49 protein-coding genes and 1 riboswitch (2 of these 50 only partly in view) are annotated in these 57,671 nt (G+C 75.6%); of the genes, 14 read left to right on the forward strand and 35 right to left on the reverse strand.

Annotated features, from left to right (window positions below):
• The 7 genes from CHB98_RS06215 to CHB98_RS06245 all read right to left on the reverse strand — a co-directional run.
• On the reverse strand, nucleotides 1-1,176 hold the 5' portion of the coding sequence (locus CHB98_RS06215) for an AAA family ATPase (RefSeq protein WP_089304702.1). The gene continues 129 nt to the left of window position 1, outside the view; only the first 1,176 of its 1,305 coding nucleotides appear in the window; its start codon is at nucleotides 1,174-1,176; its stop codon lies off the left edge, out of view.
• A gap of 292 nt (nucleotides 1,177-1,468) precedes the next feature.
• Nucleotides 1,469-2,830 carry a C40 family peptidase gene (locus CHB98_RS06220; protein ID WP_089304830.1) on the reverse strand — a complete coding sequence of 454 codons (1,362 nt, stop codon included), beginning with the start codon at nucleotides 2,828-2,830 and terminating at the stop codon, nucleotides 1,469-1,471.
• Nucleotides 2,831-2,983: 153 nt separating this feature from the next.
• Nucleotides 2,984-4,516, reverse strand: a complete 1,533-nt coding sequence (locus tag CHB98_RS06225) for an AMP-binding protein (protein WP_089304703.1) — start codon at nucleotides 4,514-4,516, stop codon at nucleotides 2,984-2,986.
• Between the two features lie 98 nt (nucleotides 4,517-4,614).
• Nucleotides 4,615-5,052: a DUF1772 domain-containing protein gene (locus tag CHB98_RS06230; protein WP_245820953.1), complete on the reverse strand. Its 438-nt coding sequence runs from the start codon at nucleotides 5,050-5,052 to the stop codon at nucleotides 4,615-4,617.
• Nucleotides 5,034-5,336 (reverse strand): hypothetical protein, encoded by a 303-nt coding sequence (locus CHB98_RS06235; protein WP_089304705.1) that lies wholly within the window; start codon nucleotides 5,334-5,336, stop codon nucleotides 5,034-5,036. Before CHB98_RS06235 ends, CHB98_RS06230 begins: the two co-directional genes overlap by 19 nt.
• Complete coding sequence (locus tag CHB98_RS06240) at nucleotides 5,333-6,067, reverse strand: SIR2 family NAD-dependent protein deacylase (RefSeq protein ID WP_089304831.1); 735 nt, start codon at nucleotides 6,065-6,067, stop codon at nucleotides 5,333-5,335. The genes CHB98_RS06235 and CHB98_RS06240 overlap by 4 nt, the downstream gene beginning before the upstream one ends.
• 91 nt (nucleotides 6,068-6,158) lie before the next feature.
• The gene (locus CHB98_RS06245; protein ID WP_089304706.1) at nucleotides 6,159-7,124 is read right to left on the reverse strand and encodes a DUF2332 domain-containing protein; all 966 of its coding nucleotides are present in this window, start codon (nucleotides 7,122-7,124) and stop codon (nucleotides 6,159-6,161) included.
• A gap of 274 nt (nucleotides 7,125-7,398) precedes the next feature.
• Here CHB98_RS06245 and CHB98_RS06250 point away from each other — a divergent pair, with 274 nt between their 5' ends.
• The 4 genes from CHB98_RS06250 to CHB98_RS06265 all read left to right on the forward strand — a co-directional run bounded on the left by CHB98_RS06250 (nucleotide 7,399) and on the right by CHB98_RS06265 (nucleotide 12,170).
• On the forward strand, nucleotides 7,399-10,269 hold the full coding sequence (locus CHB98_RS06250) for an aconitate hydratase (RefSeq protein WP_281251835.1): 2,871 nt from the start codon (nucleotides 7,399-7,401) through the stop codon (nucleotides 10,267-10,269).
• 10 nt (nucleotides 10,270-10,279) lie between these two features.
• A complete protein-coding gene (locus CHB98_RS06255; RefSeq protein ID WP_089304708.1) occupies nucleotides 10,280-11,041 on the forward strand; it encodes an SDR family oxidoreductase in 762 nt (253 codons plus the stop codon).
• Nucleotides 11,038-11,748, forward strand: a complete 711-nt coding sequence (locus CHB98_RS06260) for a sirohydrochlorin chelatase (RefSeq protein ID WP_089304709.1) — start codon at nucleotides 11,038-11,040, stop codon at nucleotides 11,746-11,748. The genes CHB98_RS06255 and CHB98_RS06260 overlap by 4 nt, the downstream gene beginning before the upstream one ends.
• 29 nt (nucleotides 11,749-11,777) lie before the next feature.
• A riboswitch (guanidine-III (ykkC-III) riboswitch) is annotated at nucleotides 11,778-11,844 on the forward strand.
• Nucleotides 11,845-11,855: 11 nt separating this feature from the next.
• The gene (locus CHB98_RS06265; protein ID WP_089304710.1) at nucleotides 11,856-12,170 is read left to right on the forward strand and encodes a DMT family transporter; all 315 of its coding nucleotides are present in this window, start codon (nucleotides 11,856-11,858) and stop codon (nucleotides 12,168-12,170) included.
• Between the two features lie 111 nt (nucleotides 12,171-12,281).
• Here the strand turns inward: CHB98_RS06265 and CHB98_RS06270 are convergent, their stop codons facing one another.
• The 5 genes from CHB98_RS06270 to CHB98_RS06295 form a co-directional block, all read right to left on the reverse strand.
• The gene (locus tag CHB98_RS06270; RefSeq protein ID WP_089304711.1) at nucleotides 12,282-12,743 is read right to left on the reverse strand and encodes an SgcJ/EcaC family oxidoreductase; all 462 of its coding nucleotides are present in this window, start codon (nucleotides 12,741-12,743) and stop codon (nucleotides 12,282-12,284) included.
• Nucleotides 12,744-12,786: 43 nt separating this feature from the next.
• Nucleotides 12,787-14,679: an ABC transporter ATP-binding protein gene (locus tag CHB98_RS06275; RefSeq protein ID WP_245820954.1), complete on the reverse strand. Its 1,893-nt coding sequence runs from the start codon at nucleotides 14,677-14,679 to the stop codon at nucleotides 12,787-12,789.
• A gap of 106 nt (nucleotides 14,680-14,785) precedes the next feature.
• Nucleotides 14,786-15,544 carry an enoyl-CoA hydratase/isomerase family protein gene (locus CHB98_RS06280; RefSeq protein ID WP_245820955.1) on the reverse strand — a complete coding sequence of 253 codons (759 nt, stop codon included), beginning with the start codon at nucleotides 15,542-15,544 and terminating at the stop codon, nucleotides 14,786-14,788.
• A 23-nt stretch (nucleotides 15,545-15,567) separates the two neighbouring features.
• Nucleotides 15,568-15,795, reverse strand: coding sequence for a helix-turn-helix domain-containing protein (locus CHB98_RS06285; protein ID WP_072918430.1), 228 nt, complete (start codon nucleotides 15,793-15,795; stop codon nucleotides 15,568-15,570).
• A gap of 640 nt (nucleotides 15,796-16,435) precedes the next feature.
• Entirely contained in the window at nucleotides 16,436-18,037 is a 1,602-nt protein-coding gene (locus CHB98_RS06295; RefSeq protein ID WP_089304832.1) for an ABC-F family ATP-binding cassette domain-containing protein, read from the reverse strand.
• A 127-nt stretch (nucleotides 18,038-18,164) separates the two neighbouring features.
• On the opposite strand from CHB98_RS06295, the gene CHB98_RS06300 reads away from it, so the two are divergent.
• Nucleotides 18,165-20,288, forward strand: coding sequence for an SCO7613 C-terminal domain-containing membrane protein (locus CHB98_RS06300; RefSeq protein ID WP_089304715.1), 2,124 nt, complete (start codon nucleotides 18,165-18,167; stop codon nucleotides 20,286-20,288).
• A gap of 80 nt (nucleotides 20,289-20,368) precedes the next feature.
• Nucleotides 20,369-22,147, forward strand: a complete 1,779-nt coding sequence (locus tag CHB98_RS06305) for an SCO7613 C-terminal domain-containing membrane protein (protein ID WP_143424963.1) — start codon at nucleotides 20,369-20,371, stop codon at nucleotides 22,145-22,147.
• A gap of 110 nt (nucleotides 22,148-22,257) precedes the next feature.
• On the opposite strand, the gene CHB98_RS06310 is transcribed toward CHB98_RS06305, so the two are convergent.
• From CHB98_RS06310 to CHB98_RS06345, 8 genes are read right to left on the reverse strand one after another with little or no spacing between them, the layout of a single operon-like run.
• On the reverse strand, nucleotides 22,258-22,659 hold the full coding sequence (locus tag CHB98_RS06310) for a metal-sulfur cluster assembly factor (protein ID WP_089304717.1): 402 nt from the start codon (nucleotides 22,657-22,659) through the stop codon (nucleotides 22,258-22,260).
• A complete protein-coding gene (gene sufU, locus CHB98_RS06315) occupies nucleotides 22,656-23,129 on the reverse strand; it encodes a Fe-S cluster assembly sulfur transfer protein SufU (RefSeq protein WP_089304718.1) in 474 nt (157 codons plus the stop codon). Before sufU ends, CHB98_RS06310 begins: the two co-directional genes overlap by 4 nt.
• Before the next feature lie 9 nt (nucleotides 23,130-23,138).
• Nucleotides 23,139-24,458: a cysteine desulfurase gene (locus CHB98_RS06320; protein WP_179224238.1), complete on the reverse strand. Its 1,320-nt coding sequence runs from the start codon at nucleotides 24,456-24,458 to the stop codon at nucleotides 23,139-23,141.
• Nucleotides 24,455-25,258, reverse strand: a complete 804-nt coding sequence (gene sufC / locus CHB98_RS06325) for a Fe-S cluster assembly ATPase SufC (protein ID WP_089304719.1) — start codon at nucleotides 25,256-25,258, stop codon at nucleotides 24,455-24,457. Before sufC ends, CHB98_RS06320 begins: the two co-directional genes overlap by 4 nt.
• A 15-nt stretch (nucleotides 25,259-25,273) precedes the next feature.
• A complete protein-coding gene (locus CHB98_RS06330; RefSeq protein WP_089304720.1) occupies nucleotides 25,274-25,627 on the reverse strand; it encodes a non-heme iron oxygenase ferredoxin subunit in 354 nt (117 codons plus the stop codon).
• 2 nt (nucleotides 25,628-25,629) lie between these two features.
• Nucleotides 25,630-26,949, reverse strand: a complete 1,320-nt coding sequence (gene sufD, locus CHB98_RS06335; RefSeq protein WP_179224240.1) for a Fe-S cluster assembly protein SufD — start codon at nucleotides 26,947-26,949, stop codon at nucleotides 25,630-25,632.
• Complete coding sequence (gene sufB, locus CHB98_RS06340; protein WP_089304721.1) at nucleotides 26,949-28,391, reverse strand: Fe-S cluster assembly protein SufB; 1,443 nt, start codon at nucleotides 28,389-28,391, stop codon at nucleotides 26,949-26,951. The genes sufD and sufB overlap by 1 nt, the downstream gene beginning before the upstream one ends.
• Nucleotides 28,388-29,239 (reverse strand): helix-turn-helix transcriptional regulator, encoded by an 852-nt coding sequence (locus CHB98_RS06345; protein WP_245820956.1) that lies wholly within the window; start codon nucleotides 29,237-29,239, stop codon nucleotides 28,388-28,390. Before CHB98_RS06345 ends, sufB begins: the two co-directional genes overlap by 4 nt.
• A 170-nt stretch (nucleotides 29,240-29,409) precedes the next feature.
• Here CHB98_RS06345 and CHB98_RS06350 point away from each other — a divergent pair, with 170 nt between their 5' ends.
• Nucleotides 29,410-30,339, forward strand: a complete 930-nt coding sequence (locus CHB98_RS06350; protein WP_089304723.1) for a COX15/CtaA family protein — start codon at nucleotides 29,410-29,412, stop codon at nucleotides 30,337-30,339.
• Nucleotides 30,340-30,516: 177 nt separating this feature from the next.
• Here the strand turns inward: CHB98_RS06350 and CHB98_RS06355 are convergent, their stop codons facing one another.
• Nucleotides 30,517-31,431, reverse strand: a complete 915-nt coding sequence (locus tag CHB98_RS06355; protein WP_218822263.1) for a heme o synthase — start codon at nucleotides 31,429-31,431, stop codon at nucleotides 30,517-30,519.
• A 364-nt stretch (nucleotides 31,432-31,795) separates the two neighbouring features.
• Here CHB98_RS06355 and tkt point away from each other — a divergent pair, with 364 nt between their 5' ends.
• From tkt to CHB98_RS06385, 6 genes are all read left to right on the forward strand, one after another.
• Nucleotides 31,796-34,009, forward strand: coding sequence for a transketolase (gene tkt, locus CHB98_RS06360; protein ID WP_218822264.1), 2,214 nt, complete (start codon nucleotides 31,796-31,798; stop codon nucleotides 34,007-34,009).
• A gap of 26 nt (nucleotides 34,010-34,035) precedes the next feature.
• On the forward strand, nucleotides 34,036-35,136 hold the full coding sequence (tal, locus tag CHB98_RS06365; RefSeq protein ID WP_089304724.1) for a transaldolase: 1,101 nt from the start codon (nucleotides 34,036-34,038) through the stop codon (nucleotides 35,134-35,136).
• A gap of 81 nt (nucleotides 35,137-35,217) precedes the next feature.
• The gene (gene zwf, locus CHB98_RS06370; protein ID WP_089304725.1) at nucleotides 35,218-36,735 is read left to right on the forward strand and encodes a glucose-6-phosphate dehydrogenase; all 1,518 of its coding nucleotides are present in this window, start codon (nucleotides 35,218-35,220) and stop codon (nucleotides 36,733-36,735) included.
• A 19-nt stretch (nucleotides 36,736-36,754) separates the two neighbouring features.
• Nucleotides 36,755-37,852, forward strand: coding sequence for a glucose-6-phosphate dehydrogenase assembly protein OpcA (locus CHB98_RS06375; protein WP_089304726.1), 1,098 nt, complete (start codon nucleotides 36,755-36,757; stop codon nucleotides 37,850-37,852).
• On the forward strand, nucleotides 37,849-38,625 hold the full coding sequence (gene pgl / locus CHB98_RS06380; protein WP_089304727.1) for a 6-phosphogluconolactonase: 777 nt from the start codon (nucleotides 37,849-37,851) through the stop codon (nucleotides 38,623-38,625). The genes CHB98_RS06375 and pgl overlap by 4 nt, the downstream gene beginning before the upstream one ends.
• A 63-nt stretch (nucleotides 38,626-38,688) precedes the next feature.
• Nucleotides 38,689-39,585, forward strand: a complete 897-nt coding sequence (locus CHB98_RS06385) for a PIG-L deacetylase family protein (RefSeq protein ID WP_089304728.1) — start codon at nucleotides 38,689-38,691, stop codon at nucleotides 39,583-39,585.
• 23 nt (nucleotides 39,586-39,608) lie between these two features.
• On the opposite strand, the gene CHB98_RS06390 is transcribed toward CHB98_RS06385, so the two are convergent.
• The 14 genes from CHB98_RS06390 to CHB98_RS06455 form a co-directional block, all read right to left on the reverse strand.
• The gene (locus CHB98_RS06390) at nucleotides 39,609-39,950 is read right to left on the reverse strand and encodes an RNA polymerase-binding protein RbpA (RefSeq protein ID WP_089304729.1); all 342 of its coding nucleotides are present in this window, start codon (nucleotides 39,948-39,950) and stop codon (nucleotides 39,609-39,611) included.
• Nucleotides 39,951-40,147: 197 nt separating this feature from the next.
• Entirely contained in the window at nucleotides 40,148-40,381 is a 234-nt protein-coding gene (gene secG, locus CHB98_RS06395) for a preprotein translocase subunit SecG (RefSeq protein ID WP_089304730.1), read from the reverse strand.
• A 69-nt stretch (nucleotides 40,382-40,450) separates the two neighbouring features.
• Nucleotides 40,451-42,214, reverse strand: coding sequence for an ABC transporter substrate-binding protein (locus CHB98_RS06400; protein WP_089304731.1), 1,764 nt, complete (start codon nucleotides 42,212-42,214; stop codon nucleotides 40,451-40,453).
• Nucleotides 42,215-42,247: 33 nt separating this feature from the next.
• Nucleotides 42,248-43,075, reverse strand: coding sequence for a triose-phosphate isomerase (gene tpiA, locus CHB98_RS06405; protein WP_089304732.1), 828 nt, complete (start codon nucleotides 43,073-43,075; stop codon nucleotides 42,248-42,250).
• Nucleotides 43,076-43,089: 14 nt separating this feature from the next.
• Nucleotides 43,090-44,283 (reverse strand): phosphoglycerate kinase, encoded by a 1,194-nt coding sequence (locus CHB98_RS06410; protein WP_089304733.1) that lies wholly within the window; start codon nucleotides 44,281-44,283, stop codon nucleotides 43,090-43,092.
• A 5-nt stretch (nucleotides 44,284-44,288) separates the two neighbouring features.
• A complete protein-coding gene (gene gap, locus CHB98_RS06415) occupies nucleotides 44,289-45,293 on the reverse strand; it encodes a type I glyceraldehyde-3-phosphate dehydrogenase (protein WP_089304734.1) in 1,005 nt (334 codons plus the stop codon).
• A gap of 160 nt (nucleotides 45,294-45,453) precedes the next feature.
• On the reverse strand, nucleotides 45,454-46,431 hold the full coding sequence (gene whiA / locus CHB98_RS06420) for a DNA-binding protein WhiA (protein WP_089304837.1): 978 nt from the start codon (nucleotides 46,429-46,431) through the stop codon (nucleotides 45,454-45,456).
• 27 nt (nucleotides 46,432-46,458) lie between these two features.
• Nucleotides 46,459-47,541, reverse strand: coding sequence for a gluconeogenesis factor YvcK family protein (locus tag CHB98_RS06425; protein WP_089304735.1), 1,083 nt, complete (start codon nucleotides 47,539-47,541; stop codon nucleotides 46,459-46,461).
• Nucleotides 47,541-48,506, reverse strand: coding sequence for an RNase adapter RapZ (gene rapZ, locus CHB98_RS06430; protein ID WP_245820957.1), 966 nt, complete (start codon nucleotides 48,504-48,506; stop codon nucleotides 47,541-47,543). The genes CHB98_RS06425 and rapZ overlap by 1 nt, the downstream gene beginning before the upstream one ends.
• Before the next feature lie 301 nt (nucleotides 48,507-48,807).
• On the reverse strand, nucleotides 48,808-50,862 hold the full coding sequence (gene uvrC / locus CHB98_RS06435) for an excinuclease ABC subunit UvrC (protein ID WP_089304736.1): 2,055 nt from the start codon (nucleotides 50,860-50,862) through the stop codon (nucleotides 48,808-48,810).
• A gap of 67 nt (nucleotides 50,863-50,929) precedes the next feature.
• The gene (locus CHB98_RS06440) at nucleotides 50,930-52,177 is read right to left on the reverse strand and encodes a saccharopine dehydrogenase family protein (protein WP_089304737.1); all 1,248 of its coding nucleotides are present in this window, start codon (nucleotides 52,175-52,177) and stop codon (nucleotides 50,930-50,932) included.
• 46 nt (nucleotides 52,178-52,223) lie between these two features.
• Nucleotides 52,224-52,523: a hypothetical protein gene (locus tag CHB98_RS06445; protein WP_089304738.1), complete on the reverse strand. Its 300-nt coding sequence runs from the start codon at nucleotides 52,521-52,523 to the stop codon at nucleotides 52,224-52,226.
• A 97-nt stretch (nucleotides 52,524-52,620) separates the two neighbouring features.
• Nucleotides 52,621-55,512, reverse strand: a complete 2,892-nt coding sequence (gene uvrA, locus CHB98_RS06450) for an excinuclease ABC subunit UvrA (protein ID WP_089304739.1) — start codon at nucleotides 55,510-55,512, stop codon at nucleotides 52,621-52,623.
• A gap of 132 nt (nucleotides 55,513-55,644) precedes the next feature.
• Complete coding sequence (locus tag CHB98_RS06455; protein ID WP_089304740.1) at nucleotides 55,645-57,099, reverse strand: amidase; 1,455 nt, start codon at nucleotides 57,097-57,099, stop codon at nucleotides 55,645-55,647.
• A gap of 47 nt (nucleotides 57,100-57,146) precedes the next feature.
• Here CHB98_RS06455 and CHB98_RS06460 point away from each other — a divergent pair, with 47 nt between their 5' ends.
• Nucleotides 57,147-57,671: the 5' portion of an MBL fold metallo-hydrolase gene (locus tag CHB98_RS06460; RefSeq protein ID WP_089304741.1), read on the forward strand. 132 nt of this gene lie beyond the right edge of the window; 525 of the gene's 657 nt are visible here — the first part of the coding sequence; its start codon is at nucleotides 57,147-57,149; its stop codon lies beyond the right edge, outside the window.

A 57,671-nucleotide genomic window follows, 5' to 3' on the forward strand; every position in this document is an offset into this window, starting at 1 on the left:
GTACTGCTGCCCACCCGGGGCGCCGTACGGCGGGCCGAACTGCGGCGACCCGGGAGGGGGCCCGCCGAAGGGCCCGCCGAAGGGCCCGCCGAACGGCGCGGGGGGCGGGACCGACGGCCCGCCGGGTCCGGCCGGGCCGAAGCCGTCCGAGCGCTGGCGGGGCGCCACCTGGGGCAGGGGCACGGTCTGCAGGATCCGCCGGACCACGTGGTCGGCGGGCACGCCGTCGGCCAGCGCGTCGTAGGAGAGCACCAGCCGGTGGCGCAGCACGTCGGCGGTGACGTCGAGGACGTCCTGCGGCAGCACGTAGTCGCGGCCCCGCACCAGCGCCAGCGCCCGCCCGGCGGCGATCAGCCCGAGGGAGGCCCGCGGGCTGGCGCCGTAGGAGACCCAGGAGGCGACGTCCTCCATGCCGTGCTCGCGCGGGACGCGGGTGGCGATGACCAGCCGGACGACGTAGTCCACCAGCGCGTGGTGCACGAACACCTGCGAGGCGGTGCGCTGCATGCGCACCAGGTCGTCGGGGCCCAGCACGGTCTCCGCGACCGGCGGGTTGGCGCCCATCCGGTAGATGATCTCGCGCTCCTCCTCCGGGCTCGGGTAGTCGACGAGCACCTTCATGAGGAACCGGTCGCGCTGGGCCTCCGGCAGCGGGTAGACGCCCTCGGACTCGATCGGGTTCTGGGTGGCCAGCACGAGGAAGGGGTCCGGCAGCGGGTGGGTCACCCCGCCGATGGACACCTGCCGCTCGGCCATCACCTCCAGCAGGGCGGACTGCACCTTGGCCGGGGCGCGGTTGATCTCGTCGGTGAGCACGAAGTTGGCGAAGACGGGGCCGAGCTCGGTGTCGAAGGCGTCCTGCCCGGCCTTGTAGATGCGGGTGCCGATGATGTCGGCCGGCACCAGGTCGGGGGTGAACTGCAGGCGGGCGAAGCGCCCGCCGACGACGGTGGCCAGCGTCTCGACGGCGAGGGTCTTCGCGACGCCGGGGACGCCCTCGAGCAGCACGTGCCCGCGGGCCAGCAGGGAGACCAGCATCCGCTCGACCAGCCGGTCCTGGCCGACGATGACCCGCTTGATCTCGAAGAGCACGCGCTCCAGCCGGGCGGCGTCGACCGACGGCGGGACCGGCTGGCCGGCGGACTGCTCGAGCGAGGTGCTGGCGGCGCTGCTCACGGAACTCCCTGGTCGTGCCGGTCCGCGGCCTCGGGTCCCGGGGGCTGGCTCCGGGGGTCCTGAGAGGCCGGCGACGGACGGCGGTGCCCGTCCCGGCCAGTGTCCTACACGGAGCCGGACGGCAGCCGGCGCGCACGCAAGCGGACCGACCGATCACGGGGGGTTGCAGACGCGGGGTGTCGCACGGTCGGGGGCGCACATCTGCCCGTGACCTGCGCCGACTGCTAACCTCGCACCTGCGTCGGGCAGCTCCCCCCGTGGCTGCCCGACGCCCCGACCTCCGACTCCCCGGCTACCCGGTGGGTCGCACGGCGCCGTAGTAGTGCCGGCCGAACCACATCGCCGAGGTGCGCACGACGTCGCCGCTCTGCGGGGCGTGCACGACCTGGCCGCCGCCGACGTAGAGCGCCACGTGGTAGATCGACGTGTGGTCCGCGGTCTGGCCCCAGAACACCAGGTCGCCCGGCCGCAGGTCGGCGGCGGCCACGGTCTGGTGCCGGAAGCGCCAGAACTGCTCGCGGCTGGTGCCGCCGATCCGGATGCCGGCCCGCGCGTAGGCGTACTCGGTCAGCCCCGAGCAGTCGAAGCCGTGGACGTCGGTGTCCGGCGGGATGCCGAACGAGGGCCCGGTGCTGCCGCCGCCGCCCCAGCTGTAGGGCAGCCCGCGCTGGCTCTCCGCCGCCGCGACCGCGGTCGCCACCGCCGAGGCCAGGGGCGCGCCGGCCGTGGTCCCGGTGCCGGTCGGCGGGCGGCTGCCGGTGGACCCGCCGGACGACGGCGGCCGGGTGGCCGCCGGGCCGCCCGGCGGGGCCGCGGGGGCCGGCGACCGGCTGCCGGCCTGCGACGAGCCGGGCGCCGGTGCGGCGGTCCGCGCCGCCGCGGTGGCCGCGGCACGGGCGGCGGCCGCGGCCTGCGCGCCCTCGGCACCGAGGAGCAGCGCCTCCGCCTCGGCCAGCTCGACCTCCAGCACCTGGCGCCGGTCGGCCAGCTCGGCGGCCTGGGCGCGCGCGGAGACCTCCAGGGACTGCGCCCGGGCCAGCGACCCGGCGGCCGCGGCCTCGGCCTCGTCGGCGGCCTGCACGGCGACCCGCGCGGCGTCGGAGGCCGCGGCGGCCTGCCGCTCCAGGACGGTCAGCTCCGTGAGGACGTCCACCCGGTGGCTGCCCGCGGCGTGCAGCAGCGCTGCCCGCTCCACCAGCTGGGCCGGGCCCTCCGCGCTGACCAGCGCGGCCGCACCCGGGGCGGTGCTGCCCTGCATGTAGCTCGACCGCGCGAAGGCGACCACCTGCGCCCGGCCGCGGGCCAGCTCGGCGGCGGCCCGCTCGGCGGCCGAGGCCGCGGCGTCGGCCGCCGCCCGGGCCCCCTGCTGGGCGGCCCGGCGCACCTCGTACTCCTGCAGCGCGATCTGCGCGCCGCGCCGGGCGGCGTCCACCCGGCCCTGGGCCTGGGCCAGCTGCGCGCCGATCTCGGCCACGCGGGCGGCCGCGGCGTCCCGCCCGGCCTGGGCCTCGGCGACCGGGGTGTCTCCCGGGGCGGCCAGCGCCGGCCCCGGGACGAGGACCGCGACGACGAGCGCGGTCACCGCCGTCCCGGCCCCGCGCACCAGCCAGCCGCGGCTGCCGCCCCGGCCGTCCCGCCCGTCCGTCCGTCCCACGTGCCGCACCCCTCGTCGACCCGGCGCCCGGAGGCACACTGCGGTGCCGGATCGACGGGCGGGAGGCGGGGCTTGAGCGGGGGCTCACCCGTTCAGGGGACGTCGGGGAGTCGACGGCGCCGTCCGCCCGCGACGGTGGGACGGGTCGCCGCCCTAGATCTCCCGGTCGGCGTCGGCCCAGAAGGACTCGCGCAGCTTGAACTTCTGGATCTTCCCGGTGGCGGTGCGGGCCAGCTCGTCGCGGAACTCGACCCGCTTGGGGATCTTGTAGCCGGCGATCCGGCCCCGGCAGTGGGCGACGATCTCCTCCGCGGTGACCTGCCGGCCCTCGGCGACCACCACCAGCGCGGTGACCATCTCGCCCCACCTGTCGTCGGGGACGCCGATGACCGCGACCTCCGCGACCGCCGGGTGGCTGAAGACGACGTCCTCCACCTCGATCGAGGAGACGTTCTCCCCGCCGGTGATGATCACGTCCTTCTTGCGGTCGGAGATGGTCAGGTACCCGCCGTCGTCGATCGTGCCGCCGTCGCCGGTGTGGAACCAGCCGCCCTCCAGCGCCTCGGCCGAGGCGTCGGGGTTCTGCCAGTAGCCGGCCAGCACGGTGTTGCCGCGCGCCAGCACCTCGCCGCTGTCGCTGGTGCGCAGCCGGGTCCCCAGCGCCGCCACCCCGGCCCGGGACAGCCGCCGGGCGCGCTCCTGCGGGTCCAGCTCGTCGTACTCGGCGCGCGGCCGGTTGACGGTGAGCAGCGGGGCGGTCTCGGTGAGCCCGTAGATCTGGTTGAACTCCCAGCCCAGCTCCTCCTCGACCCGCGCGATCGTCTTCGACGGCGGCGGGGCGCCGGCCACGATGATCCGCACCCGGTCGCGGCCGGGGACCTCGCCGTCCCACTCGGCCGCGGCGTCCAGGACGGCGTTCCACACCGCCGGCGCCCCGGCCATCACGGTGACCCCGTGCTGCTCCACCCGGCGCAGGATCTCCGCGCCGTCGACCTTGCGCAGCACCACCTGGCGGGCACCCAGGCCGGCCGTCGCGTACGGCAGCCCCCAGCCGTTGCAGTGGAACATCGGCAGCGTGTGCAGGTAGACGTCGCGGTCGCCGATCTGCATGTGCATGCCGAAGACGACCGCGTTGACCCACTCGTTGCGGTGCGTCATCTGCACGCCCTTGGGCCGGGCCGTCGTCCCGCTGGTGTAGTTGATCGTGGCGGTGGCGTCCTCGTCGGGCTCGGACCACGGCACCGGCTCGGTGTCGAAGCGCAGCAGCTGCTCGTACTCCTCGCCGGTGGTGAACCGGTGCTCGGCCTCCACCCGCTTGAGCGCGGGCTCCAGCTCCGGGTCGACGAGCACCATCCGGGCGCCGCTGTGCCCGACGATGTACTCGACCTCCTCGGTGGACAGCCGGAAGTTCACCGGGACGACCACCCGCCCGGACGACGGCAGCGCCAGCAGGCACTCCAGCAGCCGGCCGGCGTTGTGGCTGACGACGGCGATCCGCTCGCCCTCCCCCACGCCGAGCTCGTCCAGCCCGGCCTGCAGCGCGCGGCCGCGGCGGGCGACCTCCCGGTAGGTCAGCTCGCCCAGCGAGGGGGCCGGCTGGTTCGGCTCGTCGACGACGCCGATGCGGTCGCCGTAGACCAGCTCGGCGCGGTCGAGGAAGTCACGGGTGGTCAGGGGGACGCGCATCGCGGAGCTCCCGGGTCCTCGGGCCGACCTCCGAGGTCAGCCGCTCGACGTGGTGCCCGTCACGGTAGCGGCCGCCCCGCCGTCCGGCGTCCCCCGGATCAGCCGAGCAGCGCCCACAGCGCGGCGGCGGTCCCCGCCGTGGCCGCGACCGCCCGCACGGTGTCCACCCGCAGCAGCCGCCGGTGCGCGGCGCCGTCCCACCCCTCGCCCAGCCGGCGGTGCAGCGGGACGGCGCCGAGCGCGGTGGCCGCCAGCACGACGGCCAGGCACGCCGCCCCCGCGAGCACGGGGAGCAGCGGCGTCCCGCCGGGCCGGTCGGCGAGCAGCCACAGCGTGCTGAGGCCCTGGCCGGCGAACAGCGGACCCACCACCCGGGAGACCCGCTGCTGGTGGCGGCGCTCGTAGGCGGGGAAGACCTCCGGCGGGACCTGCCCGAACTGCGGGTAGACCAGCGCGCGGACGGTCCACTGGAACCCGGCGTAGGCCGCGGTCAGCGCCAGGTGCACGGCCAGCAGCGTCACCGCTTGCCGCGCCACGTGAGGCTCTGCGCGTCCAGCTCGCGCAGCAGCGGGTCGCCCTCGGCGGCGATGCGCTCGGCGAGCGCCACCGCCGCGGCCAGCCGGTCGTCGTCCAGCTGCGCGAAGGCCGGCGACCGGCGGCGGTCGAGCACGTCGTACCAGCGGCCGCCGACGGCGTGGTCGAGCACGATCCGGCCGAAGCAGTGGTCGGCGGTGACCACCCAGCGGCCGGCGCGGGCCCGGCGCGGCAGCTCGTCGAGCACCAGCTGCCGGTAGCGCGCCAGCAGGGCCTCCCGGCTCACCGGGCCAGCAGCCGGGGCAGCGACGTCCCGATCGGCTCGCGGACGACGAGGTCGGCCAGCGGGTCGTAGGGCGTCGGCTCGGCGTTGACCACGACGACCCGCGCGCCGGACCGCGCGGCCAGGTCGACGAGCCCGGCCGCCGGGTGCACGGTCAGCGAGGTGCCGACGGCGAGCAGGACGTCGCAGTCGGTGGCCGCCTCCGCGGCGGCCTCGACCACCGCCGGGTCCAGAGCCTGCCCGAAGCTCACGGTCGCGGACTTGAGGACGCCGCCGCAGACCCGGCAGGCGGGGTCGGGCTCACCGGCGTCCACCCGGGCCAGCGCCTCGGCCATCGTCGTCCGGTCGCGGCAGGCCAGGCACTCGACCTCGTGCACCGTGCCGTGCAGCTCGACCACCAGCTCCGCCGACGACCCGCCCGCCTGGTGCAGGCCGTCGACGTTCTGGGTGAGCAGCGCCCGCAGCCGGCCCTGCCGCTCCAGGTCGACCAGCGCCCGGTGCCCGGCGTTGGGCCGCGCGCCGGGTGCGGTGTCCCGGCGCATCAGCCAGGCGCGGCGGCGGACGTCGGGGTCGGCGACGTAGGAGGACAGCGTGACCAGTTCCTCCGCATCCGGGTCCCGGGTCCACAGCCCCTGCGGCCCGCGGTAGTCGGGGATGCCGCTGTCGGTCGAGATCCCCGCACCGGTGAGGACGGTCACCCGCCCGGCGTCGGTCAGCCAGCTCGGCACCTGCACGGCCTCCACGGTAGGAGACCGCCGCGGCGCGGGCCCTCGCACTGTCGCGGCCGTGCGAGGGCCCGCGCCGCGGCGGTCCCGGTCCCGGCTGTCAGCCGAGCCAGTCGACCCGGCCGCCGTGCGGGGCGGTGTGCGCCAGCGGCCGGCCGTCGAGGGAGAGCACGAGGTACGGTCCCCAGCCGCCGGGGAACGGCTGCCCCGTGCCGGGCACCATGCCGGCTCCCTCCTGCGCGACCCAGCGCACCGGCAGGCTGCGCACCCGCTCGACGAACGCCGCGCGGCGGGCCGCGCCGACGTAGGGCAGCACCGCGGTGTGCAGGACGACCGGCGTCGCGCCCGCGGGGACGAGGGCGAGGGCATCGGGCAGCCGGTCGAGCAGGTCACCGGCGAGCAGGACGGGCGGGTCCTGCGCGGCGACCGCCGCGGCGGCGTCGAGCCGTGCCAGCCGCTCGTCCTCCACCGGGCCGGGCCAGACGAGGGCGCGCAGCCAGGCCCGGTCGTCGGGATCGGTGACGTCGAGCGGGTCGAGGTCGACGCCGATCCGCGCGACGACCTCGGGCAGCTGCGCCGGCACCGGCACCGGGCCGCTGGTCGTGCACCGCAGCCGCACCGGGCCCGGTGGTCCCAGCGGGCGGCCGTCGTACTCGTAGCCGTACCGGTCCGGGTACAGGCACAGCCCGGCCGCGGCCCCGACCTCCACGAGGGCGAGCGGGCCGCCGATCATCGCCAGGGCGGGCAGGAGCGCCGCGCAGCGCGCGGGCTCGTTGGTCTGCGTCCGGCGGGCGAGGATCGTGTCCCGGAGACGCCCGGCGTCGGAGACCACCCGTTCGCGCAGCTCGGCACCGTCCGCCGGGACGCCGCCGAGGAACCGCAGGGCGGCGAGGAACAGCGTCGGGTGCCGTTTCCCTGCCGGCAGGGCGGTCAGGAAGTCCAGCAGCTCCCGGTCGCCCGCCACGGCGGCCGCCAGCGCCGAGTAGACCGGCGCCTCAGCGGCGGACTCCTCGCTGAACGCCCGGTACCCCTCGGCCAGTCGCTCCGGCCCGGCGTCGGCACCCACCCCGCCATGGTGCCCGGGGCGCGCGGGAGGTCGCACCGGACCGGTCAGGCGCGCCCGCGGTCCCGGGCGCGGGGCCGCCCGGGCTCACCCTCACGGGTCCGGGCTCACCACCGGCGGTGAGGCCGGATGTGCGACGACCAGCTCACCTGATCATCGGCGGGCCGGCCCGCCGGAGCAGGCAAGGGTCGCCTCACCTCCGCGCGCTGGCGCGTCCCTGGGATGATGCGGGGTGGCAAGCAGCGCGATGGACCAGTCGAGGGGTAGGCGCAGAGACGTGGCAGCCAGCAAGGACAGCTTCGGTGCGAGGGCGACGCTGAGCGTCGACGGCACCGACTACGACATCTACCGGCTCGACGTGGTGGAGGGCGCGGACAAGCTGCCCTTCAGCCTGAAGGTCCTCCTGGAGAACCTGCTGCGCACCGAGGACGGCGCGAACGTCACCGCCGACCACGTCCGCGCGCTGGCGACCTGGGACCCGGCCGCCGAGCCCGACCAGGAGATCCAGTTCACCCCGGCCCGCGTGGTCATGCAGGACTTCACCGGCGTCCCCTGCATCGTCGACCTGGCCACCATGCGGGAGGCGATGGCCGAGATCGGCGGGGACCCGCAGAAGATCAACCCGCTGGCGCCGGCCGAGCTGGTCATCGACCACTCCGTGATCGCCGACGTCTTCGGCACGCCGGAGTCCTTCGAGCGCAACGTCGAGATCGAGTACGAGCGCAACGGCGAGCGCTACCAGTTCCTGCGCTGGGGGCAGGGTGCGTTCAGCGACTTCAAGGTCGTCCCCCCGGGCACCGGCATCGTGCACCAGGTCAACATCGAGCACCTCGCCCGCGTGGTCTTCCCCCGGCAGGAGGGCGACCGGGTCGTCGCCTACCCGGACACCTGCGTCGGCACCGACTCGCACACCACGATGGTCAACGGCCTGGGCGTGCTGGGCTGGGGCGTCGGCGGCATCGAGGCCGAGGCCGCGATGCTCGGCCAGCCGGTGTCGATGCTCATCCCGCGCGTGGTCGGCTTCAAGCTCACCGGCCAGCTGCCCGACGGCGCCACCGCCACCGACCTCGTCCTCACCATCACCGAGATGCTGCGGCGGCACGGCGTGGTCGGGAAGTTCGTCGAGTTCTACGGCGCCGGCGTCTCCGCCGTCCCGCTGGCCAACCGGGCGACGATCGGCAACATGAGCCCGGAGTTCGGCTCCACCGCGGCGATGTTCCCCATCGACGAGGAGACGATCACCTACCTGCAGCTCACCGGCCGCCCGGCCGAGCAGGTCGCGCTGGTCGAGGCCTACGCCAAGGAGCAGGGTCTCTGGCACGACCCGTCCCGCGAGCCGGCCTTCTCCGAGTACCTGGAGCTGGACCTCGCCACCGTCGTCCCGTCCATCGCCGGCCCGAAGCGGCCGCAGGACCGGGTCGCCATCACCGACGCGAAGGCCGCCTTCCGCGCCGCGCTGGGCGACTACGCGGCCGACGACGAGACCGGTGGCGAGGAGCGCAAGCCCGGCGTCCCCGCCAACGAGCAGCCCTACGGCGTGGAGTCCGCGGTCGACGAGGCGTCGGCCGAGTCCTTCCCGGCCTCCGACCCGGCCACGCCCGCCCCCGGGGCCGGCCACGGCAACGGCACCGCCGGCGCCCCGAACACCGTCGTCCCCGACCGGGTGCCCGACCGGCCCTCGAAGCCCACCCGGGTGGTGATGGAGGACGGCACGGAGACCTTCGTCGACCACGGGCACGTGGTGATCGCGGCGATCACCTCGTGCACCAACACCTCCAATCCGCAGGTGATGATCGGCGCGGCGCTGCTGGCCAAGAACGCCGTCGAGCGCGGGCTGAGCAGCAAGCCGTGGGTGAAGACGACGCTGGCCCCCGGGTCGAAGGTCGTCATGGACTACTACGAGAAGGCCGAGCTCACCCCGTACCTGGAGAAGCTGGGCTTCTACCTGGTCGGCTACGGCTGCACGACCTGCATCGGCAACTCCGGCCCGCTGCCGCAGCCGGTGTCCGACGCGGTCAACGAGGCCGACCTCGCCGTCGTCTCGGTGCTGTCGGGCAACCGCAACTTCGAGGGCCGGATCAACCCCGACGTCAAGATGAACTACCTGGCCTCCCCGCCGCTGGTCATCGCCTACGCGCTGGCCGGGTCCATGGACGTCGACCTGAACAACGACCCCCTGGGTCAGGACGAGGACGGCAACGACGTCTTCCTGCACGACATCTGGCCGTCCCCGCAGGAGGTGCAGCGGGTCATCGACCACGCGGTGTCCGCGGAGATGTTCAGCAAGGACTACGCCGACGTGTTCGCCGGCACCCAGCAGTGGCAGGACCTGCCGACGCCGACCGGGGACACCTTCGCCTGGGACCCCGAGAGCACCTACGTCCGCCGTCCCCCGTACTTCGAGGGGATGCCGGCCGAGCCGGCCCCGGTGCAGGACATCAGCGGGGCCCGCACCCTCGCCGTCCTCGGCGACTCGGTCACCACCGACCACATCTCCCCCGCCGGGTCGATCAAGGCCGACAGCCCGGCGGGTGCGTACCTGCGCGAGCACGGCGTGGAGCGGCGGGACTTCAACTCCTACGGCTCCCGTCGCGGGAACCACGAGGTGATGATCCGCGGCACCTTCGCCAACATCCGGCTGCGCAACCAGCTGGTCCCGGGCACCGAGGGCGGGGTCACGAGGAACCACCTCACCGGCGAGACGACGACGATCTACGACGCGTCGGTCGCCTACGCCGAGGCGGGCGTCCCGCTGGTCGTGCTGGCCGGCAAGGAGTACGGCTCGGGCTCCTCGCGGGACTGGGCGGCCAAGGGGACGGCGCTGCTCGGCGTCAAGGCGGTCATCGCCGAGAGCTACGAGCGGATCCACCGCTCCAACCTCATCGGCATGGGCGTGCTGCCGCTGCAGTTCCCGGCCGGCCAGGACCGCGAGTCCCTCGGCCTGACCGGCGAGGAGGAGTTCACCATCACCGGGATCACCGAGCTCAACGACGGGCGCACCCCGCGCACGGTGAAGGTGCAGGCCGAGGCATCGGACGGTCGGACGACCGAGTTCGACGCCACCGTCCGGATCGACACCCCCGGCGAGGCGAGCTACTACCGCAACGGCGGCATCATGCAGTACGTGCTGCGCTCGCTGCGCGGCTGACGCAGACCGCATGGACCTGGGCCTGGGCGGTCGCGGCTACCTGCTCACCGGCGCGAGCCGGGGGCTGGGCCACGCGGCCGCCCGGGCCCTCGTCGACGACGGGGCGCGGGTGCTGGTCAGCTCGCGCACGCCGGCGCACGTGGACGCCGCCGTCGCCTCGCTGGGCGGGGCGCCGGCGGCGCACGGCGTGGCCGCCGACCTCACCGACCCCGACGCCGCCGGGCGGCTGGTCGCGGCCGCCCGGGACCGGCTCGGCCGGGTGGACGGCCTGCTGGTCAGCGTGCCCGGCCCGGCGACCGGCAGCGTGCTGGGCACCGCCGAGCAGGACTGGCGCGACGGCGTGGAGGACGTGCTGCTCGGCCCGCTGCGGCTGGTGTGCGCGCTCGCCCCGCACCTGGGTGAGGGCGCGGCGATCGGTTTCGTGCTGTCCACGTCCGCGCGCTCCCCGTTGCCGGGCCTCGCCGTCTCCAACGGTCTGCGCCCCGGCCTGGCGATGACCGCCAAGCAGCTGGCCGACGAGCTGGCGCCGCGCGGCGTCCGGGTCGTCGGGCTGCTGCCGGGCACCTTCGCCACCGAGGCGGTCGTCCAGGGCGAGGCCGACTCCGGCGACCCGGCGCGGGCCCGCGCCACCGCCGCGGCCGGCATCCCGCTGGCCCGGGTCGGGGACCCGCAGGAGTTCGGCCGGGTCGCCGCCTTCCTGCTCTCCCCCGCCGCCTCGTACGTCACCGGCACCACCGTGGCCGTCGACGGCGGGAAGCTGAGGACGCCATGAACGAGGCCTCCCCCGTGCTGGTCGCCTGCGCGCACGGCACCCGCAACCCCACCGGCCGCCGGCTGGTCGCCGAGCTGGCGCTGGGCGCGCGCCGGCTGCGCCCGGGCCTGACCACGACCGCGGCCTTCGTCGACGTCCAGCCGCCCACGGTCGCCGACGTCGTCGCCGGCCTGGCCGGACACGGGCGCCCGGCGGTCGTCGTCCCGCTGCTGCTGTCCGGTGGCTACCACGTGCACGTGGACATCGCCCGGGCCGTGCGCGAGCACGACGCGGCCCGCGCCGCCCGCCCGCTGGGCCCGGACCCGCGGCTGGTCGCCGTGCTGCACGACCGGCTGGTCGCCTCCGGTGCCGACCCCGGCGACCCGGCCACCGCCGTCGTGCTCGCCGCCGCGGGCTCCAGCGACCCCCGGTCGGTCGCCGACGTCGACGCCACCGCGGCCGCCCTGCAGGAGCGCTGGACCGGGCCGGTGCGTACCGGCTACGGCTCCGCCGCGCAGCCGCCGGTGCCCGACGCCGTCGCCGCGGCGCGGGCCGCCGGCGCCCGCCGCGTGGTGCTGGCCGCCTACCTGCTGGCGCCCGGCCACTTCCACGACAAGCTGGCCGGCGCCGGCGCCGACGCGGTCACCGCCCCGCTGCTGCCCGACGAGCGCATCGCCGCCGTCCTGCTCGACCGCTACGACGCCGCGGTCTCCGCCTGGCCCGCCTGACACCGCACAGCCTCTCTGGGACCATGGGAGGCGGGCCGCCTCCCGGCGCCCCCGGACGAGCGGTGCCGTACCCGGACAGCGACAAGACGGCGCCTGTGGAGGCTGTCGTGTCCTGGGTCGTCCTCGTCCTGTCCGGTGTGCTCGAGGCCGTGTGGGCCACCGCCCTCGGCCGCTCCGAGGGGTTCACCCGCCTCGCCCCGACGGTGGTCTTCGGCATCACCCTGGTGCTCAGCATGGCGGGGCTCGCCTACGCCATGCGCGAGCTGCCGGTCGGCACCTCCTACGCGGTCTGGGTCGGCATCGGTGCCGTGCTGACCGTGCTGATCGCCATGGTCACCGGCGAGGAGTCGGTCTCCGCGGTCAAGGTGCTGCTCCTCGCCGGGATCGTCGGCTGCGTGATCGGCCTCAAGGTCCTCCACTGAGGAAGGACCCTCCACCCCCCGCGACTCGCAGGCTCGCGGCGGGTCCCTGCAGGAGGGCCGTTCCAGCACCTCGCCGTTCGCTACAGTGGCTGCAGCGACGAGGCCACGTGCCTACTGGGGCGTGAGCAGGCCCCGCAGCTCCTGGGTGAGGGCCTCGCGGGCCTCCGGGTGCTGCAGCCAGGCGGCCGGCGTGGACTGCAGCAGCGCGATCCGCCACCGCCCGCCCTCTTGGACGGCGACCATGGTGTGCACGGTGTGCAGCCGCGGGTCGAGGTCGTTGCCGCCTGGCGGGATCATCCCGGCGTGGGCCATGAGCACCGCGACGTCGGCGGCCAGCGGGCGGACCGTCCGGACCACGCCCACGTAGGTCTGCGTGGGCTGGCTGCCGAAGACCTGCCGCAGGTGCGCGGCGATGGACAGCCGGCCGTGGTGGTGGCTGCCGTCGTACCCGACGATGTCCCCGTCGTCGGCGAACCCGGCGGCCACGGCCGCACCGCTGCGCCGGTTCCACCCGTCGAGGAACTGGGCGTAGAGCGCCCGGATCTGGGCGTCGTTCGGGTGCGCGGACGTCACGCTGGCTCCTCAAGCATTGCGGGGACGAGAGGAACGGTAGTGGTCACGCCGCGCCGACCCTCCGCCCCTCCCCGACGCTGAACTGCGTCCGGTACAGGTCGGCGTACCGCCCGCCGAGCGCCAGCAACTCCTCGTGCGTGCCCGACTCCACGATGCGACCACCGTCGACCACGAGGATCTGGTCGGCGCTGCGGATGGTGGACAGCCGGTGCGCGATGACCAGCGACGTCCGGCCGGTCAGCGCGGTGTCCAGCGCGTGCTGCACGGCCACCTCCGACTCGCTGTCCAGGTGCGCGGTGGCCTCGTCGAGGATCACGATCGCCGGCGCCTTGAGCAGCACCCGGGCGATCGCCAGCCGCTGCTTCTCCCCGCCGGACAGCCGGTGGCCGCGGTCGCCGACGACGGTGTCCAGCCCGTCGGGCAGCGAGCGCACCAGCGCCCCGATACGGGCCCCGGACAGCGCGGCCCACAGCTGCTCCTCGGTCGCCTCGGGGCGGACGTAGAGCAGGTTGGCGCGGATCGTGTCGTGGAACAGGTGCGCGTCCTGGCTGACCACGCCGATCGTGTCGCGCAGCGAGGCCAGCGTGGCCCGCCGGACGTCGAGACCGCCGACCCGCACGGCGCCGCGGGTCACGTCGTACAGCCGCGGTACCAGGGCGGCGATCGTCGACTTGCCCGCCCCGGAGTGGCCGACCAGGGCGACGAGCTGCCCGGGCTCGACGCGGAAGGAGACGTCGTGCAGGACGTCGACCGGCCCGCCGTGCTCGGGCAGCGACACGTCCTCCAGTGACGGCAGCGACACGTCGGCGGCCGACGGGTAGCTGAAGGAGACCGCGTCGAACTCGACCGACCGGTCGCCGGTCGGTACCGGGACGGCGTCGGGCTCCTCCCGGATCATCGGCTGCAGGTCGAGCACCTCGAAGACCCGGTCGAAGCTGACCATCGCGCTCATCACGTCCACCCGGACGTTGGCCAGCGCGGTCAGCGGCCCGTACAGCCGGGACAGCAGCAGTGCCAGCGCCACGACGTCGCCGGGGCTGAGCGACCCGGTGAAGGCCAGCCACCCGCCCAGGCCGTAGACCAGCGCGGTGGCCAGCGCGGCGACCAGCGTGAGCGCGGTGAAGAAGGTCCGCCCGTACATGGCCGACAGGACGCCGATGTCGCGCACCCGGGCGGCCCGCCCGCGGAACCCCTCGGCCTCGGCCTCGGGCCGGCCGAACAGCTTGACCAGCAGCGCCCCGGCCACGTTGAACCGCTCGGTCATGGTGGCGTTCATCGACGCGTTGAGCGTGTAGGACTCCCGGGTGATCTCCTGCAGCCGCCGGCCGATCCGCCGGGCGGGCAGCACGAACACCGGCACCAGCACCAGGGACAGCGCGGTGATCTGCCAGGACAGCGCGAACATGACGCCGGCGGTGAGCACCAGGCCGATGACGTTGGACAGCACCCCGGACAGCGTCGAGGTGAACGCCTGCTGGGCGCCGATGACGTCGTTGTTGAGCCGGCTGACCAGCGCGCCGGTCTGGGTGCGGGTGAAGAAGGCGACCGGCATCCGCTGCACGTGCTCGTACACCCGGCTGCGCAGGTCGTAGATGACGCCCTCGCCGATGCGGGCGGAGAACCAGCGGGTGACCAGCGAGATGCCCGCGTCGACGACGGCCAGCCCGGCGATGAGCAGCGCGATCTGGACGACGTCGCCCGCCGTCCCCTCCAGGCCGGCGATCCGGTTGACGATCCGGCCGGCCAGCAGGGGGGTGAGCACGCCGATGACCGACGAGCCGACGACCAGCAGCAGGAACCAGGTCAGGTCGCGGCGGTAGGGCCGGGCGATGGCCAGGATGCGCCGGACGGTGCCCTTGGGCAGCTTGCGGGCGGTGACCGACGGGTCCCGGCGGAAGGACCGCATCGCCGCCATGGAGGTCATGGGAGAGCTCACGTCCGCCCCACCCCCTCTCCCGACCCCCCAACACCCGTCCCGGGTGGGCTGTTCCACCGCCAGCCTGCCGCGGACCCCCGACAGGACGGGGCCGGCCGGGCTCCGGTCAGCCCCGGCCGGCCAGCTCGGCCAGCTCGGCCAGCCGGCGGGCCTGCGCCGCCCGCTCGGCGGCGTCCTGGGTGTCCGGGTCGTTGCGGACGGCGGCGCGGACCAGCGCCGCGGTCTCCCGGCTCGCACCCACCGGCGCCGCGGTGATCGCGGTGACCAGGGCGGCCACGGCCCCGTCCAGCCCGGCCGCGGGGACGACGGCGTTGGCCAGCCCGATCGCCTGCGCCTCGGCCGCGCCGACGGCCCGCCCCGTCAGGCACAGCTCCAGGGCCCGCGAGTACCCCACCAGCTCCACCAGCGTGCTGGTGCCGGTGAGGTCGGGCACCAGCCCGAGGGTCGCCTCGGGCAGCCGCAGGGCGGCGTCCTCGGTGAGCACCCGCAGGTCGCAGGCCAGCGCCAGCTGCGCGCCGGCCCCGATGGCGTGCCCCTGCACCGCGGCGACCGACACGATCCCCGGGGCGCGCAGCCAGCGAAACCCGGCCTGGTAGCGGCGGATGCGCTCCTGCAGCTCCGCGGCCGGCAGCCGGCCCAGCTCGCCCAGCCCTCCGGGGGTGGCGGGGTCGGGGGTGAACAGGGAGCGGTCCAGGCCCGCGGAGAACGAGCGCCCCTCGCCGCGGACCACGACCACCCGCACGCCGTCGTCCAGCCCGTGGCCGACCGCGGCCAGCGCCGCCCAGGTGTCCGGCGTCTGGGCGTTGAGCTGGTCGGCCCGGTCGAGGGTGACGGTGAGGACGGCGCCGTCGCGCGCCGTCCTCACCCACCCGTGCGGGTCGTCCCCCGTCAACTCTTCCTGCTGTTGCGGTTGGCCCCTCCGCGGCTGCGCAGGCTCGCGCCGGACTCCGACAGCAACCGGTGCACGAACCCGTACGACCGGTTGGTCGACGACGCGAGGGACCGGATGCTCTCCCCGCCGTCGTAGCGCTTGCGCAGCTCATCGGCCAGCGACGTGCGGTCGCCCCCGGTGATGCGCTTGCCCTTGCCGAGATCCGCGGTGCTCGAGTCGGCCATGACTCCCCTCCGTCAGCAGCCGTCCGCGGACCCGTGGCCCGCCGGGGCTGCTCGTCTGCGTCGGCGCCGGGCCCCGCTGACCTCGGCGTCCCACACCGTCGATGATCACCCGTTCGGGCGAGGACGGCCAGGCGAGATCGCACACTGGCTGGATCGACTCCAGCGTGTCCGGGTGACCTCCGTCACACCGGGCCGGAGGGGTCCGCCCGGCCCGGTCACGGCCCGCGCAGGCCGTCCCGCAGCCGCCGCGGGGCACGGGACCACCACGCGTCGGTGAGCACCTCCTCGAGGTCCTCGACGGAGGCCCGCTCGACGTGGGCGAGCACCATCGGTGCAGGCCGGAGCCGGCGACGGTGGAGAACAGCCGCGGCCGGGCGGAGACGAGGGCCCCGACCACGTCCGCGTCGGCGGTGCGCAGCCCCAGCGCGGGCCCCGGCGGCGCCCGGTCGCCGAGCAGCTCCCGCTCGCCGCGGCGCAGCCGGCGCTCCCAGGCGAACGCCCGGCCCCCGCCCGCCAGGACCGGGTCCGCCCGTTGTCCTCCTCGACGGCGCCGGGCAGGCCCAGCGCGATGCCGCGCACGTCGTCCCAACTCGCCACCGGGACACCTCACCACGCGTCCGGCACCCCGGGCGGGGTGCGGCTACGCCAGCTCGACCAGGTCGGCGAGGTCCTCGCTCCAGGTGTCCTCGGTGCCGTCGGGCAGCAGGATGACCTTGTCCGGGTCCAGCGCCCGCACCGCGCCCTCGTCGTGGGTGACCAGCACGATGGCCCCGCTGTAGGTGCGCAGCGCCTGCAGCACCTGCTCCCGGCTGGCCGGGTCGAGGTTGTTGGTCGGCTCGTCGAGCAGGAGCACGTTGGCGCCGGAGACGACCAGCGTGGCCATGGCCAGCCGGGTCTTCTCGCCGCCGGACAGCGTGCCGGCCCGCTGGTCGACGGTGTCGCCGGAGAACAGGAACGCGCCCAGGATCCGCCGCAGCTCGGTGTCGGTGCTCTGCGGGGCGGCCGACCGCATGACCTCCAACAGCGAGCGGTCCAGGTCGAGGGTCTCGTGCTCCTGCGCGTAGTAGCCGATCCGCAGCCCGTGGCCGGCCTTGACCTCGCCGGTGTCGGGCACCTCGGTGCCGGCCAGCATGCGCAGCAGCGTCGTCTTGCCCGCGCCGTTGAGCCCGAGGACGACGACCCGCGTGCCCCGGTCGACGGCGAGGTCGACGTCGGTGAAGACCTCGAGTGAGCCGTAGCTCTTGGACAGCCCCTCCGCGGTGAGCGGCGTCTTCCCGCACGCCGCCGGCGTGGGGAACCGCAGCTTGGCCACCCGGTCCTGGACGCGCACGTCCTCCAGGCCGGCCGCGAGCCGCTGGGCACGCTTGTCCATGCTCTGTGCGGCCTTGGCCTTGGTGGCCTTGGCGCGCATCCGGTCCGCCTGCGAGGTGAGGGCGTCGATCTTGCGCTCGGTGTTGGCCCGCTCCTGCCTGCGCCGCCGCTCGTCGGTCTCCCGCTGCGCCAGGTAGGGCTTCCAGCCGAGGTTGTAGAGGTCGACGGTGGCCCGGTTGGCGTCCAGGTGCCAGACCTTGTTGACCACGGCGTCGAGCAGCTCGACGTCGTGGCTGATCACGATGAGCCCGCCCCGGTGGGCGGACAGGAAGCCCCGGAGCCAGGTGATCGAGTCGGCGTCCAGGTGGTTCGTGGGCTCGTCGAGCAGCAGCGTCTCGGCGTCGGAGAACAGGATGCGGGCCAGCTCCACGCGCCGCCGCTGCCCGCCGGACAGGGTGCGCAGCGGCTGCGTGAGCACCCGGTCGGGCAGGCCGAGGGCGGTGCAGATGCGCGCCGCCTCGCTCTCCGCGGCGTAGCCGCCGAGGGCGGCGAACTGGTCCTCCAGCCGGCCGTAGCGGCGCACGGCGCGGTCGCGCTCGGCGTCGTCGGCCGGCTCTGCCATGGCCACCTGCGCCTTGGTCATCTGCGCGCGGAGCACGTCGAGGCCGCGGCCGGAGAGCACGCGGTCGCTGGCGGAGATGTCCAGGTCGCCGCTGCGCGGGTCCTGCGGCAGGTAGCCGATCTCGCCGGTGACCTCCACCGTGCCGGCGTGCGGCAGCCGCTCGCCGGCCAGCGTGGTCAGCGTGGTGGTCTTGCCGGCGCCGTTGCGGCCGACGAGGCCGATGCGGTCGCCAGGCTGCACGCGGAGGCTGGCGTCGCTGATGAGGACGCGGGCCCCGGCGCGCAGCTCGAGGCCGGTCGTCGTGATCACTGATCCCAGGGTAGGCGCTCCCGGGCGTGCGGCCGACCGGACCGCCGGGTGACGTCGGCGGCACCGCTGTCCACAGACGGGGTGAGACGGCTCCCGCCGGGGCGGCCGACCGGCGACGATCACGGCCATGACCTCGACGTCCGGTCCGTCCTGGCGCCCGTCCTGCCCGGTGTGCGGCCGGCCCGCCGCCGGCTCGGGGCCGGCGCCGTGCCTGTCCTGCGGCCTGCCGGCCGTCGGCGAGGCGGCCCGGGTGGTGGCCCGCATCGGCGCCACGATCGAGGAGCTGGCCCGCGACCGCGACCGGCTGCTGGTCACCCTGCGGACGGCGGCGGAGCGCGCACCCGCGCCGGCACCTCCCCCGGCACCCGCGGCCGCGCCCGTCCGCCGGGTCGCCGCCCCCGCGCTCCCGCCGGCGCCGGCCGGGCCGTCGATCGACGAGCGGTACCCCGTGCGGGCCCCCCGGCGCCGGGTCAGCCCGGAGCAGGTGCTCCTCGCGCTGGGCACGCTGCTCGTGGTGGCCGCGGGCATCACCTTCGTCGCGGTGGCGTGGGCCCGTCTGGGCCTGGTCTTCCAGTCCGCGGCCATGGCCACGGTCACCGCGGCCGCGTGCGCGGTCTCCGCCCGGACCGCCCGCCGCGGGCTGCGCGCCACCGAGGAGGCCCTGGCCGCCGCGGGCGCGACGCTGCTGGCCGTCGACCTGGCCGCGGCGCACGCGCTGGGCCTGTGGGGGCTGGACGACGTCGGGCTCCGGCTGTGGACTGCGGTCTCCTGCTGCGTCGTCGCGGCGGTCGCGGCGGGCCTGGGCCGGCTCACCCGCAGCACGGTCACCTGGCCGCTGGCGGCCCTGCTCGCCGTGCAGCCGGTGCCGCTGCTCCTGGTGCCCGAGGTCGCCACCACGGCCGCGGCCCTGGTGGCCGCCACCCTCGCCGTCGCCCTGCTCGACGTCGCGCTGCTGCTGCGGCTGCGCCGGGTGCTGGCGCCGGTCGCCCAGGTGCTGGCCGCGCTGTGGACGGGGGTCGCCGCGGTCGCGGGCGTGCTCGTCGCCTGGGTCGGCACGACGGCCGACGCGTGGACGGTCACCGCCCTGCTCGCGGCGGCGGGCACGGCCGGCCTGCTGCTCCGGCGGGACGGGCGGCTGGGCGCCCGGCTGCCCGCGGCCGCCCCGCTGGCCGGTGCCGGTGCGGCGGTGACCGCCCTGGCGCTCACCGGGGCGCTGGCCCGCGCCGACCTGCCCGGGTGGGTCGCCACGGCCGGGCTCGGCGTCGCCCTGCTCACGGCGGCGGTGCTCGCCGCGCCCCGGCGGGCGGCGGTGGCGGCGCTGGTGGGCGGCGGCGCGGTGCTCGCCGCGTGCGGCGGCGCGCTGCTCGCGGCCGAGGACCGCGTCGGCGTGCTGGGCCTGCTCGTCCTCGTCGGCACGCTGCCCGCCGCACTGGCCGCCGTGCGGCTGGAGGCGCTCCGGCCGGCGGCGGTGGCCGCCGTCCTGCTCTGCCCCGCGGCCGCGGCGCTGCTGGCCGGGGATGAGGGGTGGCTGTCCCCCGCCGTCGCCGGCCTGCTCGTCGCGCTGGTCGGCGCGGCCGGCTTCGCGCTGGCCGCGGCCCGGGCCGGCACGCCGGAGGAGCAGACGGCCGCCGGCACCGCGACGCTGGCCGGGCTGGCCGCGGCCGCGACGACGGCGGGCACCGGCGCCTGGGGGCAGGTGGCCGTCCAGCTGGCGGTCGTCGGCGCGGCCGCCGGGGCCTACGCCCTGGTGACCGGCCGGCGCGACGTGGCCGTGCTCGCCGTCGCCGACCTGGTGGTCGCCTGCTGGGTGGCCGCGGGCGGCGCCGGGATCCAGACGCCGGAGGTCTACACCGCGCCCGCGGCGGCCGGCCTGCTGCTGGTCGCGCTGCCGCAGCTGCGGGCCGGTGCCCGGTCGTGGGCGGCGGAGGGGCCGGCGGTCGGCGTGGCCCTGGTGCCGTCCGCGGTGCAGCTGCTCGCCGAGACCTCCGCGGTGCGGCTGGTGCTGGTGGTGGCGGCCGCGGCGGGGCTGACCGTCCTCGGCGCGCTGCGGCACCGCCAGGCGCCGTTCGTGGTGGGCGCCGGCGTGCTCACCGTGGTCGTCCTGGACGAGCTCACCCCCTACGCCGGCCTGGTGCCCCGGTGGGTCAGCCTGGCCTGCGCCGGCCTGCTGCTGCTGGCCGTCGGGGCGAGCTACGAGCGGCGCCGCCAGCAGGCCCGCGAGGCCGTCGCCTGGGTGGCGCAGATGCACTGAGCGCCGCAGGCGCCGGCGGGCACGCCGCCGGGAGGGGCCCCTACCGTGGACCGGTCGCACGCAGCCCGGAGGGGGGCGGGATGGGGACTGGGGTGCACTCGGCCCGCCCGCCGCAGCTCCTGCTCGTCGTCGGGGCGGTGCTCGTGGTCAGTGCCGGCGGGACGGCGGCCGCGCTGTCCGGCGGGGGGTCGGCCCGGCTGCTGCTGCTCCCCCTCGCCGCCGCGTCCGCCGGGGCCTCGGCCTGGGGGTCGCGCGCCCGGCTGCGCGCCACCGAGGAGACCCTCGCGGCGTCCGCGGTCGCGCTGGCCGTGCTGGGCACCGACAGCGGCACCCCGCTGCTGCGCGGCTCCGTCGTCCCCCCGCTGCTGCTGGCCGCGGTCTTCCTCGCGCTCGCCCGGTTGCTGCCCCGCCCGGCCACCTGGCCGCTGGCCGCCTGGCTGGCAGGTCAGCTGGCCGCGCTGCGCCTGCTGCCCGGCGTCGAGGACGGCGCCGCCCGCACGGCCTGGCTGCTGGCGGTCGCGTTGGCCGGGCTGGGCGTCGCGATCGGCGCCCGGCGGGTGGTCGCCCGGGTCGCACTGGTCACCACCGCGCCGTGGTGGGTGGCCGGCGTCCTGGGGGCGGTGGCGACGGCGTGGAGCGCGGGCGCGCCCGCCCGGTGGGCGTCGGCCGCGCTGACCGTCGCCGTCGCCCTCGAGCTGGTCGCCGCCCGCCAGGTGCGCCGGCTGGAGCCGCTGCTCGGGCCCCCGCGCGCCGTCCCGCTGCTGGCCGGGACGGTGTCCGGGGCGGCCCTCTGCGGGGCGCTGGGCGAGCCGGGGCCGGGGGCGGTGCTGCTGGCCGGGTACACCGGGGTCCTGCTGGCCGCCTTCTCCGCGGCGCTGCTGACCGGGTGGGTGCGCGGCCTGCTCCTCCCGGCCGCCCTGGCCGCGGGCGGCACGCTGGTCGTGCTGAGCGCCGGCCAGCTGGTGGCCGGGCGGCGCTGGGTCGAGCTGGTCCTGCTGCTGCTGCTCACCGCGCTGCCGTGCGTGCTGGTCGCGGCGTTGCGGCGCGACGACCGGCCGGTGGCGGTGCCCTCGGCCGTCGGCTGCCTGGCCGGCGCCGCGCTGGTGGCCACCGCGACCGGGCTGCTCCCCCCGGGTGCGGCGGCGGTCTGCCTGGGCCTGCTCTACGCGGCGTCCCTCGCCGTCGGCCTGGTGCTGGACCGTGACACCCGGCGGGCCACCGTGGTCACCGGGGCGGTGTGCGCCGCCCTGGCCGCGGTGCTGCTGGTGCTCGCCCGCGACCGCGGCGCGCTGGCGGTGCAGCTGGCCGGGCAGGGGCTGCTGTCCTCGGCCTGGGGCTGGCACGTGTGGCACACCCGCGACCCGGAGGCACCGATCGAGGGCAGTCCCGCGTGGCGGGCCGGCGCGGCCCAGCTGGTGCTGGCCGCGTGGACGACGACGGCGCTGGCCGGCTGGTCGGTGGTGGAGGCCTGGTCGCTGCCCGCGGCGCTCGGCCTGCTCCTGGCCGCCGGGCCGCAGCTGGGCGGCGGGCCGTCCTGGCCGGCGTGGGGCCCCGGGCTGGTGGTCGCCGCGGTGCCGTCGGTGGTGTGGGCGGTGGTCGCGCCCGGCAGCACCCGGCCGGTGCTGGTGCTGCTGGTCGCCGGCGCGGTCATGGGGGCGGCGGCGTGGCGGGCGGTGCGCGCCCCCCTGCTCGTCGCGGCGTGGACGGCGGTCGCGCTGGCGCTCGGCCTGGCCCTGGTCGCGCTGCCCCTGCCGGTGGCCGGCGCGCTCGGCGTGGGCGTGGTGCTGCTCGCCGTCGGCGCGCGGCGGGAGCGGTACCCGGTGGCCGGCTTCGGCGCCCGCCTGGCCGAGATGCGCTGACCGCCGCTCGACGTGTGACAGCGCCGATCATGGAGTCCGGGAAGCGACAGGCCGGTACGTGGCGGCGTGTCGCTTCCCGGACGTCACGATCGCGGGGACGCGAGAGGTGGCTAGACGCGGAAGCCGAGGGCCCTCAGCTGCTCGCGGCCGTCGTCGGTGATCTTGTCCGGGCCCCACGGCGGCATCCAGACCCAGTTGATCCGGATGTCGTCGACCAGGCCGGGGCCGGGGCCGCCGGTGAGCGCCTGGCGGGCCTGGTCCTCGATGACGTCGGTCAGCGGGCAGGCCGCCGAGGTCAGCGTCATGTCGATGACGGCGACCTGGCTGGCGGCGTCCTCGACCACGTCGAGGCCGTAGACCAGGCCGAGGTCGACGACGTTGACGCCCAGTTCAGGGTCGACGACGTCGCGCATGGCCTCCTCGAGGTCCTCGAGCAGGGCCGACTTGTAGGCCGGCAGGTCGCCCGGGGCGCCGTCGGTGGTCGGGGTGGCGTTCTCGGTGGTCTCGCTCATGCGTTCTCTCCTCCAGCCGGGGCGGTGGCCGACAGGGCGCGGGCCGACGCGTCCTTGAGGGCCATCCAGCTCATCAGCGCGCACTTGATCCGGGCCGGGTACTTGGACACGCCGGCGAACGCGACGGCGTCCTCCAGCTCGTCCTCCAGCTTCTCGGCCACCGACGGGTCGCCCTTGCTCTGCATCAGCGTCATGAAGTGCTCGCCGGTGGCGAGCGCGTCGGTGACCGGCCGGCCCACGACGAGCTCGTACATGGCCGACACCGACGCCTGGCTGATCGAGCAGCCCATCCCCTCGTAGGAGACGTCGGCGAGGGTGTCGCCGTCCAGGTGCACCCGGAGGGTGACCTCGTCGCCGCACGTGGGGTTGACGTGGTGGACCTCGGCCTCGAACGGTTCGCGCAGACCGCGGCCGTGCGGGTTGCGGTAGTGGTCCAGGATGATGTCCTGGTACATGGACTGCAGCTGCATCAGCTCACCTCACCCCTGTGCAACGCCGAAGAAGCGCTGGGCTTCCCGGATGCCGTCGGCGAGCGCGTCCACGTCGTCGTAGCCGGTGTGCACGTAGAACGTGGCCCGGGTGGTGGCCGGGACGCCGTAGCGGCGCACCACCGGCCAGGCGCAGTGGTGGCCGACCCGCACCTCGACGCCGAGGTCGTCGAGGACCTGGCCGACGTCGTGCGGGTGGATCCCGTCCACGGTGAAGGAGACCGCGCCGCCGCGGGCGACGGTGTCCGGCGGGCCGATGACGGTCACGCCGGGGATCTCGGCGAGCCGGGCCAGCGCGTAGCCGGTGAGCGCCTCCTCGTGGGCCTGGACGCTGGCCATGCCGAGGCGCTGCAGGTACTCCACGGCCGCGCCCAGGCCGACCACCTGCGCGGCCATGGGGACGCCGGCCTCGAAGCGCTGCGGCGGCGGCATGAAGGTGCTGCCCTCCATCCGCACGACCTCGATCATCGAGCCGCCGGTGAGGAACGGCGGCAGCGCGTCCAGCACCTCGTAGCGGCCCCACAGCACGCCGACGCCCGTGGGCCCGAGCATCTTGTGGCCGGAGAACACCAGGAAGTCCGCGCCGAGGGTGGTGACGTCGACCGGCTGGTGCGGCACCGACTGGGCGCCGTCGACCAGCACCAGCGCCCCGACCTCGCGGGCCCGGGCGACGATGCCGCCCAGCGGGTTGATCGTGCCGAGGATGTTCGACTGCTGGGTGACCGCCACCAGCCGGGTGCGCTCGTTGACCACCGTGCCGAGGTCGGAGAGGTCCAGCCGGCCGTCGTCGGTCAGGCCCAGCCAGCGCAGCGTCGCGCCGGTGCGCTCGCACAGCTGCTGCCAGGGCACCAGGTTGGCGTGGTGCTCCATCTCGGTGACCACGATCTCGTCACCCTGGCCGACGGCGTACCGGCGGAAGGCCGGCTCCTTGGCCGTGGCCGCGTTCGACAGCGCGTAGGCGACCAGGTTGATCGCCTCCGTGCTGTTGCGGGTGAAGACGATCTCCTCGGCGGGCGCACCCAGGAACCCGGCGACGGTGGCGCGGGCCCCCTCGTAGCGGGCGGTGGCCTCCTCGGCGAGCTGGTGCGCGCCGCGGTGCGGGGCGGCGTTGCAGGTCTCGTAGAAGTCGCGCTCGGCGTCCAGCACCGAGCGGGGCTTCTGCGAGGTGGCCCCGGAGTCGAGGTAGACCAGCCGCTTCCCGTCGCGGACGGTGCGCGACAGGATCGGGAAGTCCGCCCGGACCGCCTCGACGTCCAGGGGAAGGGGCACCTGCTGCGCCCCGGCACCGGGACGCGAGACGGTCTGGGTCACGCTCGTGGACCTCCAGTGGCGGCCTTCTCGGCGCTCGCCTGCTCGTTCGAGTCCTTGACGTAGGCGGCGTAGCCCTCGTTCTCCAGCTTCTCCGCCAGCTCCGGGCCGCCCTCCTCGGCGATCCGACCGCCCACGAAGACGTGCACGTAGTCCGGGGTGATGTAGCGCAGGATCCGCGTGTAGTGGGTGATCAGCAGGACGCCCACCTCGCTCTCCTGGCGGGCGCGGTTGACGCCCTCGGAGACCACCCGCAGCGCGTCGACGTCGAGGCCGGAGTCGGTCTCGTCGAGGATCGCGATGGCCGGCTTGAGCAGCCGCATCTGCAGGATCTCGTGGCGCTTCTTCTCACCGCCGGAGAAGCCCTCGTTGACGTTGCGCTCGGCGAAGGCGGAGTCCATCTCGAGCAGGTCCATCTCGCTCTTGACGTCCTTCACCCAGGTGCGCAGCTTCGGCGCCTCGCCCTTGATGGCGGTGGCGGCGGTGCGCAGGAAGTTCGACACCGAGACGCCGGGCACCTCGACCGGGTACTGCATGGCGAGGAACAGGCCGGCGCGGGCCCGCTCGTCGACGCTCATCGCGAGCACGTCCTCGCCGTCGAGGGTCACCGTGCCGCCGGTGATCGTGTACTTCGGGTGGCCGGCGATCGAGTAGGCGAGGGTCGACTTGCCCGACCCGTTCGGCCCCATGATCGCGTGCGTCTCGCCCGAGCGGACGGTCAGGTCGACGCCGCGCAGGATCTCCTTGGCGTCGTCCCCCTCCCCCACGCTCACGTGCAGGTGGCGGATCTCCAGAACGGACACTTCTCTTCTCGCTCCTCAGTTGCCGGACGCCAGCGGGAGGCGGCCGTCGCTCTCGGTGTCGACGAGCACGTCCTCCCCCTCCACGCGGACCGGGTAGACGTCGACCGGCTCGGTGGCCGGCAGGTTGGTGGGCTCGCCGGTGCGCAGGTCGAAGCACGACCCGTGCAGCCAGCACTCGATGGTGGGGGCGCCGTCGAGCTCCTCGACGTCGCCCTCGGACAGCGGGACCTCGGCGTGCGAGCACACGTCCTGGATCGCGTAGACGCCGCCCTGGAAGCGGACGACGGCCACGTCGACGTCGGCGAGCTCGACCCGCAGGGCGCCGTCCTCCGGCACCTCCGACAGCGCGCAGACCCGCTCGAAGCCCATGGTCAGGCCACCTCGACCGGCTGCTCGTCCAGGCCGGGCAGGGCGCCGAGGCGGGCCTCGATGGTGGCCATCAGCCGGTCCTGCAGCGCGTCCACGCCGATCCGCTGGACGACGTCGGCGAAGAAGCCGCGGACGACCAGGCGGCGCGCGGTCTCCGCGTCGATGCCCCGCGAGCACAGGTAGAACAGCTGCTCGTCGTCGAACCGGCCGGTGGCGCTGGCGTGGCCGGCGCCGACGATCTCGCCCGTCTCGATCTCCAGGTTGGGGACCGAGTCGGCGCGGGCGCCGTCGGTGAGCACCAGGTTGCGGTTGAGCTCGTAGGTGTCGGTGCCGGTCGCGGCGGGCCGGATGCGGACGTCGCCGATCCAGACGGTGCGCGCGCCCTCACCCTGCAGCGCGCCCTTGTAGAGCACGTTGCTGGTGCAGTTGGGCACCGCGTGGTCGACCCACAGCCGGTGCTCCTGGTGCTGGGTCTCGTCGGAGAAGTACACGCCGAACAGCTCCGCCGTCCCGCCGGGGCCGGCGTACTGCACGTTGCTGACCAGCCGCACCACGTCGCCGCCGAGGGTGACCACGACCTGGGTGGCGGTCGCGTCGCGGCCGACGACGGTGTCGAACTGCCCGCCGTGGACGGCGCCGGGTGCCCAGTCCTGCACGGAGACGACGGTGACCTGCGCGCCGTCCCCGACCAGGACGGCGACCCCGCCGGCGTACCGGGCCAGGCCCGTGTGGTCGAGGACGACGGTGGCACGGGCGAAGGCGCCCACCTCGACGACCAGCTGGCCCCACACCACGTCCTCGGCGCCGGCGCCGGACAGCCGCAGCGTGACCGGGCGGTCCAGCTGGGCCTCCGCGGGCACGCGGACGACGTCGGCGCCGCCGCTGTGCCGCCGGGCGAGGGCGGCCAGCCGGTCGACCGGGTCGGGCAGGGCCTTGAGCAGCGGGTCGTCGGCCTCCACGCGGGTCAGCTCGATGCCCTCGGGCAGGTCGGTCTCCCACTGCGGGCGGGCGCCGGTGTCGGCGCCGTCCAGCAGCGGGCGGATCCGGCGCATCGGGGTGAAGCGCCAGTCCTCCTCGCGGCCGGTGGGTCGTGGGAACGCGTCCGGGTCGGCCGAGGTGAACCGCTCGGCCGGCGAGCCGGTGGGCGCCGTCCCGCCGTGGGAGTGCGCACCCGGGGCGGCCTGCCCGGCGCTGCCGGTGCCGGAGGCCGGGGTGGTGGGCGGACCCGCCTGGGTGCCGACCCCCTCGCCGAAGAGCTCCCCGGCGAGGGTGGCCGACTCCGTGGTCAGGCCCGTGGTGTTCGGGTCGTCGTGCACCGACATCAGCCGACGGCACCTTCCATCTGCAGCTCGATCAGGCGGTTGAGCTCGAGGGCGTACTCCATCGGCAGCTCGCGGGCGATCGGCTCGACGAACCCGCGGACGACCATGGCCATCGCCTCGTCCTCGGACAGGCCCCGGCTCATCAGGTAGAAGAGCTGGTCGTCGCTGACCCGGGAGACGGTCGCCTCGTGGCCCATGGCGACGTCGTCCTCGCGGACGTCGACGTAGGGGTAGGTGTCCGAGCGGCTGATCGTGTCGACCAGCAGCGCGTCGCACTTGACGGTCGACCTCGACCCGTACGCGCCCTCGTCGACCTGGACCAGGCCGCGGTAGGACGTGCGCCCGCCGCCCCGGGCCACCGACTTGCTGACGATGGTCGAGGAGGTGTGCGGCGCGGCGTGCACCATCTTGGCGCCGGCGTCCTGGTGCTGGCCCTCGCCGGCGAAGGCGATGGAGAGCACCTCGCCCTTGGCGTGCTCGCCGGTCATCCAGACCGCCGGGTACTTCATGGTGACCTTGGAGCCGAGGTTGCCGTCGACCCACTCCATGGTCGCGCCCTCATGGGCGATGGCCCGCTTGGTGACCAGGTTGTAGACGTTGTTCGACCAGTTCTGGATGGTCGTGTACCGGCAGCGGGCGTTCTTCCGGACGATGATCTCGACGACCGCGGAGTGCAGCGAGTCCGACTTGTAGATCGGCGCGGTGCAGCCCTCGACGTAGTGCACGTAGGCGCCCTCGTCGACGATGATCAGCGTCCGCTCGAACTGGCCCATGTTCTCGGTGTTGATCCGGAAGTAGGCCTGCAGCGGGATCTCCACGTGCACGCCCTTCGGCACGTAGATGAACGAGCCGCCGGACCACACCGCGGTGTTCAGCGCGGCGAACTTGTTGTCCCCGGACGGGATGACCGAGCCGAAGTACTCGCGGAAGAGGTCCTCGTGCTCCCTGAGGGCGGTGTCGGTGTCGAGGAAGACGACCCCCTGCTCCTCGAGGTCCTCGCGGATCTTGTGGTAGACGACCTCGGACTCGTACTGGGCGGCCACACCGGCGACGAGCCGCTGCTTCTCCGCCTCGGGGATGCCCAGCCGGTCGTAGGTGTTCTTGATGTCCTCGGGCAGCTCCTCCCACGAGGTCGCCTGGGCCTCGGTGGAGCGCACGAAGTACTTGATGTTCTGGAAGTCGATCCCGGACAGGTCCGAGCCCCAGTCGGGCATCGGCTTGCGGTCGAACAGCTTCAGGGCCTTGAGCCGCCGCTCGAGCATCCACTCGGGCTCGTTCTTGCGCGCCGAGATGTCCCGGACGACGGCCTCGCTGAGCCCGCGCTTGGCGGTGGCACCGGCGGTGTCGGCGTCCGCCCAGCCGTACTGGTACCGGCCGAGCTGTTCGATCTGCTCGTCCTGGGTCAGCGGCGTTCCGGTCACCGGCTGCTGGGTGCTGGTCATGCGGGCGTCCTCTCCCGGGCGTTCGTGGGGGTGGTGCTGGTGGACGGTGCGGTGCGCTCGCGCGGAGTCGCTGCCCGCTCACCGGGTACAGGGCGTGCGGGGCCCGTTGTGTTCCCCGCGCGGATGTGTGCCGGGCCGCTCGCGCGGGGCACCGGCCCGGGGATGTGCGTGGTGCACACCCCGTCGCCGTGGGCGATGGTGGCCAGCCGCTGCACGTGCGTGCCGACGAGCCGGCCGATGACCGCCGTCTCGGCCTCGCACAGCTGCGGGAACTCCGCGGCCACGTGCGCGACCGGGCAGTGGTGCTGGCAGAGCTGACCGCCGCCGGACAGCGCCGAGGCCGAGGCAGCGTAGCCCTCGGCGGTGAGCGCCCCGGCCAGGGCCGTCGCCCGGGCCATGGCGCGGTCACCGGGGGCGGACTCGACCGCGGCCGAGCAGCGCTGCTCCAGTCCGGCCAGCTGCGCCTCGGCCACCTGCCGCACCGCCTCCGGGCCGCCCGAGGCGGCCACGAAGCGCAGCGCGGTGAGCGCCAGGTCGTCGTAGGCGTGCGGGAAGGTCGAGCGCCCGGCGTCGGTCAGGTGGAACAGCCGGGCCGGCCGGCCGCGGCCGCGCGGGGTGCCGGGCGCGTGCCGCTCCTCGACCCGGCCGGTGGCGACCAGCGCGTCGAGGTGGCGGCGGACGGCGGTCGGCGAGACGCCCAGCCGCTCGGCGAGCCCGGCGGCGGTCTGCGGGCCGTGCTCGAGGAGCAGGGCGCTGACCCGGTGTCGGGTGCGGCCGTCGTCCGCGGTCGCCGACGGCCGGGCCGGGGCGTTGACGCCCCCGCCGACCTGCACCGCACCGCTTTCCACAACACGAGTGTTGCCTATTCCGCGGCTCGTGCAAGGAAGGGCAACCTAACGCCGGACCGGCAGCAGCGGCCCCGCGCGACTCCCCCGCCGGCGCTGTGACCGACACCACGCCGCGGCGGCCGCGTCCGCAGCGGACCGGGGGGTCCGTCCGCCGCGGCTAGCATCGGGACGTGCCGGTCTCCCCCACCGTCGTCTCGCGGCTCGCCCTGGCCAACGCCGTGGCCAACGGCGCCATCGTCGTCACCGGCGGCGCCGTCCGGCTCACCGGCTCGGGCCTGGGCTGCCCGACCTGGCCGCGGTGCACCTCCGAGAGCTTCGTGGCCACCCCGGAGCTGGCCGGCCACGGCGCCATCGAGTTCGGCAACCGGCTGCTGACCTTCGTGCTGGCCGCGGTGGCCGTCGCCACCGTCGTCGCGGTGTGGCGCTCGTCGCGCCGCGACCTCCGGCCGCTCGCCGTCCTCACCTTCCTCGGCATCCCGGCGCAGGCGCTGCTCGGCGGGGTCACCGTGCTCACCGGGCTGAACCCGTGGACGGTCGCCGCGCACTTCCTCGTCTCGATCGTGCTCATCGCGCTGGCCACCGTGCTCTGGCTGCGCTCCCGCGAGCCCGGCGTGGGCGGGCCGCTGCTGCGCCGCCCGCTGGCCCTGCTGGTGGTCGGGATCGCCGCGGTCACCGGCGCCGTGCTGGTCCTGGGCACGCTGGTGACCGGCAGCGGGCCGCACAGCGGCGACGTGGACGCGAACGACGTCCCGACGGGCGACCGGATGGGCTTCGACGTGGAACTGGTCAGCCAGCTGCACGCCGACGCGGTGTTCCTCCTCGTCGGGCTGACCGTCGCCCTGCTCGTGGCGCTGCACGCGGTCGACGCCCCCGGCCGGGTGACGCGGGCCGCCCGCGACCTGCTGGTCGTGCAGCTGGCCCAGGGCGTCGTGGGCTACGTGCAGTACGTCACCGACCTGCCGATCGCGCTGGTGCTGCTGCACATGCTCGGCGCGGTGCTGGTGACCGCCTACACCGCCCGGCTGGTCTGGTCGGTCCGCGGCCCGGCCTCCGAGCAGCCGCTGGACGCCTCCAGGGTCCCGGCGTCCGCCGCGCGCTGAGGTCCGCTCACCCGGTGCGGTCGTCGCCGGACGTGAGGACCAGCCGGCCGGATGCCGAGCGTGTGCGCCCGCGCCCTGTCCGCCGGCGCGGACCGGGGCGTCCGCGCACACGCTCGGCGGCTCGACGGCGTAACGGGGACCCGTGGCCGGCGCACCGACCCGCCAGGGGGACGGCGCTCAGACGAGGACGTCGACGATGATCGCGATCGACAACAGGGTCATGTAGGTGATCGAGACGTGGAACAGCCGCATCGGGCGCTCGTCGCGGCCACCGCGCAGCCGGGCCAGCCACTGGTGGGCCTCCCGGACGAACCACGCGCCGAGCGCGACGGCGGGCACCGTGTAGACCCAGCCGAGCCCGGCGGTCACCGGCGCCAGCACCACGGAGACGGCGAGGGTCCCGTACGCCCAGGCGAGCGACTGGCGGCCCACCTCGACCGGGTCGGCCACGACCGAGAGCATCGGCACCGCGGCCCGGGCGTAGTCGTCGCGGAACCGCATCGCCAGCGCCCAGAAGTGCGGCATCTGCCAGCAGAAGACGATGCCGAAGAAGACCACCGCCGGCCAGGCCAGCGACCCGGTGACCGCGGCCCAGCCGATGAGCACCGGGGTGGCGCCGGGCAACCCGCCGAACACCGTGTTGTGCCGGGTGCGCCGCTTGAGCACCATCGTGTACAGCACCGAGTAGGCGACGATCGCCGCCGCGGCCAGCGCGGTGGCCAGCGGGGTGGTCTCGGACCACAGGACGGCCAGCGAGGCGCAGGCCAGCACGAGGCCGAAGGCGAGCGCGGAGCCGGCGCCGAGCACCCCGGTGGGCAGCGGCCGGTTCCGGGTGCGGTGCATCAGCCGGTCGATGTCGCGGTCGTACCAGCAGTTGATCGTGTTCGAGGCCCCGGCGGCCAGGGACCCGCCGAGCAGGGTGGCCAGCAGCAGCCGCCAGGAGGGCCAGCCCCCGGCCGCCAGCATCATCGCCGGCACCGTGGTGACCAGCAGCAGCTCGACCAGCCGGGGCTTGGTGAGTGCCACGTAGGCGCGCACCGTGGCCGACAGGCGGCGGGCCTGGACGGCCGGTCGCTCGGAGAGGGTCGTCACCGGGCGGCCGTCGACCGGGCGTCGGCGCGCGGGCAGGGCACCACCGGGCACAGCTCCACCAGCGACGGCGACAGCACGGGGTCCCTTCCGACCGGGGACGGGAGAACGGGCCCACTGTATCCCGCGCCCGGCGCCGTCCCCTCCGGGCATGACCAGGGTCTCCCCCGTGCGCAACACTGGCGTCGACCACGTTGGGGCGTCACCCGCGCCGGGTAGGGCCAGGGTCGACGACGAGGGTGCGCCCGGTGCGGCGCGCCCGGCCGGGACCGGCACGGGGGCCGGTCACCGGCCGCAGGAACCGCCGCCCAGTCCCACCGAGGTCGCACCCGGGGGACCCGCACGGCCGATCGAGGGAGCACGATCCATGGGAACCCAGAGCACCGCGTCCGAGGCGCCGGCCGAGGCCGCCAGCGACGCCCCGACCGGCGACCCGCGCCAGCCGCACCCGACCCTGCCCGAGGGCTTCGGGGAGCTCGACCGCCGGGCCATCGACACCGCCCGCGTGCTGGCGATGGACGCCGTCCAGAGCGTGGGCAACGGCCACCCGGGGACGGCGATGAGCATGGCCCCGACCGCCTACCTGCTGTTCCACAAGTGGCTGCGGCACGACCCCAGCGACCCGAACTGGGTCGCCCGGGACCGCTTCGTGCTGTCCATGGGGCACTCCAGCCTCACCCTCTACGTGCAGCTGTACCTCTCCGGCTACGGCCTGGAGCTGGACGACCTGCGCGCCCTGCGGACCTGGGGCTCGAAGACCCCGGGCCACCCGGAGGTCAACCACACCCCCGGCGTGGAGACGACGACCGGCCCGCTGGGCCAGGGTGTCGGCAACGCCGTCGGCATGGCCATGGCCGCCCGCCGCGAGCGCGGCCTGCTGGACCCCGACGCCCCCGAGGGCGAGAGCCTGTTCGACCACACCGTCTGGTGCTTCGCCTCCGACGGCGACATGGAGGAGGGCGTCAGCGGCGAGGCCTCCTCGCTGGCCGGCACCCAGCAGCTGGGCAACCTGGTCCTGGTCTACGACGACAACCGGATCTCCATCGAGGACGACACGAGCGTCGCCTTCACCGAGGACGTCGGGAAGCGGTACGAGGCCTACGGCTGGCACGTGCAGCACGTGGACGACGGCGAGGACCTGGCCGCCGTCGACGCCGCGTTCGCCGCCGCGAAGGCCGAGACGACCCGCCCGTCGATCGTCGTGCTGCGCACGGTCATCGCCTGGCCCGCGCCGAACAAGCAGAACACCGGCGCCGCGCACGGCTCGGCCCTCGGCGAGGAGGAGGTGCGCGCCACCAAGGAGGTGCTCGGCTTCGACCCCGAGCAGACCTTCCAGGTCGACGACGAGGTGCTGGCGCACGCCCGCTCGGTCGTGGCGGAGGGCCGCCGGGTCCGGGGCGAGTGGGACGAGCGCTTCGCCGCCTGGCAGCGGGACGACGGGGACGCCGCGGCGCTGCTGGAGCGCATGCGCACCCGCACGCTGCCCGAGGGCTTCGCCGCGGAGCTGCCGAGCTGGGACGCCGACCCCAAGGGGGTGGCCACCCGCAAGGCGTCCGGCGCGGTGCTCAGCGCCCTCTACCCGGTGCTGCCCGAGCTGTGGGGCGGGTCGGCCGACCTCGCGGAGAGCAACAACACCGCGGTCAAGGGCGAGCCGTCGTTCCTGCCGCCGGGCCGGCAGACCAAGATGTGGTCCGGGGGGCCCTACGGGCGCACGCTGCACTTCGGCGTCCGCGAGCACGCCATGGGCGCGGTCATGAACGGCATCGCCCTGCACGGCGGCACCCGCGTCTACGGCGGCACCTTCCTCACCTTCTCCGACTACATGCGCGGGGCGGTGCGGCTGGCGGCGCTCATGCAGCTGCCGGTCACCTACGTCTGGACCCACGACTCCATCGGCCTGGGCGAGGACGGCCCGACCCACCAGCCGATCGAGCACGTCGCGGCGCTGCGGGCCATCCCCGGGCTGGACGTCGTCCGCCCGGCGGACGCCAACGAGGTCGCGGTCGCCTGGCGGACGGTGCTGGAGAACAACGACCGCCCGGCCGGGCTGCTGCTGTCCCGGCAGAACCTGCCGGTGTTCGACCGGTCCCGGTTCGCCTCCGCCGAGGGCGTGGCCCGCGGCGCCTACGTGCTGGCCGACGCCTCCGACGGCGACCCGCAGGTGATCCTGTTCGGCACCGGCTCGGAGGTGCAGATCGCCGTCGCCGCCCGCGAGCGGCTGGAGGCCGACGGCGTCCCGACCCGCGTGGTCTCGGTGCCGTGCGTGGAGTGGTTCGCCGACCAGGACCAGGCCTACAAGGACGAGGTGCTGCCGCCCTCGGTGCGTGCCCGGGTCAGCGTGGAGGCCGGCGTCCCCATGGGCTGGCGGGAGTTCGTCGGCGACGCCGGCCGGATCGTCGGGCTGACCCACTACGGGGCCAGCGCCGCCTACTCCGTCCTCTACGAGCAGTTCGGGCTCACCGACGAGGCCGTCGTGGCCGCCGCACGGGAGTCCCTGGAGGCCGCCCGGGCGGGGAACGCCGTCCCCGCGGGCCCGGTCGCCGCCACCGGCGGCCTGCCCCACCCCACCGGCGACATGTGAGTCCCGCCCCAACGGAAGGCACAGTCATGACACAGAACGAGAAGCTGGCCGAGCTGTCGTCGGCCGGGGTCGCCGTCTGGATCGACGACCTCTCCCGCGACATGATCCACGGCGGCAAGCTGCGGTCGCTGGTCGACGGGTACTCCGTCGTCGGCGTCACCACGAACCCGACCATCTTCGCCGCGGCGATCAGCGGGTCGGACTCCTACGACGACCAGGTGCACGCCCTCGCGGTGCGCGAGGTGAGCGTCGAGGAGGCGCTGCGCACGATCACCGCCGCCGACGTCCGGGACGCCTGCGACCTGCTGGCGCCCGTCGCCGAGCGGCAGCCCGGCGACGGCCGGGTGTCCCTGGAGGTCGCACCGGGCCTGGCGCACGACACCGACGCGACCGCCGCGGAGGCCGCGCACCTGTGGTGGCTGGTCGACCGGCCCAACCTGTACATCAAGATCCCGGCGACGGAGGAGGGCCTGGCGGCCATCACCACGTCCATCGCCCGGGGCATCAGTGTCAACGTCACCCTCATCTTCAGCCCCGAGCGCTACCGGGCGGTCATGGACGCCTACCTGTCCGGGCTGGAGCAGCGGCGGGCGGACGGCGGATCGCTGGAGGGCATCGCCTCGGTGGCCTCGTTCTTCGTCTCCCGCGTCGACAGCGAGATCGACAAGCGGCTGGACGCCGCCGGCGCCGACCCCGCCCTGAAGGGCAAGGCGGCCCTGGCCAACGCGCAGCTGGCCTACCAGGCGTACGAGGAGGTCGTCTCCAGCGACCGCTGGAAGGCCCTGGAGGCCGAGGGCGCGCGGCCGCAGCGGCCGCTGTGGGCCTCGACCGGCGTGAAGGACCCCGACTACAGCGACACGCTCTACGTCAGCGAGCTGATCGCACCCGGCACGGTGAACACCATGCCGGAGAAGACGCTCATGGCCTACGCCGACCACGGCAGCCCCGGCACCCCGGTGCAGAAGACCTACGACGAGGCCGCCGCGGCGATGCGCGCGGTCTCCGACGCCGGGGTCGACCTGGACGACGTCTTCCGCGTGCTGGAGGACGAGGGCGTGCAGAAGTTCGTCGACTCGTGGGACGAGCTCACCTCGTCGGTGCGTTCGGAGCTGGAGGACAAGAAGTAGTCGAAGGACCCCCCGCCCCCGTTCCTCGCGCGCTCGGGGCGGGGGTCCTGCAGGGGGCCACCGTGACCTGAGGACGGATGCTTGATCACCAACCCGCTGCGGGACCCGCGGGACCGGCGGCTGCCCCGCGTGCCCGAGCCCTGCGCGCTCGTCGTCTTCGGCATCACCGGGGACCTCGCCCGCAAGAAGCTCCTGCCGGCCGTCTACGACCTGGCCAACCGCGGCCTGCTGCCGACGAACTTCGCGCTGCTCGGCTTCGCCCGCCGCGGCTGGGGCGACGAGGACTTCGCCGCGCTGGCCCGCGAGGCCGCGCGCAAGGCCGCCCGCACCCCGTGGCGGGAGGAGGTCTGGGAGCGGCTGGCCGGCAGCGTCCGCTTCGTGCAGGGCTCCTTCGACGACGACAACGCCTTCGACGCCCTCGCCGCCACGCTCGGCGAGCTGGAGGGCAGCCACGGCATCGGGGGCAACGCGGCCTTCTACCTGTCCATCCCGCCGGCGATGTTCCCGGTCGTGCTCAAGCAGATGCAGCGCACCGGCATGGCCGACAGCACGCCGGAGCGCTGGCGCCGGGTGGTCGTGGAGAAGCCGTTCGGCACCGATCTGGCCTCCAGCCGGGAGCTCAACGAGCTGGTGGACTCCGTGTTCACCGCCGAGGACGTCTTCCGCATCGACCACTACCTGGGCAAGGAGACGGTCCAGAACCTGATGGCGCTGCGGTTCGCCAACTCGCTGTTCGAGCCGGTCTGGAACGGCCACCACGTCGACTCGGTGCAGATCACCATGGCCGAGGACGTCGGCATCGGCGGGCGGGCGGCGTTCTACGAGCAGACCGGCGCCGCCCGGGACGTGCTGCAGAACCACCTGCTCCAGCTGCTGGCGCTCACCGCGATGGAGGAGCCGGTCGAGTTCTCCGCCGAGGAGATCCGCACCGAGAAGCTCAAGGTGCTGCGCGCGGTGTCCCTGCCGGAGGACCTCGCCCGGTTCGCCGTCCGCGGGCAGTACGAGCAGGGCTGGCTGGCCGGACAGCGGGCCACGGGCTACCGGCAGGAGGAGGGCGTCGACCCGCACTCGACGACCGAGACCTACGCCGCCGTCCGGCTGGGCGTGGAGACCCGGCGGTGGGCCGGCGTGCCGTTCTACCTGCGCGCCGGCAAGCGGCTGCCGCGGCGGGTCACCGAGATCGCGCTGGTCTTCAAGCGCGCGCCGCACCTGCCCTTCGCCGACACCGACACCGAGGAGCTGGGCAGCAACCAGCTGGTCATCCGGGTTCAGCCCGACGAGGGGATGACCCTCAAGTTCGGGTCGAAGGTGCCCGGCAGCGTGATGGAGGTCCGCGACGTCGCGATGGACTTCCTCTACGGCGAGCAGTTCACCGAGGCCAGCCCGGAGGCCTACGAGCGGCTGCTGCTCGACGTCCTGCTCGGCGACGCCACCCTCTTCCCGCGCAACGCGGAGGTCGAGGCGTCCTGGGCGGTCATCGACCCGCTGGAGGAGTTCTGGACCGGGACGACGCCGCAGCCGTACCGGGCCGGCGAGTGGGGGCCGCGCGCGGCCGACGAGATGCTCGCCGCCGAGGGCCGTCGGTGGCGGCGCCCGTGACCTCCGAGGGGACGACCCGATGACGACGCTGTGGGACACCACCGGCTCCGCCGTGGTCAAGGAGCTGGCCGCCCAGCGGCGCACCGGCGGGGCGGTGCTGTCCGGCGTCGCCCTGACCCTGGTCGTCGTGGCCGACGAGAACCGGGTGGCCGAGGCCGAGGAGGCCGCCACCGCCGCCGCCGCGCAGCACCCCTGCCGGCTGCTCATCGTCATCCGCCGGCAGATCGAGGCGCCGGCGCCCCGGCTGGACGCCGAGGTGCTCATCGGCGGGCGGCTGGGCCCCGGCGAGGCCGTGGTCATGCGGATGTACGGCCGGCTCGCGCTGCACGCCGAGTCGGTGGTGCTGCCGCTGCTGGCCGCCGACGCCCCGGTGGTCACCTGGTGGCACGGCACGCCGCCGGACCGGCTGGCCACCGACGCGCTCGCGGTGATCGCCGACCGGCGGATCACCGACAGCTCCCTCGCCGAGGACCAGCGGGCCGCGCTGCGCGCCCGCGCCGAGGACTACGCCCCCGGCGACACCGACCTGGCCTGGACGCGCAGCACGCCGTGGCGCGCCACGCTCACCTCGACGGTGGACTCGGTGTCCGGGCGCCGCGGCGAGCCGGTGCGGGTGCTCGGCGGGCGGGTCGAGGGCGACCCGGGGCACGCCACCGCGGTGCTGCTGGCCGGCTGGCTCACCGCCCGCTGCGGCGTGGACGTCCCGGTGGAGTCCGGGGATCGGCGGCCGGGCCCCAGCGGCGTCTCCGCCGTGGCGCTGGAGCTGGACCAGGACGAGCAGGTGCGGGTGGCGGCCGACCGGCGGGGAGGGGCGGTCATCAGCCAGCCCTACCGGCCGGACGCCACGGTGGCCCTGCCCGACCGGCCGCTGGGCGACCTGGTCGGTGAGGAGCTGCGCCGGCTGGACCCCGACGAGCCGTACGCCGAGGCGCTCGGCGCCACGACCGGCGTCCCGGACCTGGCCGACCGCTCGGCCGCGCGGGAGTACGAGTGGCGGGACCCCGCCGACGCGACCGGCGGCCCGGGCGAGCCGCTGCCGACCGTGCCCGCGGACTCGGTCGGCGCCGACGAGGTGGCCGAGCACGGGGAGCGGAACAGCGCGGAGGTCACCCCGTGAAGGAGGGCCAGGTGCCCGACGTCGTCGTCGAGCCGGACGCCGACCGGCTGGCCCGCGCGGTGGCCGCGGCGCTGGTCGCCCGGCTGGCCGCCGCCCAGGCGGTGCACGGGACGGCGTTGGTGGTGCTCACCGGGGGCGGCATCGGTACCGCCGTCCTGGAGCGGGTCGCCGACCTGGTGCGCGAGCCGGCCCGCGAGCGGGTGGACTGGACCGCCGTCGACGTGTGGTGGGGCGACGAGCGCTGGGTGCCCGCCGACGACGCCGACCGCAACGAGCTGGGCGCCCGCCGGGCGCTGCTGGACCCGGCCGGCGTCCCGGCCGAGCGGGTGCACGCGATGCCGGCCTCGGACGCCGGGTTCGCCGAGCCCGAGGACGCCGCGGCCTGGTACGCCGACCGGCTCGCCGCCGCGGCACCGGAGGGCGGCCCGGTTCCCCGCATCGACGTGCTGCTGCTCGGGGTGGGCCCCGAGGGCCACGTCGCGTCGGTCTTCCCCGGGACGCCGGCGGTGTCCGACCGGCGCACGGTGCTCGCGGTGCACGACTGCCCCAAGCCCCCGCCGACCCGGGTGAGCCTCGGCTTCGCCGCGATCAACGCCGCCGAGGAGGTCTGGCTGCTGGCCGGCGGTGCGGCGAAGGCCCCGGCCGTGGCGCGGGCCCTGGGCGGGGAGGTCACGCCGGAGGAGCTGCCCGCCGCGGGGGTGCACGGCCGCCGGGCGACCCGGTGGCTGCTGGACGCCGACGCCGCGGGCGAGCTCCCCTCGGCGACCGGCTGAGCGGCCGCGGCCGGTCAGCGGACCGCAAGTGGACGGCAAGCGGGCGGCCGCAGGCTGACCGGCATGACCGACCGGGACGCCCTGCACACCGTCCACCCCGGCGACCGCTGGCTGGTGGTCGTCGCCCATCCCGACGACGAGGCCTTCGGCTGCGGGTCCGTCATCGCCCGGGCCGCCGTCCTCGGTGCCGAGGTGACCGTCGCCTGCGCCACCCGGGGGGAGGCCGGTGAGGTCCAGGCCGGCGCGGTCGGGGGCACCGGGCCCGACGGCGGGGACCTCGGCGCGCTGCGGGAGGCCGAGCTGCGCCGGTCCGCGGCCCGCCTCGGGGTGGCCCGGGTCGAGCTGCTGGGCTGGCGCGACAGCGGCTTCGACGGCCCGGCCGCGCCCGGGACGCTCGCGGCGGCGCCCCTGACCGAGGTGGCCCGGGTCGTCCGGCGACGGGCGGCCGCCCTCGGGCCGGAGGTCGTCGTCGTCCTCGACGGCTGCGACGGTCACCGCGACCACCGGCACGTCCGGCAGGCCACCCGGGCCGCGCTCGCCGGCCTCCCCGGGCCGCGACCGGCCCTCTGGGAGCACACGCTGCCCAACTCGCTGATGCGCCGCTGGCTGGCCGAGACCAGCAGCGGGCGCGGGGACGACGCCTACCACGCCCTGGACCCCGACTCCTTCGGCCGGCCCGACCGGGAGGTCACCGCGGTCCTCGACGTGCGGTCCGTGCTGGACCGCCGCGAGGCCGCCATGGCCGAGCACCGCTCGCAGCGCTCGCCCTTCGCCGGGCTCAGCCCGGAGCTCCGCCTGGCCTTCCTCGGGACGGACCACCTGGTGCGGGTGCCGCTGCCACCGGGCCCGTGGCCCGAGCCGTGGCGGCCCGCCGCGGGGGCACGGCCGGCGACGCACCACTGGGACTGCACCACCGCGGGGTGGCGGACCGGCCCGTCGCGGGAGGCCGCTGCGCGCTGAGCCGGGGCCTCGCGGGCCCGGCCTCAGAGTCCGCGGCGGGCCCGCAGCTTGGCCAGCGCCTCCTCGAGCAGGGCGTCGCCGTCGGCGTCGCTGCGCCGTTCGCGGACGTAGGCCAGGTGGGTCTTGTACGGCTCGGTGCGCGGGGCGGGGGGCGGCGCGGCCTCGTCCTGGCCGGCGGGCAGGCCGCAGCGCGGGCAGTCCCACAGCTCCGGCACCTCGGCGTCGGAGGCGAAGGAGACCTCGGTCTCGTGGCCCGAGGCGCACCAGAAGGGCACCCGGCGGCGGGGCGCGGCCTCGCCGCGCTCGGCCTCGCCCATCGGGCCCGCGCCGACCCGCGTCCCCCGGATCGCGTTACCACCAGCCACGAGTGCCCCCTGTGCGTCTCCCGGTGCGCACGGCCGGATCGGCCGCCCGGGCAGTCTATGGCCTGGTCGGGCCGCCACCGAGGACTTTGGTCCTGGTCGGGCCGGGTGGGGCGCCGAGCTGGTGACGTGCTGGAACGGCCCTCTCGCAGGGACCCGGCCCGAGCGGAGCGGGGGTCGGGGGGCGGGAGGGCCGTTCTTCAGACCTTGAGCAGGATGCCGAGGGCGACGATGCAGACGGTCCAGACCAGGCCGATGAAGACGGTGAGCCGGTTGAGGTTCTTCTCCACGACGGAGGAGCCGGACAGCTGCGAGGAGACCGCGCCGCCGAACATCGAGGACAGCCCCCCGCCCTTGCCGCGGTGCAGCAGGATCAGCACCACGAGGACCAGGCTGGTGAGCACCAGCAGCACGTTGAGGACGACCTCCACCATGGGCCCGAGGGTAGCCGACCGCCCGCCCGGCCCCGGGCAGCCGCGGCCCGCGGCCCGCGCCCCGGGCGGTCAGCGGACGCCGGCGGTCGCCAGGTCGTAGCCGGTGTAGGGGCCCATGACCAGGCCGTTGCGCAGTCGCTGGCCGGCCAGCAGCTGCACCCGCGACTCGGCCAGCGGCACGTACGCCGCGCCGGCCGTGGCCGCCGTCGCCACCTCGCGCCAGGCGGCGCGGGCGGCCTCCGCGTCCGGCGCCGTGCGGGCGGCGTCGATGAGCGCGTCGACGGCGGGGTCGGCCAGGCGGGCGAAGTTGGTGTTGCCGACGGTGCTGATGGACCGGCCGTCGACCAGCGGCACGAGGAAGGAGCCGGGGGTGGGCACGTCGGCGGTCCAGGTGGCCAGCACCATGCCGATGCCGTTGGCGCGTACCCGGTCGGGGTTGCCGACCTCGGTCGCGTAGTAGCTGGCCGCGTCCAGGGCCCGCACCTCCACGCCGATGCCGACGGCCTGCAGCTGCCCGGCGACCCGGTCGGCGACGGCCACGCCGTTCGGCCCGTCCGGGGTGGCGAGCACGGTGCTGAAGCCCTCGGGCCGCCCGCAGGCGGCCAGCGACTCGCGGGCGGCGGCCAGGTCGGGGCCGGGGTCGGCCGGCTGCGGCCCGCCCTCGACGCCCTGCGGCCACAGCCGGGCGGTGGGCGTGGCCTCCGCCGGCCCGCCCAGCGCCTCCTGCACGGCGGCCCGGTCCACGACCGCGGCCACCGCGGCCCGGCAGTCCGGGTCGTCGAACGGGGCGACGTCGGTGGGCAGCGCGAGCAGCCGGACGACGTTGCCCGGGACCCCGTCGACCCGGTCGGCCAGCGGCACGTCCCCGCCGGTGTCCTCCGCGAGCCGGGCCGTCGTCGGCGCCTGGATCCCGGTGCCGGAGAGGTCGACGTCGGCGGACCCGGCGAGCAGCGCCTGGTCGCGCAGCAGCCCGGTGAGCCCGGTGCGCACGACCACCCGGTCGGGCAGGGCGGTGCGGACGTCGTCGGTCGCCGGGTCCCACTGCGGGTTGCGCTCGAGCACGATGCCGGTGACGTCGTCCTGCGCGGTGACCGCGTACGGGCCGGAGGACACCGGGTCCCGGCCGTAGTCGGCGCCGGTGTCGAGGTCGATCGGGACCGGGCTGCTGGAGGGCAGCGCCATGACGTAGGGGAAGTCCGGCTGCGGCACGCGCAGCCGGAAGGTGATGGTGCGGTCGTCCGGCGTCTCCACCGAGGCCAGGCCGAGCCGGCCGGGCGTCTCGTCCTGCCACGGGCCGGCGTAGGGGTCGGCCGGGTCGTCGAGCAGGTCGACGACCCGGGTGGGGCCACCCACGACGACGTCGGAGGCGAAGGACCGCTCGATGCCGTACTTCAGGTCCCGCGAGGTGATCGGCTGGCCGGTCTCGAACCGGACGCCCTCGCGCAGGGTGAACGTCCAGGTGGTCCCGCCGTCCGGGGTGCTGCCCAGGTCGGTCGCCAGGTCGGGCACCAGCTCGCCGGTGCGCCCGGGCCGCGGGTCGTAGCTGACCAGCGTGCGGGTGTAGAGCCGCATGAGGTTCCACACGCCCGGCTGGTAGGACCGCTGCGGGTCCAGGCTGTCCACCTCGCCGGCCACCACGCGCAGCGTGCCGCCGGTGGCGTCCGACGGGGCCCGGACGCCGCTGACGCCGGCGTCCGGGCCGTCACCGAAGACGGGCAGCGCGGCGGCGTCCTCGCCGGCACCGGAGCAGCTGACCGCCGTCCCGACGACCAGCAGCACGGCGGCGGCGACGGCGGCGACCGGCCCGCGGCCCCGCAGCACCGTGTTCTCCACCCCACCCGCTCCCCGCCGCTCCGGCGGCGGCGGTCAGCCGACGTCGGCGGCTGTCCGACAGATCTGCGCGAACTCGTCGGCGTCCAGGCTGGCGCCACCGACGAGGGCACCGTCGACGTCCGGCCCGGCCAGGATCCCGGCCGTGTTCGCGGCCTTCACCGACCCGCCGTAGAGGATACGGACGACCCCGGCCGTCTCCGCGCCGAAACGCTCGGCGAGCCGTGACCGCAGGGCTCCGCACACCTCCTGTGCGTCCTCGGGGGTGGCCACCTCCCCGGTGCCGATGGCCCACACCGGCTCGTACGCGACGACCAGACCGCTGCCGCCGCCGGGCTCGGTGAGCTGCTCGGCGGTCAGGCCCTCCAGCGCGGCGTCCAGCTGGCCGGTGCAGTGGGCCACGTGCTCGCCCGAGCGGCGGACCTCCAGCCCCTCGCCCACGCACAGGATCGGCACCAGGCCGTGCCGCAGGGCGGCGCGCACCTTGCCGGCCACCACGGCGTCGTCCTCGGCGTGCACCGCCCGCCGCTCGGAGTGCCCGACGACGACGTAGCGGCAGGCCAGCGCGGCGAGCATCGCGCCGCTGACCTCGCCGGTGTAGGCGCCGGAGTCCTGCACCGAGAGGTCCTGCGCGCCGTAGCCGACCTCCAGCTTGTCGCCGGTGACCAGCGTCTGCACGCTGCGCAGCGCGGTGAACGGCGGCAGGACGACGACCTCGGCCGCCTCCAGCTCGGGCTCCCGGAGGCTGAAGGCGAGCTTCTGCACCATCCCGATCGCCTCGAGGTGCGTGAGGTTCATCTTCCAGTTGCCGGCGATGAGCGGCCGGCGTCCCTCCCGGCGGACCGGGGTGCCCCTGCGTGCCACGTGCGTCCCCTCCCTCAGTCGGCGAGCACCGCGAGGCCGGGCAGCTCCCGGCCCTCGAGGTACTCCAGCGACGCGCCGCCGCCGGTGCTGATGTGGCCGTACGCGGACTCGTCCAGGCCCAGCTGGCGCACCGCGGCCGCGGAGTCCCCGCCGCCGACGACGGACAGCCCGTCGACCGCCGCCACCGCCGCGGCCACCCCGCGGGTGCCGGCCTGGAAGGGAGTGAGCTCGAAGACGCCCATCGGCCCGTTCCAGAACACGGTGCGGGCCCCACCCAGCTCGCGGCCGAAGGCCTCGACCGTGCGCGGCCCGACGTCCAGGCCCATCTGGCCGTCGGGGATGGCGTCGACCCCGACCGTCGTCGTCGGCGCGTCCGCGCTGAACTCCGGCGCGCACACGACGTCCAGCGGCAGCACGATGCGGTCGCCCGCGTCGGCCAGCAGCCGGCGGCAGGTGTCCACCTGGTCGGCCTCCAGCAGCGACGTCCCGACGCCGTGCCCCTGGGCGGCCAGGAAGGTGAAGCACATCCCGCCGCCGACCAGCAGCCGGTCCACCTTGGGCAGCAGGGCCTCGATGACGGCGAGCTTGTCGCTGACCTTGGAGCCGCCGAGCACCACGACGTAGGGCCGCTCCGGGTCCTGGGTCAGCCGGGTGAGCACGTCGAGCTCCTGGGCGACCAGCCGGCCGGCCACGTGCGGCAGCCGCAGCGCCACGTCGTACACCGAGGCGTGCTTGCGGTGCACCGCGCCGAACGCGTCGTCGACGTAGGCGTCGGCCAGCGCGGCCAGCCGGTCGGCCAGCCCGCCCCGCTCGGCGTCGTCCTTGGCGGTCTCGGCGGCCTCGAAGCGGACGTTCTCCAGCAGCAGCACGTCGCCGTCGCCCAGCCGGCCGGCCCGGGCCTGCGCGTCCTCGCCCGCGACGTCGGCGGCCAGCGGCACCTCGACGCCGAGCAGCCCACCGAGCCGCGCGGCGACCGGCGCCAGCGAGTACTGCGGGTCCGGGGCGCCCTTGGGCCGGCCGAGGTGGGCGGCGACCACGACGCGGGCGCCGGCGTCGCGCAGCGCCTGCAGCGTGGGCAGGCTGGCGCGGATCCGGCCGTCGTCGGTGATCTCCCGGGTGGCCTTGTCGAGCGGGACGTTCAGGTCGGCGCGCAGCAGCACGCGCCGGCCCGAGACGCCCTCGGCGAGCAGGTCGTCGAGGGTGCGCATCCGCGTTACAGCGAGCGGCCGACGAGCTCGACGGAGTCGACGAGCCGGTTGGAGTAGCCCCACTCGTTGTCGTACCAGCCGAGCACCTTCGCCATCGGGCCGAAGACCTTGGTGAGCTTCGCGTCGTAGATGCAGCTGGCCGGGTCGGTGACGATGTCGGAGGAGACGATCGGCGCGTCGGTGTACCGGAGCACGCCGGCCAGCGGGCCCGCGGCGGCCTCGCGGTAGGCGGCGTCGATCTCCTCGGCCGAGGCCTCGCGGGTCAGCTGCACGGTGAGGTCCGTGGCCGAGCCGGTCGGCACGGGGACGCGGATGGCGTAGCCGTCGAGCCTGCCCTTGAGCTCGGGCAGCACCAGGCCGATCGCCTTGGCCGCACCGGTGGAGGTGGGGACCATGTTGAGCGCGGCGGCGCGGGCGCGGCGGAGGTCCTTGTGCGGGCCGTCCTGCAGGTTCTGGTCGGCGGTGTAGGCGTGGATGGTGGTCATCAGGCCGCGCTCGATGCCGAAGGCGTCGTGGAGCACCTTGGCCAGCGGGGCCAGGCAGTTCGTCGTGCAGGACGCGTTGCTGATGATCGTCTGCGAGCCGTCGTAGAGGTCGTCGTTGACGCCCATGACGATGGTCAGGTCGTCGCCGGTCGCCGGCGCGGAGACGATGACCTTCTTGGCGCCGCCGGCGTCGACGTGCTTGCGGGCGTCGTCGGCCTTGGTGAAGAAGCCGGTGGACTCGACCACGACGTCGACGCCGAGGTCGCCCCAGGGCAGGTCGGCCGGGTCGCGCTCGGAGAGCACCTTCATGGTGGTGCCGGCGATCTTGATGCCCTCACCGTCGGCGGCGACGTCCTCGGCCAGCACGCCCAGGACGCTGTCGTACTTGAGCAGGTGGGCCAGGACCTCGGGACTGGTCAGGTCGTTGACCGCCACGATCTCGATGTCCTTGCCGCTGGAGGCGGCGGCTCGCCAGAAGTTCCGCCCGATCCGGCCGAACCCGTTGATGCCCACGCGTACGGTCATGCAGACCTCCCATGATCACGGCGACGTCGTCGCTCGGGGGCCGCGCGCGGCGCGCGGCCTCGCTCCCCGTCGACCCTATCGGTCGCGGCGGACGACGGCTCCCGCACCTCGGGGCCGGTGACGTGCCGGGCGGCCACCCCACGAGCGGGGTGGCCGCTCCTCACGTCAGCATGTCCTCGGTGACGACGGACTCGGTGTCGGGGATGCCGAGGTCCTTGGCGCGCTTGTCGGCCATGGCCAGCAGCCGGCGGATGCGGCCGGCGACGGCGTCCTTGGTCATCGGCGGGTCGGCGCGCTGGCCGAGCTCCTCCAGCGAGGCCTGGCCGTGCTCCAGCCGCAGCCGGCCGGCGACGAGCAGGTGCTCCGGGGCGTCCCCGTCGAGGATCTCCATGGCCCGCTCCACGCGGGCGCTGGCGGCCACGGCGGCGCGGGCGGAGCGGCGCAGGTTGGCGTCGTCGAAGTTGGCGAGCCGGTTGGCCGTGGCCCGGACCTCGCGGCGCATCCGCCGCTCCTCCCAGGCCATCACCGCGTCGTGGGCGCCCATGCGGGTGAGCAGCGCGCTGATGGCGTCGCCGTCGCGCACCACCACCCGGTCGGCGCCGCGCACCTCGCGGGCCTTGGCGGCGATGCCCAGCCGGCGGGCCGCGCCGACCAGCGCCATCGCGGCCTCCGGGCCGGGGCAGGTGACCTCCAGGGAGGACGAGCGGCCGGGCTCGGTCAGCGAGCCGTGCGCCAGGAACGCGCCCCGCCAGGCCGCCTCGGCGTCGTTGATGCCGCCGCTGACCACCGACGGCGGCAACCCGCGCACCGGGCGGCCGCGCTGGTCGACCAGCCCGGTCTGGCGGGCCAGGCCCTCGCCGTGCTTGGCGATGCGGACCAGGTAACGCACCCCGCGGCGGATGTTGCCGCCGGCCAGCACGCTCACCCCGCTGGTGTAGCCGTAGACCTCGCTGATGTCGCGCCGCAGGCGGCGGGCGACCGAGCCGGTGTCCAGCTCCGCCTCGATGACCACGCGCCCGCCGACGATGTGCAGTCCGCCGCTGAACCGCAGCAGCGCGGTGACCTCGGCCTTGCGCTCGGAGGTCTTGCTGCACTCCACCCGCGACAGCTCGTCCTTGACCATGGCCGTCATCGCCATGCCGTCCACCCCCACGTTCCCCCGGGCTCAGCAAGCCCCATGTGCGGTGTTCCCTTCGTCGCCCCGGCCTGCCGGATCCGGTACGAGGCGGTGCGGTGCCCGTTCCCCGGCCGTCATGCCGCGTGCCGACCCGATCGCCTGCCGGAGGGCTCCGGCCAGGCGCACCGGGTCGTGCCGCGGCACGCCGCCGTCCTCGGCGACGGGGGCCAGCACGAGCTCGGCACCACACTCACGTACCGCAGACAGGAGACCACAGCGGTCAACCACCGATCCCGCGTCCGCGATCACCGTGTGCAACGCCACTTCACCCAGGTGGCTCTGCAGCACCGTCAGGTGCTCCTCCGGGGAGAAGCCGTCGGTCTCCCCTGGCTGCGGCTCCAGGTTGAGGACGACGACCACCCGGGCGCTGCTGGCCTCCAGCGCGGCGCGCAGCCGCGGCACGAGCAGGTGCGGCAGCACGGAGGTGTACCAGGAGCCCGGCCCGAGCGAGACGACGTCGGCCGCGGCGATCGCGTCCAGCACCGCCGGGTGCACCGGCGGGTCGTCCGGGGACACCAGGATGTCGCGCACCCGGCCGGGGGTCGCGGCGATCGCCACCTGCCCGCGGATGGTGCGGGTGCGCGCCGGGTCGTCGGGGTCGGTGCTCTCCACCGTGGCGACGAGGTCCAGCGGGACGTCGGCCATCGGCAGCACCCGCCCGCGGGCGCCCAGCAGCCGGCACAGGTCGTCCAGCGCGCGTACGCAGTCGCCGCCGTGCAGCTCGGTGAGCCCGGTGAGGACCAGGTTGCCCACCGGGTGGCCGGCGAGCACCCCGCTGCCACCGAGCCGGTGCTGCAGCAGCGCGGCCGCGTGCCGGGTGTCCACGGCGTCGCCGGCCAGCGCGCTGAGCGCCATGCGCAGGTCGCCCGGCGGCAGCACCGGCATCTCCCGGCGGATGCGGCCGGAGGAGCCGCCGTCGTCGGCGACGGTGACGACGGCGGTGAGGTCCGGCGTGATCCGGCGCCAGGCGCCCAGCGCGGCGGCCAGCCCGTGGCCGCCGCCGAAGGCGACCACGCGCGGCGGGCGGGCGCCGTTCGCGCCGGCGGGCGGGACGTGCCCGGGTGCGCCCACTACTCGCGGCCCAGGTCGCGGTGCTGCACGGTGGCGTCTACGCCGTCGGCCTGCAGCCGGCGGGCGAACTCCTCGGCGATGGCGACGCTGCGGTGCTTGCCGCCGGTGCAGCCGACGGCGAGGGTCAGGTAGCGCTTGCCCTCCCGCCGGTAGCCGGGGATGAGCAGCCGCAGCACGTCGGTGTAGCGGTCCAGGAACGGCGGGGCGTCCTCCTGGCCGAGCACGTAGTCGCGGACGTCCGGGTCCTGCCCGGAGCGGGGGCGCAGCTCGGGCAGCCAGTGCGGGTTGGGCAGGAAGCGGGCGTCGACGACCAGGTCGGCGTCCAGCGGCAGGCCGTACTTGAAGCCGAAGCTGAGCACGGTCGCGGTCAGCTTCGGGGTGCGGCCCTCGCGGGCGAAGGCGTTCTCCAGCGTGGCGCGCAGCTGGTGGACGTTGAGGTCGCTGGTGTCCACCCACAGGTCGGCCTCGCCGGCGATGCCGGTCAGCAGGGCCCGCTCGGCGGTGATGCCGTCGGTGAGGGTGCCGCTGCCCTGCAGGGGGTGCTCGCGGCGGTTGGACTCGTATCGGCGGACCAGCACCTCGTCGCGGGCGTGCACGTAGACGATCCGCGGGCGGTGGCCGGCCGAGGCCAGCACCCGGATGGCCTCCTGCAGGTCGCTGGAGAAGGCCCGGCTGCGCACGTCGACGACGGCGGCGAACCGGCGGACGTCGCCGCGCGCGCCCAGCTCGACCATCGGCAGCAGCAGCGCCGGCGGCAGGTTGTCGACGACGAACCAGCCGAGGTCCTCCAGCACCCGCCCGGCGCTGTTCTTGCCGGCGCCGGACAGGCCGGTGACCACGACGACGTCCAGCGGCGCGGTCTCGGTGGAGGACGGGTCCAGCGGCGCCGGGACGTCGCTGTGCGGGTGGCCGGGCGGGCCGGGCGGCGTGTCCAGGTGCGCGGAGTCGGCGCCGGCGCTGCTCACGATGCCCCCCGTTCGCTCCCGCGGGGCGCTCCGCTCCTCGCTCGGTCGTCCGGGCCGCCTCCGCGGTCGGTCCGCTCCTCGCTCGGTCGTCCGGGCCGCCTCCGCGGTCGGTCCGCTCCTCGCTCGGTCGTCCAGGCCGCCTCCGCGGTCGGTCCGCTCCTCGCTCGGTCCTCGCTGCGATGCTCCCTCCCTGTCGGCGGCCGCCTCGCTGCGATGCTCCCTGCCTGTCGGCGGCCGCCTCGCTGCGATGCTCCCTGCCTGTCGGCGGCCGCCTCGCTGCGATGCTCCCGGCCCTGCTCGCTCACGACGCCACCCGGCCGACCTCGGCGGTCGCGCCGGTGCCGCTGCGCGGGGTGCCGCGCTCGGCCGGGCCGGCGGGCGCCGTCGTCGTCGTCACGACGTCCTCCCCCGGCGCCGCACCCCCGGCCGGGCCCGCCGCGCCCTCCCCCGGCTGGGCGACGGCGGCCAGCACCGCCTCCGCCGTCCGCCGGCCGATGCCCGGGACGGCGGTCAGCTCCTCGACGGTCGCGGCGCGCAGCCGCTTCAGGGACCCGAACTCCTTCATCAGCGCCTTCCGCCGCGTCTGCCCGAGACCGGGGACGTCGTCCAACAGGGAGACCAGCATGCTCGTGGAGCGCTTCTGCCGGTGGTAGGTGATCGCGAACCGGTGGGCCTCGTCCCGGATCCGCTGCAGCAGGTAGAGCGCCTCGGAGGTGCGCGGCAGCACCACCGGGTCGCTCTCGCCGGGCAGCCACACCTCCTCCATGCGCTTGGCCAGGCCGCAGACGGCGACGTCGACGATGCCGAGCTCGTCCAGCGAGCGGGCGGCCGCGGCGACCTGCGGCGCGCCGCCGTCGACCACGAGCAGGTTGGGCGGGTAGGCGAACCGGCGCGGCCGGCCCTCCTCCGCCGCGACGCCCTGCTCGTCCCTGCGGTCGGCCTCCTCCTTGAGGTGGCGGGCGAACCGGCGGCGCACCACCTCGGCCATCGCCGCGGTGTCGTCGGTGCCGTGCTGCACGGAGAACCGGCGGTAGTCCGACCGCTTGGCCAGCCCGTCCTCGAACACGACCATGCTGGCCACCACGTTGGTCTGCTGGACGTGCGAGACGTCGATGCACTCGATGCGCAGCGGCGCCTCCGGCAGCTCGAGGGCCTCCTGCAGCTCGGCCAGCGCCAGGGAGCGGGCGGTGAGGTCGCTGGAGCGCTTGACCCGGTGCCGGGCGAAGGCCTCCTGGGCGTTGCGCTCCACGGTCTCCATCAGGGCCCGCTTGTCGCCGCGCTGGGGCACCCGCAGGCTGACCCGGCTGCCGCGCAGCTCGGTGAGCAGCTCCTCGTAGACGTCGGCGTCGTGCGGCAGCTCGGGGACGAGCACCTCGCGGGGCACCGACTCCCCTGCCTCGCCGGCCCCGGTCGCCTCGTCGACGCCGCCGTACACCTGCAGCAGGAACTGCTCGACCAGCTCGCCGGTGCTGACCTCCTCGACCTTGTCCACGATCCAGCCGCGCTGGCCGCGCACCCGCCCGCCGCGGACGTGGAAGACCTGCACCGAGGCCTCCAGCTCGTCCTGCGCGAAGGCGACGACGTCGGCGTCGGTGCCGTCGCCGAGGACGACGGCCTGCTTCTCCATCGCCCGCCGCAGCGCGCCGAGGTCGTCGCGCAGCCGGGCGGCCCGCTCGTACTCCATCGCCTCGGCGGCCCGGGCCATCTCGCGCTCCAGCCGGCGGACCATCTTCTCGGTGCGCCCGGCCATGAAGTCGCAGAAGCCGTCGACGATCTCCCGGTGCTCCTCGGCGGAGACCCGGCCGACGCAGGGGGCGGCGCACTTGCCGATGTAGCCGAGCAGGCAGGGCCGGCCGATCTGCCCGGCGCGCTTGAAGACGCCGGTGGAGCAGGTGCGGGCCGGGAAGACCCGGGTGAGGGTGTCCAGCGTCTCGCGGATGGCCCAGGCGTGCGCGTAGGGGCCGAAGTAGCGGACGCCCTTCTTCTTCGGGCCGCGCATCACCTGCAGCCGCGGGTACTCCTCGTTGAGCGTCACGGCCAGCGAGGGGTAGCTCTTGTCGTCCCGGTAGCGGACGTTGAACCGCGGGTCGTACTCCTTGATCCAGTTGTACTCGAGCTGGAGGGCCTCGACCTCGGTGCCGACGACGGTCCACTCGACGCTGGCCGCCGTCGTCACCATCTGCCGGGTGCGCGGGTGCAGGCCCGCCACGTCGGCGAAGTAGCTGTTCAGCCGCTGCCGGAGGCTCTTGGCCTTGCCGACGTAGACGACCCGGCCGGTGGGGTCGCGGAAGCGGTAGACCCCCGGGGACTCGGGGATGCTGCCGACCGCGGGACGGTACGTGGACGGGTCGGGCACGGTCCCCAGGTTAGGTGGGGTCACCGACGCTCCGCCGCCCGAATGACACCGGTGTGTCCCGGCCCGCTCAGGGGGCCTGCCGGTGCGGCTGCTCGGCCACTTCGTAGGTGTGCCCGGCGGCGCGCAGCCGGTCGGCCAGCACGGTGCCGAGGGCGGTGGCCGGGGTGAGCGAGCCGGCCCGGGCGGGCAGCCGGTCGCCGTCCACCGCGAGGGCGAGGGCCGTCTCGCCGATCATGACGGCGGTGGCCGCGTAGCCGGGGTCGCCCCGGCCGGCGACGGTGGCGCGGTACTGCCGCCCGCCCTCGGTGGTGGCGTCGACCACGGAGCGGAACCAGCCGCGGGCGCGGGTCCGCTCGTCCGGGCCGGACCCGGGGTCGGGCAGCACCCGGTCGAGCAGCGCGCGGGTGGGCGGCAGGGCCATGGCGCCGACGAAGCCGGCCAGCCCAGCGGTCAGCGCGGCGGCCGCCACCGCCCCGGCCGGGCCGCGGCCGCAGCCCTGGAGCTCGCCGTAGCGCAGGCCGCGGCCGTAGGCCCAGTCCTGCAGGGCGTTGCTGCGCCGCACGACCCGGGTGTTGAACGGCGCCATGACGAACGGCGCCGTCCACCGGCCGTCGGGCGTGCGGGACGGCGGGACGGCGTCGCGCGGCTGGGGGGTGTCGGGCTCGGCGCCCCGGTCCGGGCTGAGCGAGAACGGGTCCCCGACCAGCCGGCGGGCCGCCGGGTCGCGGCCGACCTCCTCGAACTGGGCCCGGGCGGAGTCGACGGTGCCGCCGCTGAACCCGCCGCGGGCGGTGGCGACCAGCCGGACGTCGCCCAGCCCGCCGGCGCCGTCGGCCCGGGCCCGCTCGGCGAGCAGCAGCACCGACAGGTCGGAGGGCACGGAGTCGTAGCCGCAGGCGTGCACGATGCGGGCGCCGGTGTCGCGGGCGACGGCGTCGGTGCGGTCGATCGCGCGGCGGACGAACAGCACCTCGCCGGTCAGGTCGGCGTAGTGGGTGCCGGCCCGGGCGCAGGCCTCGACGACCGGCAGGCCGTACCGCAGGTAGGGGCCGACGGTGGTGGCCAGCACGCGCGTCGAGCCGGCCAGCGCGGCCAGCGAGGCCTCGTCGGCGGCGTCGGCGGTGACCAGCGGCCAGTCCCGGGCGGCGGCGGGCAGCTGCGCGCGGGCCCGTTCCAGCCGCTCCCGGGAGCGGCCGGCCAGCGCCACGCGCAGGCCGGCCGGTGCCGCCGAGGCCAGGTGGGCGGCGACCAGCCGGCCGACGAAGCCGGTGGTGCCGTAGACGACCAGGTCGTGGGTGCGCGCGGGATCGGCCACCGGGCCATCCTCGCCGGGGCGGGCGCCCGCCGCTCGGCCCCTCCGGTCAGCCGGCCGGACGCGACCGGTGCACCGCCGCCGCCCAGGGGGTCCCCGCCGCGACGGCCGCACCGGCCCGCCGGGCCAGGCGGGCGACGCGGGCGGCGAGCACCAGCGCCGACACCACGCCCACCCCGCCGGCGAGGGCGGCCACCGCGCCGGGCACCGCGTCGCCGCCCACGGCGAGCACCGCGACCGTCACCAGGGCGAGCAGCACCAGCGTGGACCGCACGCCGCCCCCGGGCGGGCGCGTCCGGGACCAGCCGTGGGACAGGTCGGGGTCGCAGTCGGGCGTGAGCGCGGTCACCGGCGTCTCCTCCGTCGCTGACCGCCCACACCCGCCGGGGCGTGACGTCGGTCACACGGAGGGTAGGGGCAGGCCTCGCCCCGCTCAAGCCCCCGGCTCAGCTGGCCCGGCGGCGGGCCCGCTTCTTCGGCGCCCCGGCGGCCGCGACGGCGTCCGGGTCGAGCATCGGGGCGAGGTAGCGGCCGGTGTGGCTCTCCGGGACCGTGGCGAGGAACTCCGGCGGCCCCTCGGCGACGACCGTGCCGCCGCGGAAGCCGCCCTCGGGGCCCATGTCGATGAGCCAGTCGGCGCTCTTGATGACGTCGAGGTTGTGCTCGATGACGATGACCGAGTTGCCCTTGTCGACCAGACCCTGCAGCACGATGAGCAGCTTGCGGATGTCCTCGAAGTGCAGCCCGGTGGTGGGCTCGTCGAGGACGTAGATGCTCCGGCCGTTGGACCGCTTCTGCAGCTCGCTGGCCAGCTTCACCCGCTGCGCCTCGCCGCCGGAGAGGGTGGTCGCGGGCTGGCCGAGCCGGACGTAGCCCAGCCCGACCTCGGTGAGCGTGCGCAGGTAGCGGGCGATGCCCGGGATGGCGGCGAAGAAGTCGGCGGCCTCCTCGATGGGCATGTCGAGGACCTGGGCGACCGTCTTGCCCTTGTAGTGCACCTCCAGGGTCTCCCGGTTGAACCGGGCGCCCTTGCACACCTCGCACGGCACGTAGACGTCGGGCAGGAAGTTCATCTCGATCTTCAGCGTGCCGTCGCCGGAGCAGGCCTCGCAGCGGCCGCCCTTGACGTTGAAGGAGAAGCGGCCGGGCTGGTAGCCGCGGATCTTCGCCTCCGACGTCTGCGCGAACAGCTTGCGCACCTGGTCCCAGACGCCGGTGTAGGTGGCCGGGTTGGACCGCGGGGTGCGGCCGATCGGCGACTGGTCGACGTGCACCACCTTGTCCAGGTGCTCCAGGCCGGTGACGGTGCGGTGCCGGCCGGGCACCATCCGGGCGCGGTTGAGCTGGTTGGCCAGCGTCGTGTAGAGGATGTCGTTGACCAGGCTGGACTTGCCCGAGCCCGAGACCCCGGTGACGCCGACCAGGCAGCCCAGCGGGAAGGTCACGTCGACGCCCTTGAGGTTGTGCTCCCGGGCGCCCTTGACCACCAGCTCGCGGCCCGGCGTGGGCTGCCGGCGCACCTGGGGGACTGCGATCTGCCGGCGCCCGGACAGGTACTGCCCGGTCAGCGACTCCTCGCTGGCGAGCAGGTCCGCGACGGTGCCGCTGACGACGACCTCGCCGCCGTGCTCCCCGGCGCCGGGGCCGATGTCGACCACCCAGTCGGCGGTCTTGATGGTGTCCTCGTCGTGCTCGACGACGATGAGCGTGTTGCCCATGTCGCGCAGCCGCACGAGGGTCTCGATCAGCCGGGTGTTGTCCCGCTGGTGCAGCCCGATGGAGGGCTCGTCGAGCACGTAGAGGACGCCGACGAGCCCGGAGCCGATCTGGGTGGCCAGCCGGATCCGCTGCGCCTCGCCGCCGGCGAGGGTGGCCGCGGGGCGGTCCATCGACAGGTAGTCCAGGCCGACGTCGACGAGGAAGGACAGCCGGGCCTGGATCTCCCGGAGCACCCGGTCGGCGATGGCCCGCTCCCGCTCGCCGAGCTCCAGGGCGCCGAGCCACTGCGCCGCGTCGCCGATGGACAGCCCGGTGACCTCGGCGATGGAGCGGCCGCCGAGCTTGACGGCGAGGATCTCCGGCTTGAGCCGGGTGCCGTGGCAGACCGGGCAGGGCACGTCGCGCATGTAGCCCTCGTACTTGTCCCGCATGAACTCGCTGTCGGTGTCGTCGTGCCGCCGCTCGATGAACGGCAGCACGCCCTCGAAGGCGGCGTAGTAGCTGCGCTCGCGGCCGTAGCGGTTCCTGTAGCGGACGTGCACCTGGTCCGGCGAGCCGTGCAGGACGGCCTTCTGCACCTTGGCCGGCAGCCGCTCCCACGGGTCGTCCATGGAGAAGCCGAGCTGCTGGGACAGGCCGGTGAGCAGCCGGGTGAAGTACTCGTTGCTCATCGAGGAGGCCCACGGGGCGATCGCGCCCTGGGCCAGGCTCTTCTCCGGGTCGGGGACGACGAGCTCGGGGTCGACCTCCTTGCGGGTGCCGATGCCGGTGCACTCCGGGCAGGCCCCGAACGGGGAGTTGAACGAGAACGACCGCGGCTCCAGCGCCTCGAAGGACAGGCCGTCGTCCACGCAGGCCAGGTGCTCGGAGAAGGTGCGCTCGCGGTGCGTGTCGCCCTCGGGGAGGTCCACGAAGTCGAGGACGACGAGGCCGCCGGCCAGGCCGAGCGCCGTCTCCACCGAGTCGGTGAGCCGCCGCTTCGCGCTCTCCTTCACGGTGAGCCGGTCGACGATCACCTCGATGGTGTGCTTCTCCTGCTTCTTGAGCGTCGGCGGCTCGGTCAGCTGGTGGACGACGCCGTCGACGCGGACGCGGGAGAAGCCCTGGGTCTGCAACGCGCTGAACAGGTCGACGTACTCGCCCTTGCGGGCCCGGACGACGGGGGCCAGCACCTGGAAGCGGGTGCCCTCCTCCATGGCCAGCACCTGGTCGACGATCTGCTGCGGGGTCTGCCGGGAGATCGGCTTGCCGCAGTTGGGGCAGTGCGGCTGCCCGGCGCGGGCGTAGAGCAGCCGGAGGTAGTCGTAGACCTCGGTGATCGTGCCGACCGTCGACCGCGGGTTCCGGTTGGTCGACTTCTGGTCGATCGACACGGCGGGCGAGAGCCCCTCGATGAAGTCGACGTCGGGCTTGTCCATCTGCCCGAGGAACTGGCGGGCGTAGGCCGAGAGCGACTCGACGTAGCGGCGCTGCCCCTCGGCGAAGATCGTGTCGAAGGCCAGGCTGGACTTGCCCGAGCCGGACAGCCCGGTGAAGACGATCAGGGCGTCGCGGGGCAGGTCGAGGTGGACGTCCTTGAGGTTGTGCTCGCGGGCGCCGCGGACGACGAGACGGTCCAATGTGATCCCTGTCGGTCTGTTGGGCCGGCCGGTCGCTCCGGGCCCGCGGTGGGGTGTCGAGGTGTCGCTATCGGCAACGCCGTCACCGTCCGGCCGCAATCCGTGACGACGGCGACGTTGCGCGGGGGCTGCTCAGGCAGGTGCGGGTGCCGGCGGGGCGGTCGGGTCGAAGACCGGTGGGTACCGGCGCCACGGCAGCCGCCGCTCCAGCTCCCCGGCGATCCAGAGTAGCCGCCCCTCCGCCCCCGGGGGGCCGACCAGCTGGACGGCCAGCGGCTGCCCGCTGGACCGGGTGCCGGCGGGCAGCACGAGGGCCGGGAGGCCGGCGAGGTTCCAGGCCGCCGTCCACGGCGCCCAGCGGGCGTTCGCCGCCACGTTGGCCAGGAAGGACCGCTCGTGCCAGGGCCGGGCGGGCAGCGGCGGCCCGGTCGTCACGGGCGTCAGCAGGACGTCGACGTCCGAGAAGAAGCGCGTCGACCGCGCGCGGAAGCGCTCCGCCGTCGCGGGCCGGACCAGGCCGGCCGCCCGGACGGCCCGCCCGATGCGGGCGTGGGTGCGGCTGCGCGGCTGCAGGTCGGCGAGCGGGACGCCGAGGTGCGCGGCGTCGTCGGCCGCGCCGGCCATCCACCGGGCCAGCGTCCCGGTCACGGCCCCGGGGGTGACCGGCGGGTCGCGGCGGACGACGGTGTGCCCGGCGGCGGCGAGGGCGGCGGCCACCGCCTCGACCGCCGCGCGGGCCGGCCCGTCGGGGCGGGCACCGGGCACCGGCGAGCGGGTGGAGACGGCGACGCGCAGCGGCCGCCCGGGCGCCGGCGGCGCGGCCGGCTCCTCCCCCGCCAGGACCGCGTGCGCCAGCGCGAGGTCGGCCACGGTGGTGGCCAGGGCCCCGTTGACCGCCATGCCCGACCAGTCGTCGGCGCCGATGCCGCCGGGGACCACGCCCCGGCCGGGCTTGAGGGCGACCAGCCCGCAGGCGGCCGCCGGCAGGCGCAGCGAGCCCAGGCCGTCGTTGCCGTGGGCGAGCGGGACCGCCCCGGAGGCGACCGCCGCCGCGCTGCCGCCGGAGCTGCCGGCCGGCGAGCGGGCGGTGTCCCAGGGGTTGCGGGTGACCGTGCCGGGCCCGTCGGTGGCGGCGTAGAGGCACAGCTCGGGCACCCGGGTGACGCCGACGACGACCGCCCCCGCCCGCCGCAGCCGGGCGACGACCTCCGCGTCGCGCGCCTCCGGCGGCCCGGTGCGGCCCGCGACGCCGTCGGTGCGGACCTCCCCGGCGACGGCGACGTTGTCCTTGACCGCGACCGGCACCCCGGCCAGCGGCATCGCGAAGCGGGTGAGCGCGGTGTCGACGGCGTGCGCCTCGGCCAGCGCGGCCTCCCGGCGGACGACGCGGAAGGCGCCGACCCGCGGCTCGACCGCGTCGAGGTGGGCCAGGTGCGCGCGGAGGACCTCCACGGCGGTCAGCTCCCCGGACCGCACCCGGGCGGCCAGCTCGGTGGCCGGCAGGCCGACGACCCCGGCCCCGCGGGGCGCGACCGGGCCGTCCCCGTCCGGCCCGGCGCCGACCCGCAGACCTCGGCTAGCGTCCATGCCTGGACCGTAACCGCGGCCACCGACACGATCCGAGCGGAGGCGGGATGGCGTACACGGGCGACGTCGAGGTGGGCGGACCGGCCGACGTCCGGGAGCTGCAAGGGCTCGTAATCAGCAAGCTGGCGGTCAGCGAGATGGCCAACAACGCCTACCTCCTGCGCGACCCGGACACCGGCGAGGCGCTGCTCGTCGACGCCGCCGCCGAGCCCGGTGCGCTGCGCGCGCTGATCGGCGACGCCGACGTGCACACCGTCGTCACCACGCACGGGCACTGGGACCACCACCGCGCGCTGCCGGAGGTGGTCCGGGCCACCGGGGCGGTCACCGTCGCGCACCCGGCGGACGCCGGCGACCTGCCCGTCCCCGTCCAGCGGCCGGTCGACCACGGCGACACCGTGCGGGTCGGCCGGCAGACCCTCGAGGTGGTGCACCTGCGCGGCCACACCCCGGGCAGCATCGCGCTGGTCTGGCGCGGGCCCGAGGGGGCCGGCACGCACGTCTTCACCGGCGACAGCCTCTTCCCCGGCGGCGTGGGGAAGACCTGGTCGCCGGAGGACTTCACCAGCCTG

Source organism: Geodermatophilus pulveris (assembly GCF_900188375.1).
Taxonomy (GTDB): Bacteria; Actinomycetota; Actinomycetes; order Mycobacteriales; family Geodermatophilaceae; genus Geodermatophilus; species Geodermatophilus pulveris.

Excerpts from the sequence above, each read along its gene's own strand:
- CHB98_RS06225 (WP_089304703.1), bottom strand. The coding sequence starts at position 4,516 with ATGCGCGTCCCCCTGACCACCCGTGACTTCCTCGACCGCGCCGAGCTG.
- CHB98_RS06255 (WP_089304708.1), top strand. The coding sequence starts at position 10,280 with ATGGACCTGGGCCTGGGCGGTCGCGGCTACCTGCTCACCGGCGCGAGC.
- CHB98_RS06260 (WP_089304709.1), top strand. The coding sequence starts at position 11,038 with ATGAACGAGGCCTCCCCCGTGCTGGTCGCCTGCGCGCACGGCACCCGC.
- CHB98_RS06285 (WP_072918430.1), bottom strand. The coding sequence starts at position 15,795 with ATGGCCGACTCGAGCACCGCGGATCTCGGCAAGGGCAAGCGCATCACC.
- CHB98_RS06300 (WP_089304715.1), top strand. The coding sequence starts at position 18,165 with ATGACCTCGACGTCCGGTCCGTCCTGGCGCCCGTCCTGCCCGGTGTGC.
- CHB98_RS06305 (WP_143424963.1), top strand. The coding sequence starts at position 20,369 with ATGGGGACTGGGGTGCACTCGGCCCGCCCGCCGCAGCTCCTGCTCGTC.
- CHB98_RS06310 (WP_089304717.1), bottom strand. The coding sequence starts at position 22,659 with ATGAGCGAGACCACCGAGAACGCCACCCCGACCACCGACGGCGCCCCG.
- sufU (WP_089304718.1), bottom strand. The coding sequence starts at position 23,129 with ATGCAGCTGCAGTCCATGTACCAGGACATCATCCTGGACCACTACCGC.
- CHB98_RS06330 (WP_089304720.1), bottom strand. The coding sequence starts at position 25,627 with ATGGGCTTCGAGCGGGTCTGCGCGCTGTCGGAGGTGCCGGAGGACGGC.
- sufD (WP_179224240.1), bottom strand. The coding sequence starts at position 26,949 with ATGTCGGTGCACGACGACCCGAACACCACGGGCCTGACCACGGAGTCG.
- sufB (WP_089304721.1), bottom strand. The coding sequence starts at position 28,391 with ATGACCAGCACCCAGCAGCCGGTGACCGGAACGCCGCTGACCCAGGAC.
- tkt (WP_218822264.1), top strand. The coding sequence starts at position 31,796 with ATGGGAACCCAGAGCACCGCGTCCGAGGCGCCGGCCGAGGCCGCCAGC.
- tal (WP_089304724.1), top strand. The coding sequence starts at position 34,036 with ATGACACAGAACGAGAAGCTGGCCGAGCTGTCGTCGGCCGGGGTCGCC.
- CHB98_RS06375 (WP_089304726.1), top strand. The coding sequence starts at position 36,755 with ATGACGACGCTGTGGGACACCACCGGCTCCGCCGTGGTCAAGGAGCTG.
- CHB98_RS06385 (WP_089304728.1), top strand. The coding sequence starts at position 38,689 with ATGACCGACCGGGACGCCCTGCACACCGTCCACCCCGGCGACCGCTGG.
- secG (WP_089304730.1), bottom strand. The coding sequence starts at position 40,381 with ATGGTGGAGGTCGTCCTCAACGTGCTGCTGGTGCTCACCAGCCTGGTC.
- CHB98_RS06410 (WP_089304733.1), bottom strand. The coding sequence starts at position 44,283 with ATGCGCACCCTCGACGACCTGCTCGCCGAGGGCGTCTCGGGCCGGCGC.
- gap (WP_089304734.1), bottom strand. The coding sequence starts at position 45,293 with ATGACCGTACGCGTGGGCATCAACGGGTTCGGCCGGATCGGGCGGAAC.
- whiA (WP_089304837.1), bottom strand. The coding sequence starts at position 46,431 with ATGGCGATGACGGCCATGGTCAAGGACGAGCTGTCGCGGGTGGAGTGC.
- CHB98_RS06455 (WP_089304740.1), bottom strand. The coding sequence starts at position 57,099 with ATGGACGCTAGCCGAGGTCTGCGGGTCGGCGCCGGGCCGGACGGGGAC.